General features: G+C 63.3%; 54 protein-coding genes, 1 pseudogene and 1 riboswitch (2 of these 56 running past the window's edge). Of the genes and pseudogenes, 21 read left to right on the plus strand and 34 right to left on the minus strand.

Annotated features, from left to right (window positions below; translation table 11 throughout):
* The 8 genes from RTQ46_RS01965 to RTQ46_RS02000 all read right to left on the minus strand — a co-directional run.
* A protein-coding gene (locus tag RTQ46_RS01965; RefSeq protein WP_312434265.1) for an HD domain-containing phosphohydrolase crosses the window boundary here: on the minus strand, positions 1 to 576 show its start. 738 nt of this gene lie to the left of the window's left edge; the window shows 576 of its 1,314 coding nt (coding positions 1-576); its start codon is at positions 574 to 576; its stop codon lies off the left edge, out of view.
* A 20-nt stretch (positions 577 to 596) separates the two neighbouring features.
* Positions 597 to 2,063: an ATP-binding protein gene (locus RTQ46_RS01970; RefSeq protein ID WP_312434266.1), complete on the minus strand. Its 1,467-nt coding sequence runs from the start codon at positions 2,061 to 2,063 to the stop codon at positions 597 to 599.
* 28 nt (positions 2,064 to 2,091) lie between these two features.
* Positions 2,092 to 2,925 carry an HDOD domain-containing protein gene (locus RTQ46_RS01975; protein ID WP_312434267.1) on the minus strand — a complete coding sequence of 278 codons (834 nt, stop codon included), beginning with the start codon at positions 2,923 to 2,925 and terminating at the stop codon, positions 2,092 to 2,094.
* Positions 2,922 to 3,254: a hypothetical protein gene (locus tag RTQ46_RS01980; RefSeq protein WP_312434268.1), complete on the minus strand. Its 333-nt coding sequence runs from the start codon at positions 3,252 to 3,254 to the stop codon at positions 2,922 to 2,924. Before RTQ46_RS01980 ends, RTQ46_RS01975 begins: the two co-directional genes overlap by 4 nt.
* The gene (locus RTQ46_RS01985; protein ID WP_312434270.1) at positions 3,251 to 4,096 is read right to left on the minus strand and encodes a response regulator; all 846 of its coding nucleotides are present in this window, start codon (positions 4,094 to 4,096) and stop codon (positions 3,251 to 3,253) included. The genes RTQ46_RS01980 and RTQ46_RS01985 overlap by 4 nt, the downstream gene beginning before the upstream one ends.
* A 139-nt stretch (positions 4,097 to 4,235) precedes the next feature.
* Positions 4,236 to 4,703 carry a hypothetical protein gene (locus RTQ46_RS01990; protein ID WP_312434271.1) on the minus strand — a complete coding sequence of 156 codons (468 nt, stop codon included), beginning with the start codon at positions 4,701 to 4,703 and terminating at the stop codon, positions 4,236 to 4,238.
* A gap of 86 nt (positions 4,704 to 4,789) precedes the next feature.
* Positions 4,790 to 6,043, minus strand: coding sequence for a DEAD/DEAH box helicase (locus RTQ46_RS01995; RefSeq protein WP_312434272.1), 1,254 nt, complete (start codon positions 6,041 to 6,043; stop codon positions 4,790 to 4,792).
* Between the two features lie 47 nt (positions 6,044 to 6,090).
* Positions 6,091 to 7,149: a DUF4105 domain-containing protein gene (locus tag RTQ46_RS02000; protein WP_312434273.1), complete on the minus strand. Its 1,059-nt coding sequence runs from the start codon at positions 7,147 to 7,149 to the stop codon at positions 6,091 to 6,093.
* 126 nt (positions 7,150 to 7,275) lie between these two features.
* Between RTQ46_RS02000 and RTQ46_RS02005 the strand changes: the two genes are divergently transcribed.
* Both RTQ46_RS02005 and motA read left to right on the plus strand, forming a co-directional pair.
* A complete protein-coding gene (locus RTQ46_RS02005; protein WP_312434274.1) occupies positions 7,276 to 7,638 on the plus strand; it encodes a glyoxalase superfamily protein in 363 nt (120 codons plus the stop codon).
* A 126-nt stretch (positions 7,639 to 7,764) separates the two neighbouring features.
* Positions 7,765 to 8,628 carry a flagellar motor stator protein MotA gene (gene motA, locus RTQ46_RS02010; protein ID WP_312434275.1) on the plus strand — a complete coding sequence of 288 codons (864 nt, stop codon included), beginning with the start codon at positions 7,765 to 7,767 and terminating at the stop codon, positions 8,626 to 8,628.
* A 10-nt stretch (positions 8,629 to 8,638) separates the two neighbouring features.
* On the opposite strand, the gene RTQ46_RS02015 is transcribed toward motA, so the two are convergent.
* The gene (locus RTQ46_RS02015; RefSeq protein WP_312434276.1) at positions 8,639 to 10,465 is read right to left on the minus strand and encodes a DUF4153 domain-containing protein; all 1,827 of its coding nucleotides are present in this window, start codon (positions 10,463 to 10,465) and stop codon (positions 8,639 to 8,641) included.
* A gap of 51 nt (positions 10,466 to 10,516) precedes the next feature.
* A complete protein-coding gene (locus RTQ46_RS02020) occupies positions 10,517 to 10,927 on the minus strand; it encodes a hypothetical protein (RefSeq protein WP_312434277.1) in 411 nt (136 codons plus the stop codon).
* Between the two features lie 79 nt (positions 10,928 to 11,006).
* Between RTQ46_RS02020 and RTQ46_RS02025 the strand changes: the two genes are divergently transcribed.
* Positions 11,007 to 11,390 (plus strand): MerR family transcriptional regulator, encoded by a 384-nt coding sequence (locus RTQ46_RS02025; protein ID WP_312434278.1) that lies wholly within the window; start codon positions 11,007 to 11,009, stop codon positions 11,388 to 11,390.
* Positions 11,377 to 11,793, plus strand: a complete 417-nt coding sequence (locus RTQ46_RS02030; RefSeq protein WP_312434279.1) for a DUF4952 domain-containing protein — start codon at positions 11,377 to 11,379, stop codon at positions 11,791 to 11,793. Before RTQ46_RS02025 ends, RTQ46_RS02030 begins: the two co-directional genes overlap by 14 nt.
* A 14-nt stretch (positions 11,794 to 11,807) precedes the next feature.
* On the opposite strand, the gene rraA is transcribed toward RTQ46_RS02030, so the two are convergent.
* Together rraA and RTQ46_RS02040 are read right to left on the minus strand one after the other, a co-directional pair.
* Positions 11,808 to 12,302: a ribonuclease E activity regulator RraA gene (rraA, locus tag RTQ46_RS02035; RefSeq protein WP_312434281.1), complete on the minus strand. Its 495-nt coding sequence runs from the start codon at positions 12,300 to 12,302 to the stop codon at positions 11,808 to 11,810.
* 34 nt (positions 12,303 to 12,336) lie between these two features.
* Complete coding sequence (locus RTQ46_RS02040) at positions 12,337 to 13,557, minus strand: MFS transporter (RefSeq protein WP_312434282.1); 1,221 nt, start codon at positions 13,555 to 13,557, stop codon at positions 12,337 to 12,339.
* A 100-nt stretch (positions 13,558 to 13,657) separates the two neighbouring features.
* On the opposite strand from RTQ46_RS02040, the gene RTQ46_RS02045 reads away from it, so the two are divergent.
* On the plus strand, positions 13,658 to 14,458 hold the full coding sequence (locus RTQ46_RS02045; RefSeq protein ID WP_312434283.1) for a helix-turn-helix transcriptional regulator: 801 nt from the start codon (positions 13,658 to 13,660) through the stop codon (positions 14,456 to 14,458).
* Positions 14,459 to 14,538: 80 nt separating this feature from the next.
* On the opposite strand, the gene fliD is transcribed toward RTQ46_RS02045, so the two are convergent.
* From fliD to radA, 3 genes are all read right to left on the minus strand, one after another.
* Positions 14,539 to 15,918: a flagellar filament capping protein FliD gene (gene fliD, locus RTQ46_RS02050; protein ID WP_312434284.1), complete on the minus strand. Its 1,380-nt coding sequence runs from the start codon at positions 15,916 to 15,918 to the stop codon at positions 14,539 to 14,541.
* Between the two features lie 181 nt (positions 15,919 to 16,099).
* Entirely contained in the window at positions 16,100 to 16,420 is a 321-nt protein-coding gene (locus tag RTQ46_RS02055) for a PilZ domain-containing protein (protein WP_312434286.1), read from the minus strand.
* Positions 16,421 to 16,548: 128 nt separating this feature from the next.
* Positions 16,549 to 17,928 carry a DNA repair protein RadA gene (radA, locus tag RTQ46_RS02060; protein WP_312434287.1) on the minus strand — a complete coding sequence of 460 codons (1,380 nt, stop codon included), beginning with the start codon at positions 17,926 to 17,928 and terminating at the stop codon, positions 16,549 to 16,551.
* Between the two features lie 281 nt (positions 17,929 to 18,209).
* On the opposite strand from radA, the gene lplT reads away from it, so the two are divergent.
* On the plus strand, positions 18,210 to 19,472 hold the full coding sequence (gene lplT, locus RTQ46_RS02065; protein WP_312434289.1) for a lysophospholipid transporter LplT: 1,263 nt from the start codon (positions 18,210 to 18,212) through the stop codon (positions 19,470 to 19,472).
* A 76-nt stretch (positions 19,473 to 19,548) separates the two neighbouring features.
* Here lplT and RTQ46_RS02070 read toward each other — a convergent pair whose 3' ends face one another.
* From RTQ46_RS02070 to tsaB, 4 genes are read right to left on the minus strand one after another with little or no spacing between them, the layout of a single operon-like run.
* Positions 19,549 to 20,481 carry a DUF1853 family protein gene (locus RTQ46_RS02070; RefSeq protein WP_312434290.1) on the minus strand — a complete coding sequence of 311 codons (933 nt, stop codon included), beginning with the start codon at positions 20,479 to 20,481 and terminating at the stop codon, positions 19,549 to 19,551.
* Positions 20,465 to 21,337: a uracil-DNA glycosylase gene (locus RTQ46_RS02075; RefSeq protein ID WP_312434291.1), complete on the minus strand. Its 873-nt coding sequence runs from the start codon at positions 21,335 to 21,337 to the stop codon at positions 20,465 to 20,467. The genes RTQ46_RS02070 and RTQ46_RS02075 overlap by 17 nt, the downstream gene beginning before the upstream one ends.
* Positions 21,334 to 21,807 (minus strand): ribosomal protein S18-alanine N-acetyltransferase, encoded by a 474-nt coding sequence (rimI, locus tag RTQ46_RS02080; RefSeq protein ID WP_312434292.1) that lies wholly within the window; start codon positions 21,805 to 21,807, stop codon positions 21,334 to 21,336. Before rimI ends, RTQ46_RS02075 begins: the two co-directional genes overlap by 4 nt.
* Entirely contained in the window at positions 21,804 to 22,517 is a 714-nt protein-coding gene (gene tsaB, locus RTQ46_RS02085) for a tRNA (adenosine(37)-N6)-threonylcarbamoyltransferase complex dimerization subunit type 1 TsaB (protein WP_312434293.1), read from the minus strand. The genes rimI and tsaB overlap by 4 nt, the downstream gene beginning before the upstream one ends.
* A gap of 136 nt (positions 22,518 to 22,653) precedes the next feature.
* Here tsaB and dapC point away from each other — a divergent pair, with 136 nt between their 5' ends.
* From dapC to RTQ46_RS02120, 7 genes are all read left to right on the plus strand, one after another.
* Entirely contained in the window at positions 22,654 to 23,883 is a 1,230-nt protein-coding gene (dapC, locus tag RTQ46_RS02090; RefSeq protein ID WP_312434295.1) for a succinyldiaminopimelate transaminase, read from the plus strand.
* Positions 23,884 to 23,896: 13 nt separating this feature from the next.
* Positions 23,897 to 24,724 (plus strand): 2,3,4,5-tetrahydropyridine-2,6-dicarboxylate N-succinyltransferase, encoded by an 828-nt coding sequence (gene dapD, locus RTQ46_RS02095; RefSeq protein WP_312434296.1) that lies wholly within the window; start codon positions 23,897 to 23,899, stop codon positions 24,722 to 24,724.
* Between the two features lie 112 nt (positions 24,725 to 24,836).
* The gene (locus RTQ46_RS02100) at positions 24,837 to 26,351 is read left to right on the plus strand and encodes an FAD-dependent monooxygenase (protein WP_312434298.1); all 1,515 of its coding nucleotides are present in this window, start codon (positions 24,837 to 24,839) and stop codon (positions 26,349 to 26,351) included.
* Positions 26,352 to 26,608: 257 nt separating this feature from the next.
* The gene (locus tag RTQ46_RS02105) at positions 26,609 to 26,962 is read left to right on the plus strand and encodes an ArsC family reductase (RefSeq protein WP_312434299.1); all 354 of its coding nucleotides are present in this window, start codon (positions 26,609 to 26,611) and stop codon (positions 26,960 to 26,962) included.
* A gap of 3 nt (positions 26,963 to 26,965) precedes the next feature.
* Positions 26,966 to 28,102 carry a succinyl-diaminopimelate desuccinylase gene (gene dapE / locus RTQ46_RS02110; protein ID WP_312434301.1) on the plus strand — a complete coding sequence of 379 codons (1,137 nt, stop codon included), beginning with the start codon at positions 26,966 to 26,968 and terminating at the stop codon, positions 28,100 to 28,102.
* Positions 28,103 to 28,156: 54 nt separating this feature from the next.
* A complete protein-coding gene (prmB, locus tag RTQ46_RS02115) occupies positions 28,157 to 29,047 on the plus strand; it encodes a 50S ribosomal protein L3 N(5)-glutamine methyltransferase (protein ID WP_312434302.1) in 891 nt (296 codons plus the stop codon).
* 92 nt (positions 29,048 to 29,139) lie between these two features.
* Positions 29,140 to 31,128, plus strand: coding sequence for an ATP-binding cassette domain-containing protein (locus RTQ46_RS02120; protein WP_312434304.1), 1,989 nt, complete (start codon positions 29,140 to 29,142; stop codon positions 31,126 to 31,128).
* Between the two features lie 70 nt (positions 31,129 to 31,198).
* Here the strand turns inward: RTQ46_RS02120 and RTQ46_RS02125 are convergent, their stop codons facing one another.
* Complete coding sequence (locus tag RTQ46_RS02125; protein WP_312434305.1) at positions 31,199 to 31,675, minus strand: chemotaxis protein CheW; 477 nt, start codon at positions 31,673 to 31,675, stop codon at positions 31,199 to 31,201.
* Between the two features lie 189 nt (positions 31,676 to 31,864).
* On the opposite strand from RTQ46_RS02125, the gene arfB reads away from it, so the two are divergent.
* Complete coding sequence (gene arfB / locus RTQ46_RS02130) at positions 31,865 to 32,263, plus strand: alternative ribosome rescue aminoacyl-tRNA hydrolase ArfB (protein ID WP_312434307.1); 399 nt, start codon at positions 31,865 to 31,867, stop codon at positions 32,261 to 32,263.
* Here the strand turns inward: arfB and RTQ46_RS02135 are convergent.
* On the minus strand, positions 32,260 to 34,137 hold the full coding sequence (locus RTQ46_RS02135) for a flagellar assembly protein A (protein ID WP_312434308.1): 1,878 nt from the start codon (positions 34,135 to 34,137) through the stop codon (positions 32,260 to 32,262). The genes arfB and RTQ46_RS02135 overlap by 4 nt on opposite strands.
* Before the next feature lie 157 nt (positions 34,138 to 34,294).
* Positions 34,295 to 34,684 carry a hypothetical protein gene (locus RTQ46_RS02140; protein ID WP_312434309.1) on the minus strand — a complete coding sequence of 130 codons (390 nt, stop codon included), beginning with the start codon at positions 34,682 to 34,684 and terminating at the stop codon, positions 34,295 to 34,297.
* Between the two features lie 264 nt (positions 34,685 to 34,948).
* On the opposite strand from RTQ46_RS02140, the gene ompR reads away from it, so the two are divergent.
* On the plus strand, positions 34,949 to 35,650 hold the full coding sequence (gene ompR, locus RTQ46_RS02145; RefSeq protein ID WP_254926594.1) for a two-component system response regulator OmpR: 702 nt from the start codon (positions 34,949 to 34,951) through the stop codon (positions 35,648 to 35,650).
* A gap of 16 nt (positions 35,651 to 35,666) precedes the next feature.
* On the plus strand, positions 35,667 to 37,022 hold the full coding sequence (locus RTQ46_RS02150) for an ATP-binding protein (protein WP_312434311.1): 1,356 nt from the start codon (positions 35,667 to 35,669) through the stop codon (positions 37,020 to 37,022).
* Between the two features lie 164 nt (positions 37,023 to 37,186).
* Here the strand turns inward: RTQ46_RS02150 and RTQ46_RS02155 are convergent, their stop codons facing one another.
* Both RTQ46_RS02155 and RTQ46_RS02160 read right to left on the minus strand, forming a co-directional pair.
* Entirely contained in the window at positions 37,187 to 37,651 is a 465-nt protein-coding gene (locus RTQ46_RS02155; protein WP_312434312.1) for an Imm26 family immunity protein, read from the minus strand.
* A gap of 73 nt (positions 37,652 to 37,724) precedes the next feature.
* On the minus strand, positions 37,725 to 38,030 hold the full coding sequence (locus RTQ46_RS02160) for a hypothetical protein (protein WP_312434313.1): 306 nt from the start codon (positions 38,028 to 38,030) through the stop codon (positions 37,725 to 37,727).
* Positions 38,031 to 38,162: 132 nt separating this feature from the next.
* Here RTQ46_RS02160 and RTQ46_RS02165 point away from each other — a divergent pair, with 132 nt between their 5' ends.
* The gene (locus tag RTQ46_RS02165; protein ID WP_312434315.1) at positions 38,163 to 39,320 is read left to right on the plus strand and encodes an iron-containing alcohol dehydrogenase; all 1,158 of its coding nucleotides are present in this window, start codon (positions 38,163 to 38,165) and stop codon (positions 39,318 to 39,320) included.
* A gap of 56 nt (positions 39,321 to 39,376) precedes the next feature.
* Positions 39,377 to 39,474, plus strand: a riboswitch (TPP riboswitch).
* Positions 39,475 to 39,558: 84 nt separating this feature from the next.
* Entirely contained in the window at positions 39,559 to 41,715 is a 2,157-nt protein-coding gene (locus RTQ46_RS02170; protein WP_312434316.1) for a TonB-dependent siderophore receptor, read from the plus strand.
* On the opposite strand, the gene RTQ46_RS02175 is transcribed toward RTQ46_RS02170, so the two are convergent.
* The 3 genes from RTQ46_RS02175 to RTQ46_RS02185 form a co-directional block, all read right to left on the minus strand.
* Positions 41,712 to 42,245 (minus strand): ATP-binding protein, encoded by a 534-nt coding sequence (locus tag RTQ46_RS02175; RefSeq protein ID WP_312434317.1) that lies wholly within the window; start codon positions 42,243 to 42,245, stop codon positions 41,712 to 41,714. The two genes, RTQ46_RS02170 and RTQ46_RS02175, sit on opposite strands and share 4 nt — an antisense overlap.
* On the minus strand, positions 42,242 to 42,853 hold the full coding sequence (gene pnuC, locus RTQ46_RS02180) for a nicotinamide riboside transporter PnuC (RefSeq protein ID WP_312434318.1): 612 nt from the start codon (positions 42,851 to 42,853) through the stop codon (positions 42,242 to 42,244). Before pnuC ends, RTQ46_RS02175 begins: the two co-directional genes overlap by 4 nt.
* Before the next feature lie 85 nt (positions 42,854 to 42,938).
* Entirely contained in the window at positions 42,939 to 43,472 is a 534-nt protein-coding gene (locus tag RTQ46_RS02185) for a DUF2867 domain-containing protein (RefSeq protein WP_312434320.1), read from the minus strand.
* A 72-nt stretch (positions 43,473 to 43,544) separates the two neighbouring features.
* On the opposite strand from RTQ46_RS02185, the gene RTQ46_RS02190 reads away from it, so the two are divergent.
* From RTQ46_RS02190 to RTQ46_RS02200, 3 genes are all read left to right on the plus strand, one after another.
* Positions 43,545 to 44,171 carry a TetR/AcrR family transcriptional regulator gene (locus RTQ46_RS02190; protein WP_312434322.1) on the plus strand — a complete coding sequence of 209 codons (627 nt, stop codon included), beginning with the start codon at positions 43,545 to 43,547 and terminating at the stop codon, positions 44,169 to 44,171.
* Complete coding sequence (locus RTQ46_RS02195; protein WP_312434323.1) at positions 44,168 to 44,614, plus strand: hypothetical protein; 447 nt, start codon at positions 44,168 to 44,170, stop codon at positions 44,612 to 44,614. Before RTQ46_RS02190 ends, RTQ46_RS02195 begins: the two co-directional genes overlap by 4 nt.
* A 236-nt stretch (positions 44,615 to 44,850) precedes the next feature.
* Complete coding sequence (locus RTQ46_RS02200; RefSeq protein WP_312434325.1) at positions 44,851 to 45,831, plus strand: hypothetical protein; 981 nt, start codon at positions 44,851 to 44,853, stop codon at positions 45,829 to 45,831.
* 136 nt (positions 45,832 to 45,967) lie between these two features.
* Here RTQ46_RS02200 and RTQ46_RS02205 read toward each other — a convergent pair.
* From RTQ46_RS02205 to RTQ46_RS02235, 7 genes and pseudogenes are all read right to left on the minus strand, one after another.
* A pseudogene (locus RTQ46_RS02205) lies at positions 45,968 to 46,507 on the minus strand (hypothetical protein); the annotation flags it as partial.
* Positions 46,508 to 46,576: 69 nt separating this feature from the next.
* Positions 46,577 to 47,341: a tetratricopeptide repeat protein gene (locus RTQ46_RS02210; protein ID WP_312434327.1), complete on the minus strand. Its 765-nt coding sequence runs from the start codon at positions 47,339 to 47,341 to the stop codon at positions 46,577 to 46,579.
* 126 nt (positions 47,342 to 47,467) lie between these two features.
* A complete protein-coding gene (locus tag RTQ46_RS02215; protein ID WP_409518287.1) occupies positions 47,468 to 49,633 on the minus strand; it encodes a S46 family peptidase in 2,166 nt (721 codons plus the stop codon).
* A gap of 99 nt (positions 49,634 to 49,732) precedes the next feature.
* The gene (locus RTQ46_RS02220) at positions 49,733 to 51,850 is read right to left on the minus strand and encodes a PAS domain S-box protein (protein WP_312434328.1); all 2,118 of its coding nucleotides are present in this window, start codon (positions 51,848 to 51,850) and stop codon (positions 49,733 to 49,735) included.
* Positions 51,847 to 54,450, minus strand: a complete 2,604-nt coding sequence (locus tag RTQ46_RS02225) for a chemotaxis protein CheB (RefSeq protein ID WP_312434330.1) — start codon at positions 54,448 to 54,450, stop codon at positions 51,847 to 51,849. Before RTQ46_RS02225 ends, RTQ46_RS02220 begins: the two co-directional genes overlap by 4 nt.
* Before the next feature lie 112 nt (positions 54,451 to 54,562).
* Positions 54,563 to 55,999 carry an efflux transporter outer membrane subunit gene (locus RTQ46_RS02230; protein WP_409518288.1) on the minus strand — a complete coding sequence of 479 codons (1,437 nt, stop codon included), beginning with the start codon at positions 55,997 to 55,999 and terminating at the stop codon, positions 54,563 to 54,565.
* Positions 55,996 to 56,105 carry the final stretch of an efflux RND transporter permease subunit gene (locus tag RTQ46_RS02235; RefSeq protein WP_312434331.1) on the minus strand. Its footprint extends 3,127 nt past the window's final position, so only the last 110 of its 3,237 coding nucleotides appear in the window; its start codon lies beyond the right edge, outside the window; its stop codon occupies positions 55,996 to 55,998. The genes RTQ46_RS02230 and RTQ46_RS02235 overlap by 4 nt, the downstream gene beginning before the upstream one ends.

Genomic DNA, 56,105 nt, shown 5'->3' on the forward strand with positions numbered 1-56,105 from the left:
AAACACCTTGATGGTGGTAACGAAAGTGGCCTTGAGCTTGTCGTTGGCCGCCAGCAGCTCGTCGTGCGACAGCCTGAGCTGCTGCGTACGCACGGCCACTTTCTGCTCCAGGCTGGCGTTGAGCACCGTCAGCTGGGCGTTCTGTTCGGCCGTGAGCGCCTCCAGGCGCAGCTTGTCCTGTTCCAGCGCGCGCCGTTCGAGCGCATGGCGCACCACCAGCACGATGTCGTTCTCGTCCCATGGCTTGGTCACGTAGCGGTAAATCTCGCCCTGGTTGATGGCGTCGAGAATCGACTGGATATCGGCATAGCCGGTCAGCAGCAGGCGCACGGTGCCGGGCCAGCGCTGGCGCACCCGGGCCAGGAACTGCGCGCCGTCCATCTGCGGCATGCGCATGTCGGAAATGACCAGGTCGACCGGCTCGCTTTCCAGCACGGCCAGGCCGGCGGCGCCGCTGTCGGCCGTCAGGATGCGGTAGCCATGCGGGCGGAACAATCGCCGCAGGGCGGACAGGATATTCGGTTCGTCGTCGACGCACAGGATGGTCGGCGGCGCGGCGGCGGCAAGGATAGTCATGGCGGGGTCCCGGTTTGGTATCATGGCGCGGCGGATGGCGCCTGGCGGATCGGCAGCGTGATGCGAAACGTGGTGCCGCTGCCCGGCACGCTGTGCACATCGATGCGCCCATGGTGCTTCTGCACGGTGCTGTAGGCCAGCGACAGGCCCAGGCCCGTGCCCTGGCCGACGGCCTTGGTGGTGAAAAAAGGGTCGAAGATGCGCGACAGGTGTTCGGGTGCGATGCCCTTGCCCGTATCCTCGACCTCGACCCATATGTCGCTGTCGCTGCCGCAACCGGTGCGCAGCGTGATGCGGCCACGCTGTTCGCCCATGGCATGGGCGGCGTTGACGACCAGGTTCATGATCACCTGGTTCAGCTCCGACGGCTGGCATTCGATATCGGGAATCTCGCCGTACTGCCTGACGACATCGGCCTTGTACTTGACTTCGTTGTTGACGATATTGAGCGTGGTGTCGATGCCCTGGCGCAGGTCGGCCCAGACCCATTCCTGCAGCGCATCGGTGCGCGAAAAATCCTTCAGATCCTGCACGATGCGGCGCACGCGCACGATGCCCTCCTTCGATTCGGCCATCAGCTGGCCGATATCGGTGCGCAGGAAGGCCAGGTCGATCTGCTCGCGCAGGCTGCGCAGGCGCTGCGCCACCTCGGGCGCAGCGATGGCAGGTTCGGCCTGCTCGTAGGCGTCGAGCATGGCAAACAGGTCGGCCAGGTAGCCTTCGAGTGCGCCAAAGTTGGAAAACACATAGCCGATCGGGTTGTTGATTTCGTGTGCCACGCCGGCTGCCAGCTGGCCGATCGACGCCAGCTTTTCCGACTGCAGCAGCTTTTGCTGGGCCAGCGACAGCTTGTCATTCAGTTCGCTCAGGGCCAGGTTGCGCTCGCGCAGCGCCATGTCGGCGATCTCGCGCTGGCGGATATCGTCGGCCAGGCGCTCGTTCATCTCCGCCAGCTGGGCCGTGCGCATGGCCACCAGGTTTTCCAGGTTGTCGTGCGCACGCCGCAACGCGCTCTCGGCATTGCGCCGCTCGGTGACATCGCGCAGCGTTTCGATGGCGCCTACCAGCCGACCCTGGCGATCGCGCAGCGGCGCCGCCGTGAAATGCAGCCAATGGCCGCTGGCGCCGATATGGGCAAAGAAATCCTCGGCCTCGTAGGCGCCCGGGATCACGGACGATGGTTTGAGCTTGCCCTGGTACAGTCCCTGTTCGCCCAGCGCGATATCGTCCGCCACCAGCAGGTCGGCCAGGCAGGCGCGCTGCTGCGGATAGAACGCCTGCCAGTGGTCGCGCGTGCCCACCATCTCGGCGGCGGAGTATCCCAGCAACTGCTCGCAGGCGCTGTTCCAGTGCGTTACCACATGCTCGGTATCGATCGCGAACGTGGCCACCGGATGGCCATCGAAGAAGGCCGACAGCGCGATGGTATCGGGCAGCGCGCCGGCTGGCGCACCTGGAAATCCTGTCTCGTCGTCCGCTCGCATCATCTCTCCCGTTCTTGCGCCGATACCGGCTTCACGCCAGCAGAATGCGCGACAATTCGTCAAACGTGCGCTCGGCCTGCCCGAACAGCGCCAGCCAGTGCGTATCGGTGAGCGCCAGCGCGCGCCAGGCGGGCGACAGCGGCGGCACCAGCGCCTCCTCGCGCCCTGCCAGGTCCAGCGCGCAGGCGACGGCATTGGCCACATGCACCAGCAAGGGCAGGCCGATGGCGTCGAGGCGTGCCAGGTGGTGCTGGTCGGCGACGGCCTGCTGTATCGCGGCGGGAAACTTCCAATAGGCGGCCAGCGCGCTGCCGACCTGCGCATGGTCGATTCCCAGCACCGCCTGCTCCGCCTCGACCATCTGGCAGTCATGGCGCTGCCGGTAGCTGCGCGCCAGCGCATGCGCGTCGGGAAAGCGCGTCGCCAGCACCAGCGTACCCAGGTCGTGCAGCAGGCCGGCCGTGAACGCGGTCTCCGGATTGAGGTGCAGATGCGGCGCCAGCAGGCGTGCCACCACCGCCGTGGCCAGCGAGTGGCGCCAGAATGCATGGAAATCGAAGCCGGGCACGGGCGCGAAACTGCCTGTCAGGGCGCAGGCGGTGACGACGCTGCGGATGCTGTGAAAGCCAAGCACGGAGACGGCTTGCGCGATGCTGGTGACCTTCGACTGCATGCCGTAAAACGAGGAATTGGCGATGCGCAAGGTCTTTGCCGCCATGGCCTGGTCCAGCTCGATCTTGTGCGCCAGCCTGTGTATGTCGATATCGCTCTGTTCCATGCTCGACAGCAATTCCAGCAGCACCGCTGGCAGCGACGGCAGCTCCTGGATTTGCCGGATGACATCGTCAAGCATCAAGGGCGTCATGCGTCTTCCCCCTGGCGGTAGCGCTGCAGCAGGGCCAGCAGCCCGGCCCCGGCGGCGCCGGGCGGCGTGCCGCGGAACAGGATCGGCAGGCGTGCCAGCTGTTGCTGGCGCGCGGCATCGGCCTGCGCCCTGGCCATGACGTCGTCCGGGACATCGGCGACGATCCAGCAGTACCCGACCTGTCGCCTGCGCAAGGCGGCCAGGCTGGCGCTGCTCAGCACTGCGCCTTGCGCCAGCAGCACGGCGCCATGCTCGTCCGTCAGCGCGCGCGCCAGCACGGCGCCCTCGCCTGCCTGCTCCAGCCGTACTTCGCGCTCCGGCGCAGTCATGCTGGCGCTCCTGTGTGGCACAGCGTCACCAGGCTGCCGCGCGAGCGCGAATGCGCGCCCATCGCGTGCCGCGCCACTGCATAGGCCTTGCCGCCGATGATGACCTGGCGCTGCGCAGCGGCATGCGGTTCGAACAGCTGTGGCAAGGCCAGCGCCGCGTCGCTGCCCAGCAATGCCGCGCCGCGCTCGAACAGGCCGGCGGCGGCCGCATTGACAAAGGCGATCATGCCGTCCTCGTCCAGGCACAGTACCGGCAGCGGCAGCAATTGCAGCAGCTCGCGGGCGATGTCCAGGCTGACTTCACTACGGCTGATCTGATGCTGTTGCTGGTGCAGCAAGGCCTGCATGGCGGCATTGGCGGCGGCCAGCGCCAGGTTGGCTTCGCGCAACTGCTGGTTCAGGCGCGCGTTGTCGTCGTCGATGCCCTTCAGGCGGAACGCCTCGGCAATATGGTCGCGCAACTGCTGGTCGTCCCACGGCTTGGTCAGGAACTTGAAGATGGCGCCCTCGTTGACGGCATCCGTGACGGCTTGCAGCTCGGTATAGCCCGACAGCATGATGCGCATCGTCTGCGGATACAGGAGTTTGGCCTTGCGCAGGAAATCGGCGCCCAGCATGCCCGGCATGCGCTGGTCCGAGACGATCACGTCGACCGCATGGCTGGCCAGCAGGTCGAGCCCTTCCTGTCCGCTGCCGGCCGTCAGGATATGGTAGGCGTCGCGCCGCAGCAGGCGCCTGAGCGCAGCAAGAATATTTTGCTCGTCATCGACCAGCAGCAAGGTGCGCTGCGGCGCCAGCCGTTCCGGAGCGCCGGCCAGGGCCGACGCATTGTGCACATCCATCGGACCATCCTGTTGTCGCGACAGCGACATCGGAGCTTGCCTGTGAGGGAACCGCTGCGCGGATCATGCCTACGCAACAGTCTGCTTGCCTGAAATTATACGGCTATATTCCTTTTTGGCATGCATTACTTGACGACAATTATTTGGCGGCGGGACAGGGCATATCGCGGTAGAAGACAAAGCCGCCCACGCCGATGGTTTGCGTGTCGGCCCTGACGCTGTACACCAGCGCATTCTTGTCCGCCTCGACACGCAGCAGATTTTTATGCAGCGCTGCGTTGGCATGCGCGCTGGCCAGCTTGGGCCAGGGCTGCAGGTCCAGCCGCAGTTCCGAGCTGGCCGGGTCGTACGACCAGCGGCCCGGATTGAAGAAGGCAAAGCCGCCGTCGAAACGCAGGCGGCCGTCCTTGAACTGGGTCAGGCAAATGCCGGGAAATTCGCTGGGCGGGTTGTACCAGGTGGCGGCCACGTCGCCGCTTTGCGGCGCGGCCTTGCCGGGCATCTGCAGGCCGGCTTTGCCACCGCCCTGTCCCAGCATGCCGGTGCAGCCGGCCAGCAAGGCCAGGGAAGACAGCATCGCTGCCGTGGTGATCGTCTTGATATGCATTGCGGTTCCGTCGTTGAGCTTTCCAGAACAGCAATCTTAGAGCGGCAGCGCCGGCCATTCAAGCGGCCAGCGCACATAAGGACAAATTAGTTGCCGCCGGCCGCCTTGGCCGCCGCTTCGCGCAGCTTGTCCTTCTTGCTCTTGCGCGCACCCTTGACGCCGCCATTGACCGTGTCCGTCACGGCGCTGACAGGCGTGGGCAGCTCGGTCGGCTCGAAGCCGGCCACCACCTCGCGCACGATGCGCAGGTCGTTGCGGTTTTCGATCAGGCGGAAATGCGCTTCCGTGTCGGCCGTGACGAAGCTGACGGCCATGCCGCTTTCGCCGGCGCGTCCCGTGCGGCCGATGCGGTGCGTGTAGTCGACCGCCGAACGGGGCAAGTCGTAATTGACGACCGCCGGCAGGCCGGCGATATCGATGCCGCGCGCGGCCACGTCGGTCGCCACCAGCACTTGCAGGCGGCCCGCCTTGAAGTCGGCCAGCAGCTGGCTGCGCGTGCCCTGGGAAAATTCGCCGTGGAATGCGCCCACGTGCAGCCCCGCGCGCTGCAGCTTGTCGGCCACGTGTTCGGCCGCATACTTGGTGGCGACGAACACCAGCACGCGCTCCCACTGGTGCTGCAAAATCAGGTAGCGCAAGAGCTGCGTGCGGCGCGGCACGTCCACCGTGACCGCGCGCTGCACGATATCGGGCTTGTCCTGCGGCTCGGAGGCCACTTCGATGCGCACCGGGTCGGCCAGCAGGCTGGCGGCCAGCGCCTGCACGCTGTCGGGGAAGGTGGCCGAAAAAAACAGGTTTTGGCGTTTAACGGGCAGCAGCGCCAGGATCGCATTGATCTCGTCACTGAAACCCATGTCGAGCAGCCGGTCCGCTTCGTCCAGCACGAACAGCGACACGCCACCCAGTTTCACCGCATTGTGCTTGACCAGGTCCAGCAGCCGGCCAGGCGTGGCCACCACGATATCGGCGCCACCGCGCAAATCCATCATCTGCGGATTGATCGACACGCCGCCGAACAGCACGGCAATTTTCAGCTTGACGGGCAGCGGCTTGGCCAGTGCATGCACGGTCTGCCCCACCTGCGCGGCCAGCTCGCGCGTGGGCACCAGGATCAGCGCGCGCACCTGGCGCGGGCCGCTGGCGGGTGCCATCAGCGCCTGCAGCAGCGGCAGCGCATAGGCGGCCGTCTTGCCGGAGCCCGTTTGCGCCGCGCCCAGTACATCGCTGCCGCGCAGGATGGCGGGGATGGCTTGCGCCTGGATGGCGGTCGGCGCGGCATAGCCGGCCTTGTCGACGGCGCGGACGAGTGCGGGAATCAGACCCAGTGAGGAAAATGGCATGGCGGGCCTTCTTGTATTCTTGAAAAGGCGCCAGTATAAAGCAATGCCTACTGCCTGGGCATTTGCCGCACAGGGAAACCGGTTTCGTCATAGCCCGGCATGCCGCGCCGGATCGCATGCGAAAAATCCGGATCGCCGTTGGCGGCCCGCGCGCGCGCCGTGATATGGCCGCCGTCGCGCAACTGCTGGAAGGTGAAACCGGGCACCAGGCCGCGCACGTCGAACAGATAGCGGTCGAGGTAACCGGAAGCGAGCAGCCGGTAATCGAACGGCAGGCCCGGCACGATGCGGCGCGCCATCTCGAACACGATGGTGGTGCAGTTGGCCGTCAGGGTATTGTAGAACTGCGGCTTGCGCTTTAGCTCATCGGCTTCGTCCAGATAGGCCAGGAACAGCGAGCGCATGGCGGCGCGCGGCATCATCACGCGGTACAGATGGATGTCTTCGCCGCGCGCATTGGTGCGCACGCGCACGATATCGCGCTCGTCAGCCGCGATCAGGCTGGTCTCGAAATGCTTGAAGAAGCCGCCGATGGCGGAAAAGCTCTCGCCCTTCTCTTTCCTGATCTCGATCGAGAAGGTGAGAAAACGCCCGTCGGCAAAGCCGAACGACACCAGCGTATGCGCGATCAGCGGGCCGGTCCAGTAAGACAGGGCCGTGTCGACCGTGCGCAGCTCGTCGAGATTGTAGCTGCGCTGTTCCCACTTGACCGTGTAATCGTCGTCACTGCGCCAGTCGAAATTGCGCACATTGTCCAGGGTCACCACGCTGCCCTTGACGCTGCCCGTCACATTCCTCGCCACGTCATCGGCCCAGCTGCGGTCCTGCATTGGTGCGATCAGGCTCCACCACAACAGCAGCAACACGAAGCCGCCCGCATATGGCAGCAAGGTGCGCGCGCTGCCGCGCGCCCACCACAGCGCGATGCTGCCGACACCGAGCGCCGCCCACAGCAGCGCGCCGATGGTCTGCGCCGGCATGCCGCCGGCCAACTGGTACCACAGCGCCAGCGCGCCCCACATGGCGGTCAGCAGGATAACAAGGGAAGCGGCCAGTTTGCCGATGGTGGCCAGTACGGAGCGGGCGCGCGGTGATAGGAATGTCATGGCCGAATTATAGGGGCAAGCCAGTTTTCAGGGCCTTTCAACTGTCACGCGATCGATTGCTTGATCGGCCGGTGCAGCAACAGGCATTAGAATGAGCGATCTCTTTCCTTCCAAAAAGACTGACCCATGCATCCAGCCATCCCCATCCTGCGCAGCTTCTGCGAAGCCAAGGCGCGCGAGTTCTATTGCCAGTTCCTCGGTTTTACGGTCGACTGGGAACACCGCTTCGACGCGACGGCACCGCTCTACCTGCAGCTGCGGCGCGGCGAGCTGGTATTGCATTTGTCCGAACATTATGGCGACGCCACGCCGGGCGCTGCGCTGCTGATCCCCGTCGACGATATCGCCGCGCTGCACGCCGAATTGCTGGCGAAGGACTATCCGTATGCGCGTCCCGGCGTGCGTGACGAGGACTGGGGCCGCATCATGGAAATGGCTGACCCGTTCGGCAACAAGCTGCGTTTCTGGCAACGGCTGGGGCAATCATGATGACCGGCAAATACTGTGCACATTGATCAAATTCCTGAGGCGCCAAAGGCAAGCCGATGCATTCTTGGCGGCAGATTCGGGTTACACTACAATATTGCGTTATAGCAATTTATAGGGGAGCACCTGGTGCTGGTCATACTCGGATTTATCGTCGTGCTGTTTTCCGTCTTTGGCGGCTTTGCCCTGCAGGGCGGGCATCTGGCGGCGCTGTTTCAGCCGCTGGAGCTGCTGATGATCGGCGGCGCGGCGCTGGGGACTTTTTTTGTCGGCAATGACGCCAAGGCCATCCGCGCCACGTTTGCCGCCATGCCCACGCTGTTTCACACGGCCCAGTACACCAAGGCGCGCTACCTGGAGCTGATGGGGCTGATGTATGACGTGCTGAGCAAGATCCGCAAGGAAGGGCTGATGTCGATCGAGGACGATGTCGACGACCCGTACCGCAGCCCCGTGTTCACCAAGTATCCGTACACGCTGGGCGACGAGCACCTGCTGGAATTCATCACCGATTATCTGCGACTGATGGTGTCGGGCAATATGGACGCCTACCAGATCGAAAACCTGATGGACAACGAAATGGAAACCCATCACGAAGACGCGGAAATGCCGATCCAGACGATTTCGCAGCTGGCCGACGCCATGCCCGCCTTCGGCATCGTCGCCGCCGTGATGGGCGTGGTGCATACCATGGCCTCGGTCGGCCTGCCGCCAGCCGAGCTGGGCGTGCTGATCGCGCAGGCGCTGGTCGGCACCTTTATCGGCATTTTGCTGGCGTACGGCTTTATCGCGCCGCTGGCCAGCCTGCTGCGCCGCAAGCACCATGAAACCACCAAGATGTACCAGTGCGTGAAAGTGACCTTGCTGGCCAGCCTGAACGGCTATGCGCCGGCGCTGGCGGTCGAGTTCGGCCGCAAGGTGATTTCAGCCACCGAGCGGCCGTCGTTCAGCGAACTGGAAAGCCACGTGCGCCAGGTCAAAACGCGCAACTGAAGCCGCGCGGTCACGGCTCCGGGCAGCTGACCTGCTGCTCGTTATACAGGCTCATCGGCACGCGCTGGCCATCGACCTCCAGCTCCTGCACTTTCGGCGGCACCAGCGCAAACTGGCCCGCCTGCAGCTTGTCACGCAGGGGCCGGCAGCGCAGGATCTCGGTCGGAATCTGTCCCCGCGCATACCAGCCGCCCTCCTCTTTTTCGGCCAGCAGGACCGATGAGGCACGCGGATCGCTGCTAATCAGCAGCACCTCCTGGCGGCCGTCGCCATCGAAATCCATGGCGTACGCATCGCACTGCTGCCCTGCCCGTTTCAAGCAGGCCGGCAGGCGCCAGCCCGGTCCCGCCTGGCTCCAGTCCTGCTGCAAAAAGCTCTGCGGCAGCGTCACGCCGGCCGGACGCACGGTCAGGTTGATCGCCACATCGCTGAGCGCGCCCGTTTCATCGAAACGGTTTTCACGCATCAGCATGGCCGTGGCGCGCGCGCGGATCACGGCCGCGTCAGGACCGGTATTGCGCATCGTCAGCTCCTGCAAGGCAGCCTGACCATAGCGCGCACCCTGAAAGCGCAGGTATTCGAAATCGAACTTGTCGGCGCCCACCTTGCCGCTGTCCAGACGCGCCATCTGGCTGGCCACCGACAGGCGGGCCGGGTCCATCACCGGCGAGAACAAGGCCGCCATCACCAGCAGTGTGATGAAAGCGGTACCGACATTGACATTGGCAATCCAGTTCAGCCAGTCGCCATACCGGCTGGCGGCCCATGCATAGCCGGTCGCGTAGCAGCTGGCGACCAGCAGGCAGGCAGCCGCGATCAGCCGCTCCGCCGTCCAGCCATGCGCCATCACGCGCAGGGTCAAGGCATAGATGGCAATGCCGACCAGCCACGGCAGCAGCAGGCACGACAGGCGCGTGCCGAAGCGGATGCCGCGCGCCACGCCCAGGCCCGCTTCGCCATTCTGGAACGCGGCGTTGATCAGCACCACCAGGAGGCCCGCCATGCCCAGCAGCACGGAGGCCGCATGGCGCGTCGCCCACAGGCGCTCGAAGCCGATAAACGGTAACGTGAGCAGGAAACTGGCCACCAGCACGGCGGCGATCGGCATCAGCCACGACAGCAGCACCAGCAGCAAGGTACGGATGCCGCGCACGATGGACGGGCGCACGTCGGTGATATGGATCGCGAACGAAAACGCAAAGCACAGCACCGGTATCACGAACCAGGGCTGGACCAGCAGCTTTTTCAAAAAGTTCAGTTTGATCAGCAAAAACAGCTGACCGCCCAGCCACAGCACCAGCACCAGCACCGCCACGAACAGCAAGGAAAACAGCAGCTGGATGCCAAGCTTCCAGGCAATTTCAAAATAGGTGGGATAGCTGGCCAGGCGGCGCTGGTCCTGGGCGCTGGCCAGCACCAGCGCATGGGCGATATACAGGCCCGCCACGCAACAGCCGAACAGTTGAATGGAAATGACGCGCAGCGGCGCGCCGGGCTTGTAATTGCCCCATATAAAATGCTCGGCGCCGCGCGCCACGTCGTGCAGCGCCAGCGCCGTCAACACCAGCGCCACGCCCGCCATCCACACACCGATACGGCGCAGCGACAGATGGCCCAGGCTCGATACCAGCAGCACCGGCAGCAGCAAGCCGATCAGCATCAGCGGCGCCAGCAGATAAGGCTGTGTGGCCGGCCAGGCCTTGTCCTGCGCCGCGCTGTACAGCCAGTACAGCAGCAGCCCCTGCAGCAAACCCGCGAGCAGGCGCGTGACGGCAATGCGGGGCGCGACTACCGGATCGAGCAAGACGGTAGGGTTGCCAGTGGGGGCTTGCTGCATGGGAATTCCTTGGTGGTTGATACTGAAACGCTGCCGCATTATTGCATTTCGTTATGCCCGCCTCAAGCCGGACGCACGCAGCGGCAGGCTTTGCGCCACACCCCAGGCCAGTTCCGGCACGATGAACAGCCACAGCACGGGCTCGCCTGTTGCCAGCAACGCCCACCCCATCCACAGTGTAAACAGATAGCGGGCGGCCGCATCGTAGCGCCCGAAGCGCGGCTGGGGGTCGGCAATGCGCAGCGCCGACCAGACCAGCACCACGCTGCCCAGCAGGCAGCCGATCAGCAGGTGAAATGGCGCAAATGGCGGCAACGGTGCGCCGCCAAGCAGTATGTTGACGGCGCTCAACTGGTCGCGCAGCAACGACAAAGTCCACGGCGTGGCGAAGGCGCCCGTCATCAGCACATCGTAAATGGCGCTGGCGCGCACCAGGCGGCGAAAAGCAGCAAAGGAAAACATGCAGACACTCCTGTCAGACAAGAGCCACCATGCTGAGGGCTGGAGTACACTCCATGGTCAAGCAATTTCAAGGATAATCATGCAGATCGGCGCGATGGCGCAGGCCACGGGACTGAGCCGTGACACCCTGCGCTTCTATGAAAAACGCGGCTTGCTGCGCGCGCGGCGCGGCGCCAACGGCTACCGCGACTATCCGCCCGAGGCGGTTGACTGGCTGCGCTATCTGCGCACCGCCCAGGAACTCGGTTTTACGCTGGCGGAAATCGAGGCCGACATGCCGCTGCTGGCCTCGGCCGGCACGCCCGAAACAGCCGGGTTGCTGCGCGCCGCCCTGGCAAAAAAACTGGCCGATATCGATGGGCGCATCGCCGGCCTGGCACAGCTGCGCGCGGAACTGGCGCGGCGGCTGGGAACACCGATGCAGGACTGTCCGCTGCAGGGAGCCGATCATGCGGCTGGCTAGACTGTTGCCCTTGCTGTTGCTGCTGGCGGCAGGCGCGGCCAAGGCGGAACTGGCGTGCGGCGACCTGCTGGCCGGGCTCGGGAAAACACCTGCTTACCTGGTGTTTCAAGGCTGCCAAGCGGAGATGGGACTGCAGGACCAGCCCCTGGTCGCGCGCTACCGGGTCGATGGCCGGCATGCGCTGCAGGCGGAACGCCATCTGCAGCGCCATTATGGTTTGCCTGAACTGAAACGCTATTGCTGTATGTGGGACAGCACGCCGCACTCCTGGCGCGACCGCCGCACAGGGGTCGCTTACATGCTGGTCATGGCCTCTGGCGAAACGCTGGTGCGCACACGGGCCGACTGGCCACAGATCGACTTTTTCGAAGTCAGCGTCAAGGCCTACGCCCACGATCCATAACCGTTCAACAGCGTTCAGTCCAGTTCATGGCTGGCCACCAGCACCCCATCGGCGTCGGCATAGATCCAGTCGCCCGGCGAGACGGCCACGCCGCTGATTTGTATGCGCACGTCGCGCTGGCCGGCGCCCGTCTTGCCGCTCTTGCGCGGATGGGTGGCCAGCGCGCGCACGCCGATCTGGCAGACACTGAGTTCATCGCAGTCGCGGATACAGCCATCGACCACGATGCCGGCCCAACCGTTGTGTTCTGCCAGCACCCCCAATTGGCCACCCACCAGCGCGCGGCGCAGGCTGCCGCCGCCGTCGATCACCAGCACGCGGCCCTGGCCCGGCTGCTCCAGCTCGCTGCGCACCAGGGCGTTATCTTCATGCACCCGCAAGGTGGCGGCCGGGCCGCAGAAGCGCTGCTTCTGGCCAAACGAGCGATACACGGGCGGCAATACCGCCAGCGTACCGTTGTCCAGCATGGCGGCATAATCGTCGCACAGGTCGGTCGTGGCAAAAGTCATGGCGGCTCCAATGTCAGTGCATATGGTCATGATTTTATGCCTTTTGCAGCGCCAACGCGCGCGTTTTTCCACCGACCCCGACCGCCGTGACAATTGCCAGCGCCTGGAACACGCCGATAAAGACGAAAACCCATGCGGGATGGTCGCCATCCATCAGCGCGCCAAACAGCAAGGGGCCCACGGCCAGGCCACTGTCGAGACCCGAATACACCACGCCATACACGCGGCCGGTCGCGTTCGGTGGCGCGGCCGCCCGTATCATCAGGTCGCGCGACGGCCCCGCCACGCCGGAGGTCAAACCAATGGCCCCCATCAGAACCACCGCCCCCCAGGCCGGCACCAGGTTCATGCCCAGCAGCACGGCCAGCAATGCCGCCGCCGAAAACGCGATCGTCACGTTGCGGTCCGGATGGCTGCTGCGCGCGCCGACCACGCCGCCGGCCGCCATGCCGACCGCCGAGGCCAGCATATAGGCTGTGTAGGCACTGGTGGCCAGCGCCAGGCTCATGCCATACAGTTTCACCAGCGCCACGCTGGCAAAGCTCTGGATGCCGCCCAGGGCGATGGCGGTAATAAAGAAAAACGCAAAACACATCCACACCGCGGGCAGGCGCAGGAAGGCCAGCGTGCCTTCGACAGGCGCGCCACCCTTGGCGGGCACGGCGGCCTTCAACGGCTCGGGGCGGATCGCGTGGCGGTTCAGGAACAGCACCAGCAGCACGCCGAACGGCAGCACGGCCGCGCTCATCAAGGCCACGCGCCAGTCGTAATGGGTGGCCACATAGGTCATGAACACGGGCGCCAGCGCCCAGCCGATATTGCCGCTGATGCCATGCATCGAAAAGCCATACGCCACGCGCGCCGGCGAGACGCGCTGGTTCAGGATGGTGTAGTCGGCCGGATGGAACACGCTGTTGCCGGTGCCGGCCAGCATGGCGCCCAGCATCAATTGCGTATAGCTGTGTGCATGGGCCAGCGCCAGCGCCGACAGGCCCAGCAGGAACATGCCGGAAAACAGCACGGCGCGGGCGCCGAAGCGGTCGACCACGAAGCCGGCCAGCGCCTGCCCCACGCCCGAGATAATGAAAAACACCGTCATCAGCAGGCCCAGTTCCGCATACGACAGGTTGAAGGCGGGCTTGAGCCAGACGAACAGCGCCGCCAGGATCAGGTGATAGAAGTGCGAGACGCCGTGTGCCAGCCCGACCAGGCCGATCACGCGCGCGTCGCTGCGCAAGGTGCTTGTTGTTGTCATGTCATCCCCTGATTTATACTTGTCAGCTTGCAGTGTATGCAAATTACTATCGCCTGTTTTCCGATAGAATGACATTTTTTAGTGAATTTACGCCAAGCTGATGGCTGTCCCTATCCTCCACCATACGCGCATGTGTCCGCCGCGCGAAGCGCCGAGCGCCGCCATTCCCGTGACCATGATCGCGCGCGACCTGCAGCCCGATGAATTCCTGCTGCCGCACAGCCATCCGTGGGGCCAGGTGACGCTGGCGCTCGACGGCGTGCTGCGCATTACCGCGCTGGGCAGCAGCTGGATCTTGCCGCCCATGCGCGCCATCTGGATTGCACCGCATGTCGAGCATGAAGTCACGATCCTCGAAAAAACCCGGCTGCGCCCGCTGTGCGTGCTGGCCGAACGCGCGCCGTTCGCGGGCCAGGACTGCAAGGTGCTGGAAGTATCAAGCCTGCTGCGCCAGCTGATCATGGCGCTGGAGCAACTGGACCCGGGCCAGGAACCGGCGCGCGAAGCGCTGCTGGCCGAGCTGATCCTCGATGAACTGAAACGCTCGGGCACGCGTCCGATCCGCGTACCCTTGCCGACAGATAAACGATTGAAGACGCTGTGCGCCAGCCTGATCGACCAGCCAGGCTCGAACCAGACGCTGGAACACTGGGCGCAGCAGGTCGGCGCGTCGGAACGCACGCTGGCGCGGCTGTTTGAACGGGAGCTGGGATTGAGTTTCGGCCAGTGGCGCCAGCAAGTGCGCCTGGCCCACGCGGCGCCGCTGATCGCGCGCGGCGTGCCGCTGTCGCAGGTGGCCGAAGAGCTGGGCTATGCCAGCCAGTCGGCGTTTTCGGCCATGTTCAAGAAAACCTTCGGCAGCACGCCATCGGCATTTTTTGCGCAGCGCGAGCAGCGATAGTATCAATTTATCCCAAGGGCAGAGACTGGGGTCGGACCCTGAGGGTCCGACCCCGGCATTTGCTGCCGGGTTTGATTACTTCACGCCAGAAAATCAAACAGCGAGCTTTTACCGGTATACCCTGGCAACACCGACCCGATGCCCATTTCTTCCTGCGCCGAATACAGCTTCACCAGCGCTTCGGCCTGAGCCGTCAGTGCCTTGGCCAGTTCCGTCTTCTTGGCGTTCAGGGTGGTGATTTCCTTGCCGACTGTTTGCACTTCTTTGGTGATCAGGCTTGAAGTACCGGTCAGTTCGCCGATCTTCGTGCCGAACTGGTCGGCTACGCCCTTGCCGTTATTGGTAAACAGCTTGCTGACGGCGTCCGGGTCGGCGTCGATGGCGGACTTGAGCTTTTTCTCGTCCAGCACCAGTTCGCCGCTCTTGCCCAGCGTGATGCCGGCGCTGGCCAGCACCGACACCGGCACGCCATTGCTGGCCGTGCGCAGCACCTGCGACATTTGCGTGGTGGCTTGCTTGAGGGCCGTGTCGTACTTCAGGTCGCCTTCCTGCAAGCTTTGCAGCTTGGTATTGAGTTCGTTGTAGGCCTTGACGAAACTGGCTACATTGCTGCCGATCTGACTGCTGTCCTTGGCCACCACCAGGCTGGTTTCGCCCTTGGCTTTCAGTTCGACCGTGACGCCGTCGATGGCGCTGGCGAGGGTGTTGCTGGCGCTTTTGACTTCCTTGCCGGCCACGCTGGCCAGCGCATCCTGCGCGGCGCTGGTCTGCTGCATGCCCTTGCTGGCGCTGGGCGAATACGTCAGCAGGTTGCTGATGGCCGCGTCGCCGGTGACGCTGATGCGCATGCTGTTGTCCGCGCCGCTCTTGCCGTTCAGGCTCAGCGTATAGCCGTCGTCACCCTTGATGACGCTGGCGTCGACGCCGGCTTTTTTCAGCGCCGCAGCGATGCCGTCCAGCGTATTGTTGCTGCTGTCGATGGTCAGCGTGATGGCCTTGCCGTCGCCGGCTGAAAACTGCTTGCCGTCAACGCTGCCCAGTTCGATCTTGATCTGTGCGCTGGCGCCGGTGCCGATCGCCGTGTTCGATGCCTTCTGCGCGGCGGTAGCCAGCGTCTGGCCCTGCGCCAGCTGTTTGACATCGATCGCATAGCTGCCGCTGGCGGCCTTGTCGCTGGTGGTGGCGCTGACCACGCCTGCGGTGCTGGAAGTGGCCGAGGTGGCCAGGCCGCTGCCGGCCATGTTCTGCGCCACGCCCTGGAACTTGGCCAATGCCGACTGCAGCTGCCCCAGCGCCGACAGCTTGGTCTGGTCGCGCGTGAGGTTGTTATTGAGTTTGGTGACGCCGGTATTTTGCGACAGCATCTGCTTTTCGACCTTGGCGTACACTTCGGCCGAGGGCGTGGCCTGGGTCGCCGTATTGGTATAGGCTTTGCTGCTGGTAATCGTCGAGTTAAACATGGTGGGCATTCCCGTCCGGTGTAAGTCATAACACACGGTTCAGGTCATGACCGCGCGCCTCGCGAGAGGCAAGGCCAGGCGCATATGGCGCAACGGCATTCCTCTACTGATTGTTCATTATGCAGCATTACTGAAATACCAAAACAGCGAACAGAGCGGCTTTTGCCACACTGCACCTATTTTAGCGCATGAACTTCGAGATCGCGCTGGTGACAGCCATATCGAGACGCATGAAGGTCAAACCGACCTTGAAGCCGGCGCTGCTGAAGATGCAGTGCGATATGGCGCAGCGCGCTTCGATGATATTCGGTTTGCCATCAAAAAACAGCTCGAACAGCACTTTGCCCTGCGCGCCGGCCTGTACCGGCTCGGCCACCACGGCCGACATGCCGCCTGGCCCGACATCGATGGTGCGCGCCGCTACCGGCCCCGCACCGTCCATGATTAACATTGCCTTGGCGCGCAAGATCTTGCGCGCGCTCTGCCTTTGTTCTACTGACACTGTATTCGCTCTTCCAGAAATTCAAACAATGCGCAATGACTGCACATACCCATCGGGCGAATATTATAGTTGTAAACGGAAATTTCGTTTGAGCTGATGCAAACTTGTCAGTTACATCACACCACCCTTTATTCGTGGTCGCGCAGCTTGTTGAACGCTTCGTCGATACGCTCGACAGCAATCACCTTGATCCCCTCGATCGGTTGTTTGGGCAGGTTCGATTTCGGGATCATGGCCAGCGTAAAACCCAGCTTGGCCGCTTCGCGCAGCCGCTCCTGGCCACGCGGCGCCGGACGGATCTCGCCGGCCAGCCCCACTTCGCCAAATACCACCAGGCCACGCGGCAAGGCCTTGTTGCGCATCGATGAATTAATCGCCAGCAACACCGCCAGGTCGGCTGCCGGCTCCGTGATCTTCACGCCGCCAACCGCATTGATGAACACGTCCTGGTCGAAGGCGGCAATGCCGGCATGGCGGTGCGCCACGGCCAGCAGCATGGCCAGGCGGTTCTGCTCCAGGCCGACAGACAGGCGGCGCGCATTCGGCAAGTGGCTGGTGTCGACCAGCGCCTGGATTTCCACCAGCAAGGGACGCGTGCCCTCCTGCGTCACCATCACGCACGAGCCCGGCACCTGGCTGTCGTGCTGCGATAAAAACAGCGCGGAGGGATTCGACACGCCCTTCAGGCCTTTTTCGGTCATGGCGAACACGCCCAGCTCATTGACGGCGCCGAAACGGTTCTTGATGGCGCGCACCAGGCGGAAACTCGAATGGGCGTCTCCCTCGAAGTACAGCACCGTGTCGACGATATGTTCGAGCACGCGCGGGCCGGCCAGCGCGCCCTCTTTCGTCACGTGGCCGACCAGGATGATGGTCACGCCGGTCTGCTTGGCCGCGCGCGTCAGTTGCGCCGCGCATTCACGCACCTGCGCCACCGAACCGGGCGCCGAGCTGAGCGCATCGGAATACACGGTCTGGATCGAATCGATCACCACCACTTCGGGCTTCAGGTCGTTCAGCGTCGCCAGGATTTTTTCGAGCTGGATCTCGGCCTGCAATTTGAGTTCCTTGGCGTCGATCACCAGGCGCTTGGCGCGCAGCGCGATCTGCGCGCCGGACTCCTCGCCGCTGACATACAGCACCCGCTTGTGGTGCGACATATTGGCCAGCGCCTGCAGCAGCAGGGTCGACTTGCCGATGCCGGGGTCGCCGCCGATCAGCACCACGCCGCCGGCCACCATGCCGCCACCGAGCACGCGGTCAAATTCCTCGATGCCGGTGCCGAAACGGGGCACGTCGATGGCGTCGATATCGTCGAGCGACAGCACCGGCGCCGTCTGCGCCAGCGACATGTGCTGCGGATTCGAATAGCGGTTGTTGCCGGGTGCGGCGTCGGCCACCGTTTCCACCATGGTGTTCCACTGGTTGCAGGAGGCGCACTGGCCCATCCATTTATTGCTGATGGCGCCGCAATCGCTGCAGGTGTAATTGGTCTTGGCTTTGGCCATGGTGGGAATGCGCTCCGGTAAGAGATAAAATAACTGGCTATATATACAGTATATTATAAACGCGGCGCCAGCGTCATGGCGCCGCCATCGCGGCAAATATCGCCGCTGCAGGATGCTATTTATAAAATGTTCACAAATATATACATTTTTCTACGGCAAATAAATTAAGCCGGGCTTGGCCGCCTGCCGTCAATTTCCTGCCAGCTCCCCCCGTCCAAACTTGGGGGTAGCCGTTTTTTCGTGGTATAAAGCAAGCCAGATATGATTTCAGGCAATCCAGAATGAATCGTGGTTTTTATACCATCATGGCAGCGCAGTTCTTTTCGTCGCTGGCAGATAACGCCCTCTTTTTTGTCGCCGTCGATTTATTGGTGTCCATGAAATCCCCGGCGTGGATCACGCCGCTACTGAAACTGTCGTTCGTGCTGTTCTACGTGCTGTTGGCGGCATTTGTCGGCGCCTTCGCCGATTCTCTGCCCAAAGGCAAGGTCATGTTCATCGCCAACATGGTCAAGATCTTCGGCTGCGCCCTCGTTTTCTTCCATGTCCATCCGCTGCTGGCCTATGCCGTGGTCGGTTTTGGCGCGGCCGTGTATTCTCCCGCCAAGTACGGCATCCTGACCGAATTGCTGCCACCGGAAAAACTGGTGGCAGCCAATGGCTGGATCGAAGGCCTGACGGTGACCTCCATCATTCTCGGCACCGTGATGGGCGGCGCACTGGTCAGTGGCCATGTGTCCGACATGCTGCTGTCGTTCGACTTCCCGCTGATCGACACCGGCATTTCCAACAAGACCGAGGCGGCGCTGTGCGTGGTGGTCGGCATCTATATCCTGGCGACCCTGGCCAACCTGAAGATTCCCGACACCGGCTGCAAGTACGCCCACCAGGAACGCAATCCTGTCAAACTGATCAGCGATTTTGCCAATTGCTATTCGATCCTGTGGAAAGACAAGCTGGGCCAGATCACCCTGGCGGTCACCACCCTGTTCTGGGGCGCCGGCGCCACCTTGCAGCTGATCGTGCTGGAGTGGGCCAAGCAGTCGCTGAACATGCCATTCGACAAGGCCACCAGCCTGGTCGGCGTGGTCGCCATCGGCGTGGCGCTGGGCGCGGTGCTGTCGGCCCGCTTTATTCCGCTGCGCAAATCGCTGACGGTGATACCGCTCGGCATCGCCATGGGCGTGATCGTGATGATGATGACGCAGGTGCATTCGGTCTGGATCGCCTATCCGCTGCTGGTACTGATCGGCGCGCTGTCGGGCTTTTTCGTGGTGCCGATGAATGCGCTGCTGCAGCACCGCGGCCACGTGCTGATGAGCGCCGGCCACTCGATCGCCGTACAGAACTTCAATGAAAACCTGTCGATTCTCACCATGCTGGCGGTCTACTCCATCATGATCCGCCTGCACCTGCCGCTCAATATCATCATTACCGTGTTCGGCCTGTTCGTCGCTGGCACCATGTACATGATCATGCGCCGGCACAAGCTGAACCAGGCCGAGCATGACAATTTGTCGTTGATTGGAGAGCAGAAGCACTAGCTTGGCTTCGGCGGTGTTGTCGGATTACGCGCGCAGCGCTAATCCGACCTGCCCGGGTGTCGATTTGGGTGTCAGGTCAAGCGGGCAATGCGCCTTCGAGGCGCCGCACGGCAGCCTTTTCTGTCCAGTCCTGCGGCACCACAAAGCCGCGCGATGTTTCCACTTCCCAGCCGTCGCGATGATCGACGGCGGCCACCAGCACCGGCTGCACCAGATCGGCCAGCTTCGCCTGCAGGCCGGCCGCATCGAACACTTCCACCGCATCGCCCTTGAACGGCGCCAGCCATTGCAGCTTGGGCAGGATGGCATAGCGCTGGCCTGGCAATTGCCCTGCAGTGCACCAGAAACCATGGTTATGATCCTGGGAAATGCCATCGATCGCCTGCACCTTGCCCAGCTCGTAAAACAGCCAGCCCTTGACCAGCGCCTGCGCGCGCTGCACGGGACGTGACAGCATGGCCTGCGCGGCGGGGTGCCGGGCCAGCGCCAGCTGCTGGTCGAGGATCTTGCGCATTTTCAGGCCCAGCGTGTCGGCCAGGTTGGGGCCGATCAGGTGGTGGAACACGCCGCCATCGGGCGTGCCTTCGAGCAGGTAGAACTTGGTGGCAAATTCCCAGTGCACCAATTCATCATCGAGATCGAGCAGGAAATCGAATTCGCCCACCGTCTGGTTGCGGTTGACCTGCACCTGCAAGCCATGCGCGTGCAGCAGGCCGTGCTGTTCGAAATAAAAGGCCATCAGCTTTTCGGCGTACAGGCCCAGGCGGGAATGGAATTTGTTACCCAGGGCGGCATCGAGCGGCGCCGGGTCGAGTTGCAGCGCAGCCAGCCAGCCAGCCACCCCGGGCGTCACCGGCCCCAGCGTGGCAATCCGGCCACCCCAGTGCATACTTGCCGGATCGAGCAGGTCGGGCGCATCGAGCAGCCAGGCCAGCGCCCGCACAGGGGGCCGCGTCAGATGGCCCCAGCGGCGCTCGAAGCGGGCCTGGAAATCAGTTGCGTGCGGCATGCGTGCTGGTCGCCAGGCACAGGTCGGCCCAGGCGCGCGCCTTGGCCTGGCCCGTCTCGTCCCGCAGCAGCATGTCCGGGTGGAACGTGGCCAGCACTGCCGCCTCGCCCAGTTGGCGCACCTTGCCGCGCACCGGCTTTTCGCCCGGCAAGATACCGGCGGCCGCCATTTGCCCCAGCGTAACGATGGTGCGCGGTTGCAACAATTCCCGCTCGCGCTCGAAATATGGCCGGCAGGCAGCCGCTTCACTCTCGCTCGGCAGCCGTTCCTGGCCCGCATCGTCGAGCGGACGGCATTTCAGCAGGTGCGTGATATAGACATTTTTTTCCGCATCGAGGTCGATGGCTTTCAGCATATTGTCCAGCAGCCTGCCCTGCTCGCCGCCAAGCGCACGCCCTTCGCGTTCTTCGCCGCGCGACGGACTGCTGGCAACCAGCATCCAGTCGCCCTGGCGGTCGCCGCGTCCCATCACCACGCCCTTGCGCGTCTTGCACAGCGCGCAGCGCGCGCATTTCGAGACGGCCGAGGCCAGCGCCGCCCAGTCCATGGCGGCAATCTCGGCATCGGTGACCTGTTTGACCGGCGGCGGTGGCGGCGCATCGTCGAACCAGGCGTTGGAATCGTCGCCGGCCACCTCGACAGGCTGGACTGGCGCAGCGACAGCGACAGGTTCGGCAGCGAGCTGCACCACGATTTCTTTCACTTCCTCAGCCAGCTCCACCATGGCTACCGGTTCAGCCATGTCAAGCGGTGCCTCTGCCACGGCTGTTTCCGCCACGGCAGGCGCCGCGCCCTGGCGCAAGCGCCAGAGCGGCCCCACACCCATTTCGTCGAGAAAGACGGCGCTGCGGTTCATAAGGTGTAACGCATGACGATGGCGTCCTCGCGCAGGCCGTCGCTGGCCGGGTAATAGCCCTTGCGCCGGCCGATCTGTTCAAAACCATAGCGCTGGTAGATGGCGAGCGCGCGCGTGTTCGACGGGCGCACTTCCAGCAGCATCGACAGCATGCCATGCTGGCGCGCGCAGGAACATGCCTGGTCCAGCAACAAGCGGCCCAGTCCCTGGCCCTGGATCGCGCCGTCGACGGCCACATTGAGCAAGTGCGCCTCATCGACCACCGGCATCAGCAAAAAATAGCCGAGCAGCTTGCCATCGGCATCGCGCAGCAGCCAGGCCGGATAGTCGCTGTGGAGCGAATCGGCAAAATTGCCGTGCGTCCAGGGATGCGGATAGACGCGCTGTTCCAGCGCCACCACCGCAGGCAGGTCCGCTTCCAGCATGGGCCGGTAGTCAAGACGCAGCAAGTCCCAGGCCGGCCCGGTCATTGCGCTGCCTCTGCGGCTGCCTTCTCTTGCTGCAGCACCAATCGCTCGGCGCTGGTATAGGCGATCTTGTTGCGCAGATACAGCGGCTGCGCTTCGGCAGGGGCAACAAACTGGCCGGCAGCAAACGCGGCGCGCGCCAGCTGGCCCACCTGTATCGCATGCGGCATGATGGCCGCATCGGCGTCGGCGGCGCATGGCAACACGGCGAGGGCCTCGGCATAGGCGGCAAAACCATTGCCGCAAGCCGTTACTTCGCCTCGCGGCGCCACCCCGCCCGGCGCGCTCAGGGCGGGCGCCGCTACCGTTTTCAGGCCCCCGGACACATCATATTGCGCCCAGTACACTTCACCCATGCGCGCATCGAGCACAGTGAGTACCTGCTGCGCGCCATGCGCCTGCTGGCAAGCCAGCGCCATGGCGTCCAGCGTGACCACCGGCACGACCGGCAAGCCGGCGCCAAAGGCCAGCCCCTGGGCGATGCCGCACGCCGTGCGCACACCGGTAAACGAGCCGGGACCGGAGCCATACGCGATCGCGTCGCAGTCGCGCAAGGCAATGCCGGCTTCGGCCAGCAATTCCTGCACCATCGGCAGGATGGATTGAGAGTGGGTACGCACACCGGTCGATGAGCGGGACAGGACAACATCGCCGCGCAGCAAGGCGCAGGATGCGAGTTCGGAAGAAGTTTCAATGGCGAGTATGGTAGACATGGCGCGTATTTTACCTTGCCTCGCCAGTGCCGGGCATACTGAACAGTCAGGGCGGCTATAATGGAATGCTTGACCGCTGTCATTTTTGCAGCGAGCAAGCTGCCCATATCACCCTACTCTTGCCTTGGTCCGCTCCGTGAATCCACTTCTTGCCAAACTGCAACCATATCCTTTTGAAAAGCTGCGCCAGCTGTTTGCCGGCGTGGCGGTCCATCCCGATTACGCGCCCATCAGCCTGGGCATGGGCGAACCGAAACATCCGACCCCAAGCTTTATCGAGCAGGCGCTGATCGACAATATCAAGGGCCTGGCCAGCTATCCGACCACCATCGGCTCGGAAGCGCTGCGCGGCGCGATCGCCGGCTGGCTAGAGCGCCGCTACGACATTCCGGCGCTGAACCCGGCCACGCAGATCCTGCCCGTGAATGGCTCGCGCGAAGCGCTGTTTGCACTGGCGCAGACCGTGATCGATCCGACCGCCGGTTCGCTGGTGATCAGTCCGAATCCGTTCTACCAGATCTACGAAGGCGCAGCCTACCTGGCCGGCGCCGAGCCGTACTTCGTCAATTCCGATCCGGCGCGCAACTTCGGCTGCGACTACGACAGCGTGCCGGCATCGGTCTGGGAGAAAGTCAAACTGCTGTTCCTGTGCTCGCCCGGCAACCCGACCGGCGCAGTGCTCACGCTGACCGACTGGGAACATCTGTTCGCCCTGTCCGAGCGCCACGATTTCGTGATCGCCGCCGACGAGTGCTATTCCGAGATCTATCACGGCGACACGCCGCCGCTGGGCGCGCTGCAGGCGGCGCATATGCTGGGCCTGTCCACAGTGGAACGCCCGTATGCGCGCCTGGTGGTGTTCTCCAGCCTGTCCAAGCGCTCCAACGTGCCCGGCATGCGCTCGGGCTTTGTCGCCGGCGACGCCGACGTGCTGAAAAAATTCCTGCTCTACCGAACCTACCACGGCGGCGCCATGAGCCCCGCCGTGCAGGCGGCCTCCATCGCGGCCTGGAACGACGAAACCCATGTCGAGGAAAATCGCGCAAAATACCGCGCCAAGTTCGACGCCATTACCCCGCTGCTGCAAACGGTGATGGACGTGCAGCTGCCCGACGCCGGCTTTTACCTGTGGGCCGACGTCAGCCGTACCGGCCTGTCCGACACCGAGTTCGCGCAGCGCCTGTACGCCGAATATAATGTGACGGTATTGCCTGGCAGTTACCTCGCGCGCGACGCGCACGGCATCAATCCGGGCCGCAACCGCATCCGCATGGCCCTGGTAGCCGAAACGGCCGAAGGGCTGGAGGCAGCGCAGCGCATAGTAAAATTCTGCCAGCAGCTTTCCGCATCCGCAACAACCAACTAGACAAGACATCATCATGAGCCAACAACTGCAAAACATCATCGACCAGGCCTGGGAAAACCGTGCCGAGATCAATCCGCGCAACGGCGCCGCCGAACTGCGCGACGCCGTCGGCCACGTCATCAATGGCCTCGACAACGGCAGCATCCGCGTGGCCGAAAAAACCAGCGGCGACTGGGTCGTCAACCAGTGGGTCAAGAAAGCCGTGCTGCTGTCGTTCCGCCTGGAAGACAACATCGTGCTGCCATCGGACGGCACGATGCAGTTCTACGACAAGGTGCCAACCAAGTTCGCCAACTACACCGCCGAAGACTTCGCCAAAGGCGGCTTCCGCGTGGTGCCGCCGGCCGTTGCGCGCCGCGGCTCGTTCATCGCCAAAAACGTGGTGCTGATGCCGTCCTACGTGAATATCGGCGCCTACGTCGATGAAGGCGCGATGGTCGACACCTGGGCCACCGTCGGCTCGTGCGCGCAGATCGGCAAGAATGTCCACCTGTCCGGCGGCGTCGGCATCGGCGGCGTGCTGGAGCCTATGCAGGCGAACCCGACCATTATCGAAGACAACTGCTTTATCGGCGCCCGTTCGGAAATCGTCGAAGGCGTGATCGTCGAAGAAAACTCGGTCATCTCGATGGGCGTATACATCGGCCAGTCGACCAAGATCTACGACCGCGCCACCGGTGAAGTCACCTACGGCCGCGTGCCTGCCGGTTCCGTCGTGGTATCGGGCAACCTGCCGTCGGAAGACGGCAAGTACTCGCTGTACTGCGCCGTGATCGTCAAGCGCGTCGATGCCAAGACCCGCGCCAAGACCGGCATCAACGAACTTCTTCGTGGCATTTAATACAGTGCCGCAAGGCGCCTGACTTGCCGCCGATGTCCCGCCATGTGCGGGACATTTCATTTGCGGCGCCGTTTTTGCTCTGCCGCGAAAAACCTGTCCTATACTGGACAGCATGAACACTTCCCAGGTCCTGATCGTCGGCGCCGGCCCGACCGGCCTCATGCTTGCCTTGCGGCTGGCACGCCACGGCGTGGCCTTTCGCATTATCGACAGCAACAGCGGTCCGGGCGAAGCGTCGCGGGCGATGGCCGTGCATGCGCGCACGCTGGAGTTCTACCAGCAAATGGGCTTTGCCGACCAGCTGGTGGCGCTGGGCATCCCGATCAAGGCCATGCATGTGCATGAAGCCGGCAGGGAACTGGTCAGCCTGCCGCTGGGCGAGATCGGCGCCGGCCTCAGCCCCTACCCTTTCGTGCTGAGCCTGCCGCAGGACGAGCATGAGCTGTTCCTGGTGGCCAAACTGGCGCTGGCCCATGTCGAGGTCGAGTGGAACACCACGCTGGAGAGCTGGGTGCAGACCGCCAGCGAAGTGCAGGCCACGCTGGTGAAAAACGGCAAGCGCCAGCATGGCGTGTTCGACTATCTGTGCGGCTGCGATGGCGGCCGCAGCACCGTGCGCAACATTGCCGGCATCGAGTTTGCCGGTGGCACCTATGACCACCGTTATTATGTGGCCGATGCCGAGGTAGCGGGCGGCAATACCGACCTGCACGCCCATCTGGGCGCGAACGCGTTTGCGCTGATGCTGCCGGTGCGCACCAGCGGCATGCAGCGCCTGATCGGCATCCTGCCCGACCGTCCGGACGGCGAACCGGCGCCCGTGTTCGACGACGTGCGCGCCGAAGTGGAAGCGCTGCTGGAAATTCAGGTCGGCCAGGTCAACTGGTTTTCCACCTACCGCGTGCATCACCGCGTGGCCGCCCAGTTCCGCCAGCGGCGCTGCTTCCTGCTTGGCGACGCGGCCCATGTGCATAGTCCGGTCGGCGGCCAGGGCATGAACACGGGCATCGGCGACGCCGTCAACCTGGCCTGGAAGCTGGCGAAAAAACTGCACGGCCAGGCCAGCGACGCCCTGCTCGACACCTATGAAGCCGAGCGCATGGTGTTCGCCCGCACGCTGGTTGCCACCACCGATCGCGCCTTCCAGGCGATTGTGTCGCAAGGGGCCGGCGGACGGCTGTTGCGCCGCTGGCTGGTGCCGCGCGCGCTGCCGTTCCTGTCCGGCTTTGAAGGCGCGCGCCGGCTGCTGTTCAGGACCGTCTCGCAGATCCAGATCCGCTACCAAGACAGTGCACTGTCCGGCGGCCAAGCCGAAGCCCTGCGCGGCGGCGACCGCCTGCCGTGGTTCTTCGATGGCACGCACGACAATTACACCGCCCTGCGCAGCATGGACTGGCAGCTGCATATCTACGGCGAGCCCGCCCCCGCGCTGCTCGCCGAAGCACGCGCGCTGCAGCTGCCCGTACATTGCTATCCGTTTAATGTTGCCGCCAGGCTGGCCGGGCTGGGCCGCGACTGCGCCTATCTGGTGCGGCCCGATGGGCATATTGCGCTGGCGATGCAGATGCAGGCGGCAGGCGCGCTGCGTGCGCTGGCGCTGCGGCTGGGCCTGGATTTTGGACAGTAGCAATCGGGCAAAGCTAGCGGGCCGCCAAGGTGTATAAGCACGTCATCCCATCCTTTGATACAGCAGACGTCAACAATGTTGTCGGCTTACGGCCTGTGGCGTGATCCGGCCTGCGAAAGGCCGGCGTCAAAACGCTCGTGCTGCACCGCCGCATCGCCGCGCAACGACTGTATAATGGCGGCCAACCCCGCGAGTCTTGCATTTGCGCAAGCGCCGCGATCAAGCAATCCGCAGTCCTTCCCCTGGCCCGACCCACTATGACCATCACACTCTACGGTATCCCCAACTGCGATACCGTCAAAAAAGCCCGCACCTGGCTCGATACCCATCAGCACGCGTTTGCCTTTCACGACTTCAAGAAGCAGGGCCTGCAGCGCGCCACCGTTGAGCAGTGGCTGGCGCAATTGCCATGGGATGTACTGGTCAACAAGAAGGGCACGACCTGGCGCGCGCTGTCGGACGAGCGCAAGGCGGGCATCGTCGACGCCGCCAGCGCGCTCGAACTGATGCTGGAAAATCCGTCCATCATCAAGCGGCCCGTACTGGACCGCGACGGCCAGTTCAGCGTGGCATTTTCCGATGCCCAGTACACCACTCTTTTTGCTGCCTGAATCATGACCGCCTCCAAGACCCTGGCCCTGACCGAAAAACTGATCGCGCTGTCATCGGTGACGCCGGACGACAAGGGCTGCCAGCAGCACCTGATCGACCTGCTCACGCCGCTCGGTTTTGTGTGCGAAACCATCCAATCGAACGACGTGACCAACCTGTGGGCGCGCCGCGGCACGGCTTCGCCCGTGTTCGTGTTTGCCGGCCATACCGACGTGGTGCCGACCGGCCCGGCCGAACAATGGACATCTGCGCCGTTCATTCCGACCCGGCGCGACGGCAAGCTGTATGGCCGTGGCGCGGCCGACATGAAGACCTCGATCGCGGCGATGGTCGTCGCCTGCGAGGAATTCATTGCCTCCACGCCAGACCATACCGGTTCGATCGCGTTTCTGATCACCAGCGACGAAGAAGGCCCGGCCACCGACGGCACCGTCATCGTCTGCGAACAGCTCAAAGCGCGCGGCGAAATGATCGACTACTGCCTGGTGGGCGAGCCGACCTCGAGCGGCGAGCTGGGCGACATGATCAAGAACGGCCGCCGCGGTTCGCTGTCGGGCCGCCTGACGGTCAAGGGGGTGCAGGGCCATATCGCCTATCCGCACCTGGCAAAAAACCCGATCCATGTGGCATCGCAGGCGATTGCCGACCTGGTGGCGGAGGAATGGGATGCGGGCAACGAATACTACCTGCCGACCTCCTGGCAGATGTCCAATATCAATGCGGGCACGGGCGCCAACAATGTGATTCCGGGCGCGATGGTGATCGACTTTAATTTCCGCTTCTCCACCGCCAGCACGGCGGAAAGCCTGCAGCAGCGCGTGCACGCCATCCTCGACAGGCACGACTTCCAATACCAGCTCGACTGGACGCTGAGCGGCCAGCCGTTCCTGACGCCGCGCGGCACCCTGAGCGACGCGCTGTCCGGCGCGATCTTCGAGGAAACGGGCGTGACCACCGAACTGTCGACCACCGGCGGCACCTCGGATGGCCGGTTTATCGCGCAGATCTGCCCTCAAGTGATAGAATTCGGGCCGCCCAATGCAAGTATCCACAAGATCGACGAGCACATCGAAGTGCGCCATATCGATCCGCTGAAAAATATTTACCGGCGCACGCTGGAGCATTTGCTGCCCGCCTGAATCACTACCGAGGCCCGTCAAGGCGGGCCAGAACACCGTCTTTTCGAGAATGCCATGACCCCGAATCCGTTTACCACGCCACGCGACCTGCTGCGCTACGCCACCACCCGTTTCAATACCGCCAAGCTGTTTTTCGGACATGGCAGCGCCGAGGCGTTCGATGAAGCGGCCTATCTGATTTTGCACACGCTCAAGCTGCCGCTCGACAAGCTCGAACCATTCCTCGACGCCAAGCTGCTGCAATCGGAAGTGGCCGCCGTCATGGCCGTGATCGACCGCCGCAGCATCGACCGCGTGCCGGCCGCCTATATCACGCACGAAGCGTGGCTGGGCACCTACAATTTCTACGTCGACGAGCGCGTGATCGTGCCGCGCTCGTTCATCGCCGAGCTGATCCCGGAATACTTTTCGCCATGGGTGCCGGAGCCGGAATCGGTGGAAAACATCCTCGAACTGTGCACCGGTTCGGGCTGCCTGTCGATCATGATGGCCGACGCGTTCCCGAACGCCACCGTGGACGCGGTCGATATTTCCGCCGATGCGCTGGCGGTGGCCAAGCGCAACGTCGACACGTACAAGCTGGCTGACCGCATCAACCTGATCGAGTCCGACCTGTACGCCAATGTGCCGGCCAGGAAATACAATCTGATCGTCACGAATCCACCGTACGTCAATTCGCAGTCGATGCGCGCGCTGCCACAGGAATACCTGGCCGAGCCGCAGATCGCCCTGGATGGCGGCAGCGATGGCATGGACCTGGTGCGCAAGATCATCGCCGGCGCCGCCGAACGCCTGACCGACGACGGCATTTTGATGGTCGAGATCGGCAACGAACGCGCCTACGCGGAAGCGGCATTCGGCCAGCTGGGCCTGACCTGGCTGACCACCAGCGCCGGCGACGACATGGTGTTTTTGCTGACGGCCGAGCAACTGAAACTGGTTTGATCAAATTGGCACGTCGGATTAGGCCCTTCGGGCTGATCCGACCTGCATGATATTTACGGCGAGGGTCAAGCCCAGCCTTTACGAAGAAAAAAATGATACGTTTCCTACAAGTAAGCCTGATGCGCGGCATCAAACCGTTGCTCGAACAAGTCGACGTCACCCTCAACCCGGGCGACAAGATCGGCCTGATCGGCGCCAATGGCGCGGGCAAATCGAGCCTGTTCGCGATGATGCGCGGCGAGCTGCACCCTGACCAGGGCGAAATCGATTTCCCGGCCAAATGGCGCGTGGCTTACGTGGCGCAGGAAACCCCGCCGCTGGACCGCGCCGCGCTCGACTATGCGATCGACGGCGACGTCACCTTGCGCAAGCTGGAAGCGGAACTGGCGCGCCTGGAATCGGAACCGGCCACCTCGGAAAACGGCATCGCCATCGGCGAGTTGTACAGCGCGCTGGCCGACGCCGACGCCTACACGGTGCAGTCGCGCGGCGAGCAGTTGCTGCTGGGCCTGGGCTTTACGCTGGACCAGATGCAGCAGCCGGTGGCCAGTTTTTCCGGCGGCTGGCGCATGCGCCTGAACCTGGCGCAAGCGCTGATGTGCCCGTCCGACCTGCTGCTGCTCGATGAACCGACCAATCACCTGGATCTGGACGCCATCATCTGGCTGGAAGACTGGCTCAAACGCTACGCCGGCACGCTGCTGATCATTTCCCACGATCGCGACTTCCTCGATGAAGTGGTCAACGTGGTGGTGCATATCGACGAGCGCAAACTGAAACGCTATTCGGGCAACTATTCGAGCTTCGAGCGCCAGCGCGCGGCGCAGATGATCCTGGCCGCCGGCGCGCTGGAAAAGCAGCAGCGCAAGCGTGCCCATCTGGAATCGTTCGTGAACCGCTTCAAGGCGCAGGCCTCGAAAGCCCGCCAGGCGCAGAGCCGCATGAAGGCGCTGGCCAAGATGGAAGAGCTGGCGCCGTTGCGCGCCGCCGCCGAATTCTCGTTCGAATTCCGCGAGCCGCTGTCGGCACCGAATCCGCTGCTGGTGATGGAAGACGTCGACGCGGGCTACAAGATCGAAAACGAAGCGACCGGCGAAATCACGCACAAGACCATCGTCAACGGCATCAAGTTTTCGCTGCAGATCGGCCAGCGCATCGGCCTGCTGGGCCAGAACGGCGCCGGCAAATCGACGCTGATCAAGACCATCGCCGGCGAACTGATGCCGCTGACGGGCGACGCCACCATGGGCAAGGGCCTGAATATCGGCTATTTCGCGCAGCACCAGGTGGAAATGCTGCGCCATGACGAGTCGCCGCTGTGGCACCTGTCGAAGATCGCGCCGACCACGCGCGAACAGGAACTGCGCAACTTCCTCGGTGGCTTCAATTTCCCCGGCAATATGGTGACTGCCTCGATCGCCCCGTTCTCGGGCGGCGAAAAGGCCCGCCTGGCGCTGGCGCTGATCGTCTGGCAACGGCCAAATTTGCTGCTGCTCGATGAACCGACCAATCACCTGGACCTGGAAACGCGCGAAGCGCTGACCGAAGCGCTGGCGCAGTTCGAAGGCACGCTGGTAGTGGTATCGCACGATCGCCACCTGCTGCGCGCCACCACCGACGAATTCATCATCGTCGCCGACGGCAAGCTGCAACCGTTCGACGGCGACCTGGACGACTACAAGGACTGGCTGTTCAAGACCAAGCTGGGCAAGGGCACCGACGTGCTGCCGGCCGCCGGCAAGGCCAACAAGACCGATTTCCCGGTCGTGTCGCCAGTGGTTGCCGCCGCGCTTGCCGCACCGGTGCGCGACAAGCGCAAGGAAGCGGAAGAGCGCCAGAAGACAGCCGCTCTGCGCAAGCCGATCGAAAACAAGATCAAGCGCCAGGAAGAGCAGATCGCCAAGCGCAACGCGCAAAAGGCGGAAACCGACGCCAAGCTGGCCGAACCGACCATCTATGACGCGGCCAACAAGGCCAAGCTCAAGCAGTTGCTGGCCGACCAGACCTTCTTTACCAAGGACCTGGCGCAGCTGGAAGCGGAATGGCTGGACCTGCAGGATCAGCTGGAAAAGCTGGGCTGAGTGTCAATCGAGCAAGGCAGGCCGGGCAGGTCGGATTAGCGCACAGCGCGCAATCCGACAACCGCCTGGCTTACGCCGCCTCCACCGGCTGGCCGCCCCGTATCGCCATCAGCCGGTCGATATCGACCAGGATCAGGCGCCGCCCCGCCGCCAGTCCCAGGCCGATCAGGTAGTCCGCTTCCACCTTGCCCAAACCGGGTACCGGGCGGATATCGGCCGGCGCCAGGCGGACGATATCGCCCACTTCATCGACCACCATGCCCATCACGCAGCTGCTCAGCTGCAGGATGATCACGTCCGGCGCCGTACCGCAGGCCTGCGGCGGCGCCGTGCCGAAGGCGGCGCGCATGTCGACGAGGGGAATGATCATGCCGCGCGAGACAGCCACGCCATGCAACAGCGCACCTTCCGACGAGAACCTGTCGAGCTCGCGGAACGGACGCAGTTCGCGCACGCGGCTGTAAGGCAGGCCGTAATCGAGTCCGCCAAGCCGGAAACTCAGGTAGTCCGCCGCTGGCAAGGCGCAGGGCGTGGTGGTGGGCTGCATCGGCTTCCTTTCAACGTTCGGCGCGCTGGCACGCAGGAAGCCTCATGCTAGCCAGATCGCCAGTGCCAGCGTTGCGGAATCTCAAATGGTCCGTACACCGATGCCAGCCGGCCCGGCAGGCTTTGCGCCACCACATGGATCAACCCGTCGTCGCTTACAATAAGCGCATTATTGCTCTGCAGGCCAGCCATGCAACACCTTGTCAATCCCGCCGAAGTCGAATTTTCCGCCATCCGCGCCCAGGGCCCGGGCGGGCAGAACGTCAACAAGGTGTCCAGCGCCATCCACCTGCGCTTTCCGATCGCCGCTTCGTCGCTGCCGGAACAATACAAGGAGCGCCTGCTGGCGCTGCGCGACAGCCGCATCAGCAAGGACGGGGTGCTGGTGCTGAAGGCGCAGCAGTCGCGCAGCCAGGAACAGAACAAGGAAGCAGCCTTGCGGCGGCTGCAGGAAATCATCGACAGCGTGACCTTCCTGCCGGCCGTGCGGCGCGCCACCAAGCCCACCCGCAGCTCGCAGCGGCGCCGGCTCGACAGCAAGAGCACGCACAGCGTGCTCAAACAGTCGCGCGGCAAAATCATGGACTAGGAAATCATGGAATCGAGCGGGCCCGGGCTATAGGTCCAGTCCAGGCTGCCGCTGGTATCGGCAAACACCATTTGCGTGACGGGAATCGCGCTGTGCAATAGTGCCTTGATTTCCTTCGGTCCCAGGTCGTAGACCCTGCCCTGTCCCGGTGGGGCCACCATCGAGCGCACGATGGTGTCGCCGTCCACCATGCCCAGCACGCAGCGCGACTGGCCCGCCGTGGCCGCACGCTGCGTCCTGCCCTCCTCGGCCAGCGCCAGCATCTGCGCCTGCAGGATTTCCGACTGTTTGACCTCCACCCGCAGCCGCGCCACTTCCTTGAGCACGGGCGCGATGCGCGCCGCCAGCTTGTCGTACGGCGCCTGCTGGGCTGGCTGCAGCACCAGTTCGCCGCGCCGCAGCTGGCCAGCCAGCGTCAGGTAGCTGCGCACTTCGGGCAGTTGCGCGATGGTGTCGATCTCCTGTTGGCGTTTGTTGCGCATCTGGCCATACTGCGCGGCGCGCGCCAGGCTGTCGCTGATCTTCTGTTCCAGCAGCGACAGATCGGGCACCAGCGGAAAGGCGCGCATTTCCACCTGCTTGCGCGGCCCGGCGCTGCCGATGCGGATGGTGCGCGCCGCCACCGCGCAGCCAAGCGCCATCTCGATGACGACTTCATCGGCGATGATGTCGCAGTTGCTGGCGTGCTCGATCACCACGCGCGTGCCGGAAATGACGCAGCTTTCGGCGCGCTGCAGCCGCACTTCGCCGTCGCGCGTCTGGATCACGGCGCCCGACGCCACGCCGTCGACGCGGACATCGCCCTGCTCGCTCACGGCCGTGCCACCGACCAGGTTGCTGTGCAGGATGATGGTGCCGCCCTGCGAATGCAGGCGTCCATACACATGGCCGTGGATGGTGATGTCGCTGCCGTCGAGCTGGCGCTGTTCCTGTACTTCGCCATACTCTTCATAGGCGGCGCGCAGCTTCAGGTTGCCGGTGGTACGGCTGCTGACCCCTTCCCTGCTGACGATCTTGTTGTCGATGGAAATCTTGCCCTGCTCATCGATGTTCAGATAGCCGTCCATCGCCGAGACCAGGAAATCGCCGTCGCTGAAGCGCTCGACCGTCGTGTTGTCGCCGGCCACCGTGGCCAGCTCGACTTCCAGCGGCGCCGGCGGCGGCAGCACGGCGCCATCGAGCGCGTAGCCGGGCAAGCCGGGCACGGACGGCAGCTTGCGCAGCAGCCGCGTGTGTTTTTTGACTTGTGGAAAGCGGTTCTTGAAGCTGAGCAGGTCGAGCCGGCCGTTCGAGCGTTCGCGCGGCGCATCGTCGCGGTGGATGCCCTGCGACACTTCCACCAGCATCGCGTCGCGCCCGGGCTGGGGCGGCAGCGCGCGCGCCACCGTGATGCGCTCGGCCTTGCCCGAAGCGATCATGGCGCGCACCACGCCGCTGTCGACGCCGTAGTGCACGCCCTTGCTCCATAGCACCGCCACCATTTCGTCGAAATCGCGCGCGACGGGCACGCGGCTGTCGTCGCCCGAAGGCACGGCTTCGAAATAGAAATCGGCCACTTCGCTGCCGATCTTGAGGTGTTCGTAGAGACTGCGCCGCATCGGCATGAACGGCGCTGCGCGCGCGGCGATGCGTACCACGGCCTCGCCCTTGGGAGAGGTGCGCGGCGCCGGCGCATGGAACAGCGTCATCAGGAACAGGGGGTAGTCGATGCCGGACAGCAGCATGCCGGACTGGAACAACTGATCGACGGCCGCGCGCAGCTGCTCCGGCGCCAGCGACAGGTCAAAAAACAGTCCTTCCTTGCGCTGCACCAGTCCGGGCGGCAAGGCATCGGCCCGGCTGGCGCCAGGCACCGGCATATCGTCGTTGCTCACTGCTTCTCCCCAAAACCGAACTGATCCTATTGCGTTGGAACAATATCACGGAGAAGTGCCCGCATGCACGGCGCGCGGGCCAGGAAACGCAAATAAACTTCAGAAAAGGAAGGTGATGGCGCGCGGCAGGACGGCAGCAGCGCGCCGCCTGGCGCGCTCAGCGGCGTGGCGGGTTGGAGTAGATATCCTGGCCGACTTCGTTGATCTGGCGGCGCAGGTCGCGCCGTTCGTCAGGCGTCATGCGGCCCGTGCGGCGCGAGGAATCGGCGCCTTCGCTGGCGCGGCGCTGCTCTTCGACACGGGTGTCGAAACTGCGTGCGTCACGTTGTTCACGGATGCGGGTATCATTGGTGCGCTGTGGCTGTTCGTAGCGCTGCGCTTGAAACTGCTGCTGGTCGTCGCGGCGCGGCGGCTGCTGTGCCTGCGCCTGGGCCAGACCCGTCAGGAATACACAGCACAGGACGAGCGAAGACAGCAGCGCAGGCACGGCACGTGCGGTGATTGTTGCGCTGGGAGCGGCGTGAATTTTTTGACTGATGATATTCATTGAGTTCCTCTTCCGCGATGCCGTATAAACATAAAGCTGAATTCCACTGTGGCCCCAGTGTATGATGCTTTACACAGTGCAGTAAGAGTAATTGGGTAAAGTTTGTAACAGTATGTAATGGGTCGCAACAGCCACTTGCCGACACCGCGCCAGGCGTTACTATGGCAACCAATATAAGATAACACGACATTCCAAATGACCACAACCTCCACTTCCGGCAGCAATACTACAACGCAATCGATCCATGGCCATCAAGCCAAAATCATGGTAGTCGATGACGATGTGCGTCTGCGCGACCTGCTGCGCCGCTACCTGACCGAGCAGGGCTTCAATGTCTTCACGGCCGAGAGCGCCACGGCGATGAACAAGCTGTGGCTGCGCGAGCGCTATGACCTGCTGGTGCTCGACCTGATGCTGCCCGGCGAAGACGGCCTGTCGATCTGCCGCCGCCTGCGCGGCGCGGGCGACCAGACGCCGATCATCATGCTGACCGCCAAGGGCGAGGACGTGGACCGCATCGTCGGCCTGGAAATGGGCGCCGACGATTACCTGCCGAAACCGTTCAACCCGCGCGAGCTGGTGGCCCGCATCGGCGCCGTGCTGCGCCGCAAGGGTCCGGACGAAATCCCGGGCGCGCCATCGGAAACGCCGCAGACCTTCGAATTCGGCGACTTCGTGCTGGACCTGGGCACGCGGACGCTGAAGAAAAAAGGCGAAACCGTGCCGCTGACCACCGGCGAATTCTCGGTGCTGAAAGTGTTTGCCCGCCATGCACGCCAGCCGCTGTCGCGCGAAAAGCTGATGGAACTGGCGCGTGGCCGCGAATACGAAGTGTTCGACCGCAGCCTGGACGTGCAGATCTCGCGCCTGCGCAAGCTGATCGAACCCGATCCGTCGAGCCCGCTGTTCATCCAGACCGTGTGGGGCCTGGGCTACGTTTTCATACCGGACGGACAGCCGCGCTGATCGCTGGCGAGGCTCGATGAAACTTGTTCCCGATATCAGCCTGGCACGGCTGAAAAGCGGCCTGTTCTGGCGCACGTTTTTGCTGCTGGGTACCTTGACCACCGTCAGCATGATTGCCTGGATCGGCATGATTTCCGTGATCCAGCGCGAACCGCAGGCGCAGCAGATTTCCGCCCAGGTCATTTCCGTGGTCACCATCACGCATGCGGCGCTGACGCACTCGGCGCCCGAGCTGCGCCGCGAACTGCTGTTCGAGCTGGTCAGCAACGAGGGCATCCGCATCTTTCCGCTGGAGGATGACGACCGCATCGATCCGCCGCCCGACAATTACCTGATGCCCGATATCGAAGCGCTGGTGAAAGCCAAGCTGGGCAGCGACACGCGCTTTTCGGCGCGCGTCAACGGCGTGGCCGGCTTCTGGGTCAGCTTCAAGATCGACGATGACGAATACTGGCTGATGCTGGACCGCGAACGCCTGCGCGGCCTGACCGGCTTCCAGTGGCTGGGCTGGGCCAGCCTGGTCTCCCTGCTGTCACTGCTCGGCGCGGCCATTATTTCCAGCCTGATCAACCTGCCGCTGGCGCGCCTGACGGTGGCCGCGCGCGCCATCGCCCAGGGCAAGCAGCCGGCGCCGCTGCCGGAAAAGGGCCCGATCGAAATCATCGAGGCGAACCGCAGCTTCAACCAGATGGTCGACGACCTGCAGCAGGTGGAATCGGATCGCGCGGTGATTTTGGCCGGCATCTCGCACGACCTGCGCACGCCGCTGGCGCGCATGCAGCTGGAAGTGGAAATGGCCAACCTGTCGGACGAAGCGCGTGAAGGCATCCAGTCCGATATCGGCCAGATGGACGACATCATCGGCCAGTTCCTCGACTACGCCAAGCCGACCGAAGCGTCGAGCTTCACGGACGTCGACCTGAGCGGCCTGTTGACCGACCTGGCGCGCGAAGCGATGCGCCTGCCCGACGTGAAGCTCACCACCGCGATCGCCGAGGGCGCGCACGTAATGGGCAATCCGACCGACCTGCGCCGCGTGCTGAACAACCTGATCGAGAATGCGCGCCGCTACGGCAAGACGCAGGGCAGCGAGTTTACCGAGATCGACATCGCCTGCCAGCTCAAGGGCAGCAATACGGCGCGGCGCGTGATCATCGATGTGCAGGACCACGGTCCCGGCGTGCCGGCGGAGAAGATCGAACAGATGCTCAAACCGTTTACACGGCTCGACACGGCGCGTGGCCAGGCCAATGGCGCAGGGCTGGGCCTGGCCATCGTCGAACGCGTGCTGCTGCGTCACGGCGCCGAACTGCAGGTGCGCAACCGCACCGGCGGCGGGCTGGCGTTCCAGATCAGCATACCGGCGGCGTAACTGCTGGTGGTGGTGTCGGATTACGCGCTGCGCGCCAATCCGACCTACGCGGCGACCGCAGCGAAGGCAGGTCGGATTAGCGGCGAAGCCGCGTAATCGGACAACATTGTTGACGCCAGCGGTGGCGTCGGGTTACGGCCTGTGCAATCTGCCCGGTCTGCATGTCACTGCACCAGCAACTTACTCATCAACAACTCCGTCGCCCCATACCCGTACAGCGAATCGCTTTCCAGCCCCGGCGTGTCGAACGGCACGGATTCTTCGCGGTCCAGCTTGGCCGGGTCGGCGTCGGCGTAGGTGGCGCGCCAGGCGCGCTGCAGGGATTCATTGCGGCGGATAAAGGATGGCATCGACCAGAGATTGCGGTCCCAGTGCGCGCTGTCGCCCAGCATCGGCCAGCGTTCGTTCAGCAGCGCCATGTCGCCCGTGCGCAGGCGGCGTACGGCCTGTTCCGGCCGCAGTGTTTCCAGCTCGTCCAGTGACGGCAGCACGTCGCGCCTGGGGCCGAACATATAGGCCAGCATGATGCGCCCGGCCGGCGCGGTGCGCGCCACCACGCCGACGGCATGGCCGCCGCCTGGCAAGGGTACGGCAAACCAGCTGCCCTCGCGGTATGGCAATGACTTCATTGTGTTTACTCCCAAAATCGTATTCGCGCCACAGTCTACGCGAGAGCTCACCAGCACGGCGCATGGTACGGCATTACTCTATCTTCTCGTCATAGTGAAATTGCGCCACGATCGGCCCGGCCTTGAACAGTGCTTCCTTCATTTCCTTGTCCAGCCGCACGTCGCGCCGGCGCATCCATTCGAACAGCATGGCCGCTTCGCGGCGGCTGGTGTCGCCCGCATGTGCCAGCACGCGGCGCAGCTCGGGGTCGGTGCAGGCTTCAAAACGCTGCGTATTGGCGTCCAGCGCCTGCAGCGCGGCCACCAGCGTGGCAATCGCGCGGTGCATGTCCAGCGCGGTGGCCGGCAGGCCGGATTCTTCGAGGGGCAGATGGGACATGCTTTTTCCTTTGTATGCGTCGGTGTGCGCTGCATTTTCCACCGCGCGCCTGAAAATCTCAAGCGGCAAAACACGCCGTGCGCGATGTTCGTCCATAATCAGGTTCAGATACACACCAGCAACGGGAGAGACATGCACAATTTCGACTTCTACAATCCGACCCAGATCCTGTTCGGCCAGGGCCAGATCGCCGCCATCACCAGGCTGATTCCGCCCGGCGCGCGCGTCCTGATGACCTATGGCGGCGGCAGCATCAAGCAGAACGGCGTCTACGACGAAGTGCGCGCGGCGCTGGTCGGCCATACGGTGATCGAGTTCGCCGGCATCGAACCGAATCCCAGCTATGAAACGCTGATGCAGGCCGTCGCGCTGGTGAAAAGCGAAGGCATCGATTTCCTGCTCGGCGTGGGCGGCGGTTCGGTGGTCGACGGCACCAAGTTCATCGCGGCGGCGGCCCTGCGCGATGGCGAGGCGTGGGATATCCTGGAAAAAGGCGGCAAGATCATCGATGCCGCCCTGCCCTTCGGCACCGTGCTGACCCTGCCTGCCACCGGCTCCGAAATGAACGGCTCGGCCGTCATCACGCGCAAGGCCACGCAGGAAAAGCGCTCGTTCATGAGCCGCAAGGTGTACCCGAAATTTTCCGTGCTCGACCCATCGAAAACCTTTACCCTGCCGCTGCGCCAGGTGGGCAACGGCGTGGTCGATGCGTTCGCGCACGTGATGGAGCAGTACCTGACGGCGCCCGTCAACGCCTCGGTGCAGGACCGCTTTGCCGAAGGCATTTTGCTGACGCTGATCGAGGACGGCCCGAAGGCCTTGTCGCACCCGGACGACTACGACGTGCGCGCCAACGTGATGTGGTGCGCCACCCTGGCCCTGAACGGCCTGATCGGCGTGGGCGTGCCGCAGGACTGGTCCACGCACGCGATCGGCCATGAACTGACGGCCCTGTATGAACTCGACCATGCGCAGACGCTGGCGGTGATCCTGCCCAGCATGCTGCGTGTGCGCAAGCAGGCCAAGCGCGCCAAGCTGCTGCAGTATGCGGCGCGCGTGTGGGGCCTTGATGGCGGCGACGAAGACGGCCGCATCGAAACGGCGATCGCGCGCACCGAATATTTCTTCCGCCATATGGGCGTCAAGACGCGCCTGGCCGACTACGGCCTGAACCACGCCAGCGTCGACGCGGTGATCGCCGCGCTGGAAGCGCACGGCATGACGGCGCTCGGCGAACAGGGCGAAGTCACACTGGCGGTCAGCCGCAAGGTGCTGGAACTGAGTCTGTAGACTGTTGTAAAGCCGCCCGGCGTTGCAGACAGCGGGCGGCGGTTCATGTTAAGCTATCAATTCGCTAGGGGTCCTGGAGCTGTTGTCCGGGTGAGATATACCCTTCGTACCTGATCTGGATAATGCCAGCGAAGGAAAGCGCAAAGTACCTCCCTCCTTTGATAGCTCCTGCGCTGGCGCCAGCCGAACAAGCAGCCTGCCGTTCTCTCTGATGTAACGGCTTGAACCACGAGCAATCATGTCCACACCGAATCTGTCTGTCTCCATCCTGACCCTGGCCATCGCACAGGCGTTTGCCACGCCGGCCTTTGCCGCCAACAATGCCGTTGACGCCGTTGATACCGCTCCAGCCAGCATGGCCGAAGTGATCGTTACCGCCAGCAAGGCCCCGGCCGCCCAGCGCGCCTCGGTCGGCGGTTTTTCCGACGCGCCGCTGCTGCAAACGCCAGCCGCCGTCACCGTCATTTCGCAGCAGACCATGCAGGACCTGCAGATCCGCAATACCAGCGACGCCGTTCGCCTCGACGCCAGCATCAACGACGCCTACAACGCCGTCGGTTACGCCGAGCAGTTCTCGATCCGCGGCTTCAAGCTCGACAACAATTCCAGCTACCGCAAGGACGGCATCGCGATTCCCGGCGACACCCAGATCCCGCTGGAAAACAAGGAGCGCATCGAAGTATTGAAAGGCCTGGCGGGACTGCAGGCGGGCATGGCGGCGCCGGGCGGCGTGATCGACTTTGTCGTCAAGCGGCCCACCGCCACCCCGCTGCGCACGGTTACCGTCGAAGCGCGCGAGCGCGGCACGCTGTATGGCGCGCTGGACCTGGGCGGCCGCCTCGAGGACACGCGCTTCGGCTACCGCGTCAACGTGGCAACCGAACGCCTGCGCTCGCAGATCAAGGGCGCCGACGGCAACCGCAAATTCATTTCGGGCGCGTTCGACTGGCAGATTTCGCCCCAAGCCTTGCTGCAACTGGACGCCGACTACCAGGACAAGTCGCAGGTCACCGCGCCAGGTTTTCAACTGCTGAACAACACCACGCTGCCGACCCATGTCAGCGCCGACACCCTGCTCAACCTGCAGCCATGGACGCGGCCGGTCGACACCATCACCAGCAACATCGGCCTGCGCTTCCAGTACGCGTTCAACGACAACTGGCACGCCACCCTCGGCGCCAACCAGCACTCGTTCAAGCGCGACGACTACACGGCGTTTCCGTATGGCTGCAGCGCGCAGGATCTGTACCCGGGCTTCTGCGGCAATGGCGACTACGACGTGTACGACTACCGCAGCCTGGGCGAAACCAAGAAGCCTTTGAGCGCGCAAGCCATGATCCAGGGCAAATTTGCCACCGGCAGCGTGCGCCATGACCTGACGGCCGGTGTCGCCACCTTCCGCCGCAAGGACCGCGCTGGCCGCTATGTCTACGATTACGCCGGCACCAGCAACATCTACAACCCGGTCATCGTCGATATCTCGAACGGCGTGCAAGGCCCCGTGCGCCAGACGCGCAACGACAAGGAAAACTCGGTCTTCGTGCAGGATATCGTCAGCTTGTCCAACAACTGGAAACTGCATGCGGGCCTGCGCCATATCGATGTCGACGGTTTTCAATATGTGCTGAAGGCCGACCCGAGCGTGGCCGAAGTGCGCGCCAAACACGCATTCCTGCTGCCGAACGTGGCGCTGGTCTACAACCCGCTCGACAACGTGGCCGTGTACGGCGCCTATTCGCAGGGCATGGAACACGGCGGCACGGCCGACCGCAAGGCGGCCAATGCGAATGAAGAACTGTCGCCGAGCCGCTCGAAACAGATCGAGTTCGGCGTCAAGGCCGACATCACGCCGGACCTGATGCTGGCGGCCAGCCTGTTCCAGATCCGCAAGGGCCTGGAATTCCAGAACGCCGGCAATTATTTCGTGCGCGCCGGGCAGGCCCAGCATCGCGGGCTGGAACTGTCGGCGCAAGGCAAGGCCAGCAGCGATTTGAGCGTGGGCGTATCGGTCACGGCCCTGCACAGCCAGCAGTCAAACACGGGCGAGGCCTCGCTGGACGGCAAGCGCGTGCCGAACGTGCCGTCCCTGAAAAGCGCGGTACACCTCGATTACCGCGTGCCGCAGGTGGCGGGCCTGTCCGTCAACGGCAGCTGGGAATATGCGGGCAAAAAGGCGTTCGAATTCAGCAACAACACCTTCGTGCCGGCGTATCACGTGGCCAGCGTGGGCGCCGCTTACGTCATGCGTATCGCCGGCAAGCAGGCCGTGCTGCGCGCCACCGTCAACAATGTGTTCGACAAGTTCTACTGGCGCGACGTGACGCCGGAGTCCGACGGCTACCTGTTCCCGGGCGCCAGCCGCACGGTCAAGGTGTCGGCGCAGTTCGACTTTTAAGCGTCTGACAGCAGTTGATCGAGCAGCGGCATGGCTTGCTCCATGCGCTGCTCCAGCTGCCCGTGCAGGATATGGTGGGGGATGCGGCGCGCCGCCAGTTCATCGAGCAACTGCCGGTAGATCAGCTGGCGCACGGCCTCCGACTCGCGTTGCAGGCCGTCCGCCACCCATGGCACATCGGGCGCCGTCACCAGCGTCAGGTCGTAGTGCGTGCCGGCAGCCAGCGCGGCCAGCTGCGCGTCTTCGCCGCCGAAGTAATGGCGGCTGTACAGCACCGTCATCAGCGGCGTGGTATCGCAGATCAGCACGCCGCGCGCCAAAGCGCTTGCTTCGCGTTCGCGCGCGACCTGGGTGCTGGCGATAAAAAACTGATCCTCGGATACCGGCACCCTGCCCCGCGTCTCGACAAATTCACGCAGATATTCGGGCACCCACACGGTGCCATGGCGCTCGGCCAGCGCAGCGGCCAGCGTGGATTTTCCCGACGACTCGGCCCCCAGGATGGCGACCCGCAACAGCGCACGCGTCATTTGAGAACCATCGCGCCGGGCGCAGCCGGCGCCGCCTTTTTCCAGGCCAGCAGGCCGATTGTCGCCATCACCACGAACACGGCATACAGGATGGCGGTCAGGGACAGGTCCTTGTAAACATACAGGCCCACGTACAGGATATCGACCACGATCCAGACGACCCAGTTTTCGATCTTCTTGCGCGACAGCAGCAGCTGGCCCAGCAGGCTGCCGGCCGTCAGGAAGCCGTCCGCATGCGGCACGTCGGTATCGGTGGACGTCAGCAGCCACGAGATCAGCAGGAAGCCCGCCAGCCAGGCAGCGGCGCTGCCCAGCCAGCCGCGCGGCGTGAGCCAGGTCACGGGCAAGGCCGGCGCGCCGCTGGTCGGATGCAGCCATTGATACCAGCCCCAGGCGGAGATGGCGATAAACAGCAGCTGCAGGCCCATGTCGCCATACAGGCGCGACTCGAAAAACACGAAACCATAGGCGGCCGACGAGATGATCGCAAACAGCCAGGCCCAGGGATTCTGGCGGATATTGAGCGCCACGTTGATCAGTGCGAGCACAAAGGAAATCAGTTCGAGCGGCGTGGTGGCAAAACCCAGCAGGAGAAGCGTATCGTTCATGAGCTTGGAAAGTGTGGCGGCTGAGTCTGGTGGCGCAGTATGCAATACCAGGCTTGAATAAGCAAGAATCGCCGCCCCGAGTCCCCTATTCCAGGCGCACTTGGTTGAAACCGCTGCGCGCCGCCCGGCTCAACGTGTACCGCACGATCAGCTTGTGAAACGGCCGTATCAAGAAGATGTAGGCGCGCCCCAGCCAGTTGTGGCAATGCACGGCGCTGGCCAGCGTCACGCTGCCGTGCGGACCGCCAGCCGTGCTGCGCAGCATCGACAGGCGAAAGTCCAGGTGGCTGTCATCCTCGCCGACGACGATCTCATTGGCGGTCACGGCATAGATGCGAAAAATGCCGACCCGCCCGCCTTCGCCATTGCGCAGCTGCTGCGCCGTCTTGATGCCGAAGCGCGCCACGATGGCGTCGCGCAGCACCATCAGCTTTTGCGCCCAGCCCGGCTGGTTGCCAAACAGCGTGTGCGCCAGGCTTTCCATGTCCATGCCGGCCGCGTGCGCGTTGGGCAAGGCGACGACATAGGCATCGGCCAGGTCGCTACCCGGATACAGTGGCGCGATGGACGCGTGCGGCGGCAAGCCTGCCTTGCGCGCCCTGAGTGTGATTGCTTGCATGGCGATCTCATGTGTGCAGTGATAACATGGCTATCATACTCATAAATCAGACAATGTAAACAGCGATAACTTATGACCACAGCCAGCAACAGCTACCATCACGGCAACCTGCGCGAGACCCTGATCGCCGCCACCATCGCCCGGCTGGCGCGGCAGAACGATGCCACTATCTCGCTGCGTGAACTGGCGCGCAGCGTGGGCGTCTCGATCGCTGCCGTGTACCGCCATTTTCCCAGCAAGGAAGCGCTGCTGGCCGAGGTGGCCGCCGCCGGCTTTGCCGCCATGCGCCGGAAATGGGATGCGGAACTGCCGCCGGAGGGCAGCCTGCCGGCGGCCGAGCGCTTTCAGCTGCTGGGCCAGCAATACATCGAATTTGCCTTGAGTGCACCGGCCCACTACCGGCTGATGTTCGAGCACCAGGATGTGCGCCAGTTCCCGGTGCTGCTCGACGCCGCGCACGCCTGCTTCGCCTACGTGCTGCAAACGGCAGGCGCGGCCGTGCGCGAGGCCGGCGTCGACATGCGCTGGGAACGCGCCGCCGCCAGCGCCGGCTGGTCGCTGGGACACGGCTACGTGATGCTGCTGCTCAGCGGCCGGCTGGAGATGATCGATGGCGGCAAGGAGCTGTCGCCGGCACTGGTGCCGCGCTTTTTCCAGCTGCCGGTGGAAGCGTTGCTGGAGCAGGAGCGCCAGCCATGATCGACAGGCTGGAAGATATCAACTGGTTCAGCGCGCTCGGCACCTTTCAAGCCCGGCCAGGCCAGATTGCCCTGCCCAACCTGGATGCCTGGGACAGTGCCCGCATGGCGTGGCTGCCCACCTCGCGCGACCAGCCCGATCCGGTCCATGGCGACGCGCTGACGGCTCTGCTGAAACAGGCCGGCATCGCTTACCTGCCGGAAGTGATGGCAAACTACAAGCTGGCGCTGCATTCCTTGCGTTCAGTTCCGGACCGGCTGATCAGCGTGGCAGCGCACGACTACACGCCAGCGGCCATCGGCGCGGCGCTGTACTGCGTGCGCATGGCCAGCCTTGAAATGCTGGCGCAGCGGCAAGGATTCTGGTGCGATGCCCTGGCGCTGTACCGCGACGGGCACTGGCCGTGCGGGCGGTTGGCAGACAGTACGCTGATCGTGTATTAGCACCCGGTATATGGATGGCCGGTTGCGCCGTTAAATAAATAATTCTCCTGAGCGAAATAAAACCAAATTTCCTTTTAAATAATGTTGCCAAATTTATTCCCTCATGGCAAAATCAAAATAGCGAATTTTCACTTTCAATGCATGGCCATTTGAATGATCGGGATGCCGATCGGCAACCATGCATAGGACAGCAATATTGAAAGTGCATCTCGTTTTTTATTTTTCCGGGAGATTGAATGCGTCAATTAGTATTTGTAGCTGCCTTGCTGGCCGCCGGTACCGCTCATGCGGATTGGAAACCACGCATCACTTCGCAAACCCTGACCACCACAATTCATTATGGCGGAGGCGCACTTTCTTATTCCGTGCCAGGGGATCAGTTCAATCCGGTCACCAATTTGCGCGGAAAAATGAATGATATTCCGCGCACCTTGCGCGGAGCGCTGGACCAATTTATCAGCAGTAACGTGCAACAGTTTGGCGCCACATTCAGCTCCAGCTCGCTAGAAGGTGATCTCGACATTCTGATCGCGCCACAGGAGTCCGGTACCACGCTGACGACATTCAGTGGCCTCAGTTACAGGGTTACCACGCGCTTTACTGGCAGGAAATTCGGTATTTTGAGTTACGACTGCTACAACACGACAGAACTGAAAGACATCTCCATCACCGCGCAATTGGGCGGCCCCGGTCGCTCCGACAGTGTCAAAATGACGGCATCGCCGACTTCGTCGACCAACTGCGATGCGAATATCGGCATCGTTCCGCTATTCGGCGATTTTGTAATTAACAAGGTTGAGGGTATTGTCGATGGCGCCGTGCTCAGTAAAGTCGCCAGCGCCATCAGCGAGTCGCACCAGTATCTGTACTTATTACCTGAAACAAACTGGCTGAATGTGCTGGTACGGCCCGAGCACCAGATCCAACTGCCAAATGGGAATTATTTCAAGATCGGCGAGAAAGTTCATGAATATGTTCCCGCCATGATCAGCAATAGCACGCTGCGTGTCAAATTCGGCAAGGGCGCCAATGTAGCGGGTCTGTACGATGCCGTAAATCCGGGTGCGCCAATCATGATGGGCGATGTCCTGACAATCGCCGTGGCGTCCCCGGTCCTGCCGTTTTCGATCGTGCTCAGCGAACAGGCCGAGGTCGACTGGAGCTGGGTCTGCCAGCTCGACCGCCCTCCTTCCGACTTCGACTGCTATCCTCAATAAGCATTCTGCAATCAATGCCGGTTCGATCCGGACATGAAAAACCGCGGTAGCCGAACAGGGATACTGCGGTTTTTTTATCAGCACGTCTTCCATATTGATTACAGCGCATTGCGCTCTCCATCGCCGCCGCGTTGCCTTACCCAATATCGGTGATGGCTGCCTCCAGGAAGTGCCATGTCACGTCTTCGTCCGGCAAATCCAGCATGACCGGGCAGGCCTGGCCGCAAGCGCAACTCGGCAACGGTTCGGGCCGCGCCACCTCGCTCAGCAAGCCGCGCGCCGCGCGCGGCTCCACGGCGCCGTGGTTATGCCGTATCGTCAGGCAATGCTCCCAAGTCACGCCGCCATAACGACTCTTGCCATCGGCATCGAGTACGTTGAAATGGCGGAACTCTTCGCCGTTGCGCAGCAGCTGGGCCGCCTGCGTCAAACCCTGTCCTGGGGCAGGTCGCCAGTACGCGGAAAATGGCGCAAACGCTGCATCGCTGTGCAAACCGGTGGGCTGCAGCGCATAGTCGGCGGCCAGGAAATATGGCTCTTTTGAAAGCGACGCGGTGCTTGGCTTTGGGATGGCGGGTGGCGGGCTGACGCCCATGGCGGCGTCGAGCAGGCTCTTTCTTTGACCATCCCAGGGCGGCAAATCGGCCGGCGGCAGTGGCAAGATTTTATCGAGGTTCGGAAAGCGTCGATTGGGTTGAAGCCGAGGGCACGATTAAGTACGGCATAACGTTCACCGCGGGCCTTGTCAATGAACGGCACCAACATATCGGACATTAAAAGGATGGCTGAATTCTATCGAAAGGTCGCGTGCGCACTGTGCGCAACCCAAGCGGACACCTTCATGTAAAACTTTTAGTGCACGGTCTTTTGTTTCTGGCGTCGGATGATCGCCAATTATTGTGCCATCTGCAGCTCTTGGCGCAGCATATAAATAATATAAATCATATGCCGCTGGCCCATAACCTTGGGCAACCGCACATTCCAGCATTTTGGTCGCTATAAGAATGTTGCCCCACATATCAATACCAGGAAGATCCTCTCCAGCCGTCAATTTTTCGCCGAGAACCCCCATCGCCTGTGGATTTCCCATCTGCGCCGCCTTCTGCCAGAAGGCATAAGCCCGGGTGATATCGCCGTTGACTCCGGTGCTGTTAGCATAATACGTTCCCATCCGGTCATAGGCCGCCGGCATGCCCAGCAGCATCGCCTTTTCCACCAGTTGAACCGCCACTTCATTGCCGTTTAAAGGATCGCGCCCTTCCACATACAGGCTGGCCAGATTGAGCATCGCCTTCCAGTGCAATCGCTCCGCCGCTCGACGCGTCAGATCGACGATTTTTTTGCAGTCGCGGTCTTCCACGAAAGTTTCAGGATCTTCCAACGCACGTGCTGCGAGAAACCAATCCTCGGCTTGGGCATCAATGGGCGGTACCTTGCTTGCCTCGATTTCACAGATAAAATCCGCGACATGGGGATTAAAAAGTGGCAGGCTTTGGTTACGTGGCAACACTTTGTCCCCAGGTCATGCTAACCATGGTGAACGCCGGCACATTGACGGAACTCAAACTAGTTTCCCATACGCAAAAAAGCCGCACCGGCCAGACGGCGGATGCGGCTTGCAATTCAGCTGGAAGAATTACTTCTTCGCGGCCTTGTTGGACTGCGCTGGCTTCGGATACTTGATCGTCATTTCCGCCAGCAGGTTGTCGGCATGGTCGACTTCTTTCATGACCCACAGCATGTAGCGGATATCGAGGTGGATCGCGCGCGTGATGGCCGTGTCGAAGTACCAGTCCTTGGTGATCGATTCATAGGTCGAATCGAAGTTCAGGCCAATCAGCTCGCCACGCTTGTTCATCACGGCCGAGCCGGAATTGCCGCCCGTGGTGTCGGCGCTGGTCAGGAAGTTGACCGGCACGGTGCCCAGCACCGGATCGCGGAACTGGCCGTAGCGTTGTTCCTTGACGGCGTCGAGCAGGCCTTGCGGTGCCTCGAACGGGGCCTTGCCGGTGACTTTTTCGACGATGCCTTCGACGGTGGTGAACGGTCCCTTGGACAGGCCATCGCGCGGCGAGTACGGCGAGACGGTGCCATAGGTGACGCGCAGGGTCGAGTTGGCGTCCGGGTAAACCGGCTTGCCTTGCGACTGTTTCCACGCAATCACGGCCTGCATGTATTGCGGAATCACGCGTTCCAGGTTGCCGTCGATTTCCTTGCGGCGATCTTCCAGCGACGCGGCCACCGGCTGCAGCCTGATGGCCAGTTGCACGAAGGCATCGTCGGACTGCTCGAAGGCCGCCTGGTCTTTTTCCAGCCAGGCCAAACGCCTGGCGGTGTCGGCCAGCTGCGTCTTGGTGTACAGCGCGGCCACGGCGTTCGGCGCCGGCAGCAATGCGTCCAGGCCTTGCGGATGGCTCTTCGCGGCCAGCGCGGCATAGCGCTTCAGGCCCGCTTCAAAACGCGCCTGGTCGACCTTGTTGACGTACGACTGCTCCAGGCGCGCCAGGCGGGCCTTGATGAACGCCAGGTCGCGCTGCTGGTAGCCCGATTCGCGCTCGGCGTCCGGCTTCTTGCTTTCCTGCGCGTAGCGGTACAGCGAACGCGCGCTTTTCAGCAGGTCGCTGTTGGTGGCCACCGACCAGGCAAACTCTTCGTCGCTGAGTGCCATGTCGCTGGCGATCGCCGCGTCCAGTTCGGCCAGCAAGGTCGGCGACACGTTCGGCTGTTTCGCGTACCAGGCGCGGAACTCGGCGTCCTGCACGTCCTTGATGGCGGCGATATCCTTGCGCGCAAAGCCGTCGAGCAGGCCCTGGGTTTTCTTCAGCACGTTGTTGATGCTTTTCACCACGCTGGCGTAACGCACGGCGGCAGCGGCGTCGCCGGCGGTGGCGTCAGCCATCACGGCCAGGTCCGCCTGCAGTTCGCTGACCTTCAGCGGGAAGGCCGAATCGCGCGCGTAGCGGATTTCCGATGGCAGCTTGTAGCGGCTGGTGCGTCCGGGGTAGCCGGCCAGCAGGATGCCGTCGCCATTCTTGATGCCTTCGGCCGACACCACCAGGAAGTCCTTCGACTGGTAGGGCACGTTGTCGGGCGACGGATCGGCCGGGCGGCCATCCTTGCCGACGTAGGCGCGCAGGAACGAGTAGTCGCCCGTGTGGCGCGGCCATTCGTAGTTGTCGATATCGCCGCCGAAGTTGCCGATCTTGTCCGACGGCGCGTACACCAGGCGCACGTCGCGTATCATCATCTGGCGGATGCGGTAGTACTCGAGGCCGCGGTGGAAGGCTGGCACCGAGCAGCGGTACATCTTGTCCGTCTCGCATTCGGCGATCAGGTCCTTGATGCGTTTTTCCACCGCTTCATGGCGTTCGCGGCCGCTCATTTGCGCCGTCAGGCCCTTGAGCACGCGGTCGCTGACATTTTCCACCTTGTCGGTGACATACACCAGGCTGTTCGGGCCGCCCGGCAGCTCGGCTGCGCGGGTCTTGGCCAGGAAGCCGTCGGTGATGTAATTGTGTTCGGGAGTCGAATTGCGCTGTACCGCGCCGTACGCGCAATGGTGATTCGTCACCACCAGGCCGGCGTTCGAGACGAACGCGGCGGAACAACCGCCCAGCGAGACGATGGCGCTCATCGGATGCTTGCTCAAATCGGCCAGCTTTTCAGCGGGGATCTCGATGCCGACACGCTTGAGTTCGGCTTTCAGCTGTGGCAGCTGGTGTGGTTGCCACTGCCCTTCGTCAGCGTGTACGCCGGCGAACGCGCCCATCAGGGCGACTGGTAACACGATAGTCTTGAACAAGGTATGCCCTCCATAAAAAGCAGGCGAAAGTATAGCCTGTCCGGAGGGCATGAGTCGTCAAAAATTGTTTTGCTGCATTTTTTGTATCAACCACGCGTCTCAGGGCGGCGCCTGCAGCGGCACGCGCAGCCATAGCCGGCAACCGGTTCCAGCCGGGGGCGCGCCGATCTCGACCTGGCCGTCGAGCGCGCGCACCCGTTCGCGGATGCCGATCAGGCCGAAGCACTGCTTCTTGCGCTGCTGCTGCGCCGTGATGCCGACGCCATTGTCGCTGATGCTGACATACACGGCGCCGGCGTCCGCGCTGAATTCAATCGCCACATTGCTGGCCCGTGCATGGCGCATCACGTTGCTGAGCGCTTCCTGCACGATGCGAAACAGCGCAATCTCGGCCTGGCCGCCGATGGCGGCGAACACCGCCTCGTCGCGGATGTGCAGCTGGCAGGCGATGCCGCTGCGCTTGCGAAAATCCCCCACTTGCCACTCGATCGCCGCCTGCAGGCCCAGGTCCAGTGCCATCGGCCGCAATTCGTTCATGATGCCGCGCACGCTCCTGATGGTGGTGTCGATATTGCCCAGCACCGTGGAGACCTTGCCGTGCAGCAGCGGATGCGAACCTTGGGTACGCGCGCTGAGCATGGAGATATCGATGCGCAGCGCCAGCAGGTTCTGGCCCAGTTCATCGTGGATATCGCGCGAAATGCGCTTGCGCTCGTCTTCCTTGACCGTTTCCAGGTGCAGCGCCAGCTGGCGCAGCTGCGCGTGCGACTGGCGCAATGCGCCGTCCATCAGCTTGCGCTCGGTGATATCGGTATGCGACACCACCACGCGCAGCGGACCGTCGCCAAGGAAACGGCTGACCTTGGCCAGCCACCAGTGCGGTCCGGCAGCGGTGGCAAATTCATATTCGAGCGCAAAGGCATCGGCCAGGCCGTCGATCACCGTGCGGATGCCGTCCGCCAGCTCCAGCCCGGCGCCGCCATGCCAGCGCGGATCCGTCTCGCAAAACCGCAGATACTGCACATGGCCGGGCGCATGGCCGGCAAAATTGAGGCAGGCCTGGTTGGCGTGCACCAGGCCGCCATCCTGGTCCAGCACCAGCACGCGGTCGGACAGCGAATCGATGGTGGCGTGAAAGAAGCGCTCGGCGTCACGCAAGGCTTGCTGTGCGCTTTCGCGCTGGCGCACTTCCTGCTGCAGATGCAGGTTGGCGCGCAGCAGCTCGCTGGTGCGGTCGACCACGCGCTGGTCCAGCTCGCGGTGCAGTTCGCGCAGCGACGCTTCGGCCAGCTTGCGCTCGGTAATGTCGGAAAACACGCCCACAAAATGGCTGGTGGCGCCATCGTCGGCGCGCATCGGCGTGATCGACAGCGATTCGACAAACCGCTCGCCATTCTTGCGGCGGTTTACCAGCTCGCCATACCAGCTGCCGTCGCGGTTCAGGCTGTCCCACATGGCCGCATAAAACTGCGGCGGATGGGTGCCGGCGCCCAGGAAGGCGGGATCGCGCCCGATGGCTTCCTCGGCCGGGTAGCCGGTAATGGCGGTAAAGGCGGGATTGACGGAAATGATGCGGTTGCTGCTGTCGGTCACCATCACGCCTTCGCGGATGGTATCGAGGATCACGAAAGCGCGCCGCAGGGCCGACTCGCGCGCCAGCTCGTCGCCCAGGTCGTTGACCAGCATGCGCACGCTGGCGCTGTCGGCGTCAAGGTTGGCCTCGATGCGCACCATGCCGTTACTGCCGCGCCCCTGCCGGTTGAACAGCGGCACTTCGAGCACCTGGCGCGCGCCGCTATCGAAGACAGTATCGAGAAAGCGGCGAAAAGCGCCCTGCGCCTGGGGCGCGATGAATTGCTCGAAGAGCAGGCCCAGCAACTGCTGTCTGTCCCGCTGCAGCAAGGCGCCGGCAGCCATGTTGACACGCGTAATCACCGCGTGGCGGTTCAATGAAAAGTAGCTGACCGGCGCCTGCTCGTACAGCCGTTCATAGTGTTCCAGGCTGCTTTCGTATTCGTTCTTGAGCTGCTGCAGTTCGGCGATGGCGACGCTTTGCATCTCCAGCTCGATCTGGCTGACCTGCAGTTCGTGCAGCTGGCGCAGCATGTCGTCGTCCGACAGCGATGCCGGCAGCACCAGGCCTTGCTCCAGCGCCAGTTGCTCCGCCTGCTGGCGCAGTTGCAGATTGGCCGCATCGCTATCGAACGGCCTGCTCAAGACAGGCCCCCGTCGGACTCCTTGCTGATCTTGACGCCGGATTGTATCTGGCGCAGCTGGGCTTCCAGCAGCTTCGATTCGGTAATGTTAATGAAGGTGACTACCACGCCATCGATCACGTTTTCCACCGTGCGATACGGCATGATGCGCACGTTGTACCAGCGCCCCGTCTTGGTCGGCACCTGGCGTTCGGAAAACACCAGGCTGCGGATGACTTCCTGCGCATCCGCTTCCAGGCCGGGATAGTCGAGATCGTTGACGATGTCGCTGAGCGGGCGGCGCAGGTCGGTCTGGATCAGCTTGTAGATCTGCGTGGCCGGCGCCGTGAAGCGGCGGATACGCAAGGCGCTGTCGAGGAAGATGGTGGCGATATCGGTACTGTTGAGCAGGTTCTTCATGTCGCTGTTGACCAGCGACAGATCGTCGACCTTCGACTGCAGCTCGGCGTTGACCGTATACAGTTCTTCGTTCAGCGACTGCATTTCTTCTTTTGACGTCGTCAGTTCCTCGTTGGTCGATTGCAGCTCTTCGTTGGTCGACTGCAGTTCTTCATTGGCCGATTTCAGCTCCTCGCGCGAGGTCTGCATTTCATCGCGCACCGCCTGGATTTCATTGCGCGCCTGCGCCAGCTGCTGCTCCAGTTCCAGCACCTTGGGGTTGGGCGAACGGCCGCGGCGTGATTCGGGTACCAGCGGCACGCTGGAAAAGGTGATGAAGACCATGCCGCGCAGCGACTCGGGCTGGCTCAGCGCTTCTGCCGTCATGTCCACCCCCAGCGACTGGCCCGCATGGTCTTTCACCACCAGCCCCCTCATGCGCACCATCTCTTCGCTTTGCAGCGCCTGCTTGATCAGCCCCGGCAATTCGTAGCGCAAGCCGTCGCGCGCCATCGCATGGATATTCCAGTTGGCCTTGCCGGCCGCCGGCTCCAGGAACGCGCCCGTGCGGCCGTTGATGTACAGGATGTCGCCATCCTGGTTCAGCAGCGCGGCAGCCGGCGAATATTTCTGAAGCAGCAGCTGCTCCACATGGGACTGAATCTTTCCTGTCATGCTGACTTCTCTCGTGTCGCTGGGGATGGGGGGATGGGTGGCGGAAACCTTGGTCGGAAAATACGTCGGCAGGCGCTGGCGCGCCAAATTGTCGAGCCGGCGGTACAGCCGCGTCGAGGTGGTCAGGGGCACGAACAGGTCGGAAAAATGACCGGGCGTATCGGCGCTGCCCAACAGCAGCACGCCGTCACGGTTCAGGGCATAGTGGAACAGCGGGATCAGGCGCTGCTGCAGCTTGGCGTTCAGGTAGATCAGCAGGTTGCGGCAGCACAGGATGTCGAGCTTGGTAAACGGCGGATCCGAGATGATGTTTTGCTGGGCAAAGATGATCATGTTGCGGATCTCTTTCTTGATCAGAAATTCATTCTTGTCCGCAAAGAAGAACCGTTCCATGCGTTCGGCCGACACATCGCTGACGATACTTTTTGAAAACCGCCCCTGGCGCGCGCGGTCGATCGCGTCGCCCGACAGGTCGGTCGCAAAAATCTGCAAGCTGTACTTCGACGGCGGATTGACATTCGCCACTACTTCATGGAACACCATCGCCAGCGAATACGCTTCCTCGCCGGTGGAACAAGCCGGTATCCAGGCCTTGAACGTGCGCCCTTCCGGATTGGCTGCCAACAGCTGCGGCAAGGCCACCATCTTCAGGTACTCCCACACTTTCTGGTCGCGGAAAAAGCTGGTCACGCCGATCAGCAGTTCCTTGAATAATAAATCGATTTCAGCCGGATTGTCGCGCAAATACGGCACGTACTCGTCCATCGTCGCCATCTGGAACAGGCTCATGCGCCGTTCGATACGCCGCAGCACGGTATTGATCTTGTAGTCGGAAAAGCTGTTGCCCGTATGGTCGGACAACAGGGTGACGATTTCCTGCAGGCTGTTGCGCGACTCCGGCTCCGCGCCGGGCAGATTCAGGAAATTGCTGCGGAACAGATAATGAATGATCTTGGCCGGCATTTTTTCCGGATAATCGATCAGGTCCACCACGTCGGAGGAAATCGCGCTTTGCGGCATCATGTCGAACTTGGCCGTATCGGGATACTGCGCCAGGGTCAGGCCGCCTGCCTGCTTGATCGCCTGCATGCCCCGCGTGCCGTCGCTGCCCATGCCGGAAAAGATCACGCCGACGGCCTGTTCGCCTACCTGCGTCGCCAGCACGTCAAAAAACGTGTCGATCGGCAGGCGGTGGCCGCGCGCCTGCTGCGGCGCGCTCAGCTGGAAGCGGCCCTTGGCCAGACCCAGGTCGGCATTGGGCGGTATCACATAGATCTGGCCGGGACGCACCGGCATATGGTGCGCGATCTCGGAGACGGGAATGCTGGTGGTGCGCTGCAACAACTCGGGCAGCATGGCCTTGTGCGTGGGATCGAGATGCTGGATCACCACATAGGCGATGCCGCTATCCGGCGGCACTTGGGTGAGGAAGGCAACGATGGGATCGAGTCCGCCTGCGGAAGCGCCGATCGCCACCACGGGAAAGTCGATGGCGGGTGTCTCGGGCGTATTGCTGCGGCCGGCTTTGCTGCGATTATTGATTATCATCTTCTGCAAGACACCGGCCCGCGCAAAGTTTCCGCAGGCAGGTAATTGGTAATCTTGCATTTTAGCACCCGACAAAGTCCGGCCCAACTGTTGGCAGCCCGCCTGCCCCGTTTCACTGCAATTGCGTTGCCTGCCAGCCACCACCGAGCGCCTGGATCAGCGCCACGGCCGTGGTCTGCCGGTCAGCCTGCGCCTGGACCAGCTGGCGCCGCGCCGACAAGGCGGTGACCTGGGCCGTCACCACCTCGGTATAGCCGACCTGGCCGGCGTTGTAGCGGTTCAGCATCTGCTGCTCGACTTCATCGGCGGCGCCCGACGCCTGGCGGCGCAGGTCGATCTGTTCGGCCAGCGCGCGCGTGGCCGACAACTGGTCTTCCACCGAACCGAACGCCGTCAGCACCGTCTGGCGGTAGCGCGCCACGGCCGCTTCGTGGCCGGCCCTGGCCGCGTCCACGCTGGCCGTGGTGGCGCCCGCATTGAACAAGGTCTGCGCGGCCGACAGGCCGAACGACCACAGGCTGGACGACGCATTGAACAGGTCGCCGACCTTGCTGGCGCCGGAACCGTAGGAGCCGGTCAGGCTCAGGCTCGGATAATAGGCGGAACGGGCGATGCCGATCTGCTCGTTGGCCAGCGCCACGCGGCGCTCGGCGGCGGCAATATCGGGACGGCGCTGCAGCAGGGTCGATGGCACGCCCACAGGGACGTCGGGCACGGTGACGGTCCAGGGCGCCACGGCCAGCGTGAAGTCCGACGGCGCGCGGCCCAGCAAAATGGCGATCGCATGTTCGAGCTGGGCGCGCGCGCGCACCTGGCTGGACAAATCGATCTGCGCATTGGCCAGCTGCGTCTGCGCCTGCAGCAGATCGGACTTGGCCGCGATGCCGGAGCTGAAGCGGTTGCGCGTGATATCGAGCACGCGCTGGTAGCCTTCGATGGTCGACGTCAGCAGCGCGATCTGCGCGTCGCTCTGGCGCAGCGAAAAATAATTGGTGGCCAGTTCGCCCTGCGCCGACAGGCGCGCGGCGGCCAGGTCGGCGGCACTGGCGGAAGCACTGGCGTCGGCGCCCGTCACGCCGGCGCGCAGGCGGCCCCAGATATCGGGTTCCCACGAGGCGCCCAGCGCGGCGCGGTAGTTGTTGGCGGTCTGCTGCTCGCCGCCACCGGCGCGCGTGCCGCTGCCCGACAGGCTGACGGTCGGGAACAGCGAGGCACGCTGTTCGCGCACCAGCGCGCGCGCCTGCTCGTACGAGGCGATGGCGGCGGCCACGTTCTGGTTCGATATGTCGATGCCCTCCGCCAGCTGGTTCAGCTGCGCGTCGCCGAACAGCGTCCACCACGCTCCGCGTTCGAGCATGTCCGCCGGCGCGGCCGGCTGCCAGCCGGCCGCCTCCTTGAACGCCACCGGCGCGGCAGCAGACGGCACTTCATACACGGGGCTGACGGCGCAGCCGGCCAGCAGCGCCAGGGCGGCCAGCGCCAGCACATGGCGCTGCAGGGTAGAACGGCGTGCAGGAACGGGGGACATACGGTGTTTTACTTGACTCATGATTGTGTGCTCGGGTTATCTGGCCCAGGAATGCGGCTCAATTGCTGCTCGTCGGCGCTGCGCGTGCGCAGTTTGTCGAGCAGGATGTAGACCACCGGGGTGGTCA

This window comes from Janthinobacterium sp. (assembly GCF_031995485.1).
Taxonomy (GTDB): domain Bacteria; phylum Pseudomonadota; class Gammaproteobacteria; order Burkholderiales; family Burkholderiaceae_D; genus Janthinobacterium.

Excerpts from the sequence above, each read along its gene's own strand:
- RTQ46_RS02075 (WP_312434291.1), bottom strand. The coding sequence starts at position 21,337 with ATGAACCGCAGCGCCGTCTTTCTCGACGAAATGGGTGTGGGGCCGCTC.
- RTQ46_RS02120 (WP_312434304.1), top strand. The coding sequence starts at position 29,140 with ATGATACGTTTCCTACAAGTAAGCCTGATGCGCGGCATCAAACCGTTG.
- RTQ46_RS02020 (WP_312434277.1), bottom strand. The coding sequence starts at position 10,927 with ATGTTTTCCTTTGCTGCTTTTCGCCGCCTGGTGCGCGCCAGCGCCATT.
- RTQ46_RS02190 (WP_312434322.1), top strand. The coding sequence starts at position 43,545 with ATGACCACAGCCAGCAACAGCTACCATCACGGCAACCTGCGCGAGACC.
- RTQ46_RS02040 (WP_312434282.1), bottom strand. The coding sequence starts at position 13,557 with ATGACAACAACAAGCACCTTGCGCAGCGACGCGCGCGTGATCGGCCTG.
- RTQ46_RS02125 (WP_312434305.1), bottom strand. The coding sequence starts at position 31,675 with ATGCAGCCCACCACCACGCCCTGCGCCTTGCCAGCGGCGGACTACCTG.
- RTQ46_RS02030 (WP_312434279.1), top strand. The coding sequence starts at position 11,377 with ATGCGGCTGGCTAGACTGTTGCCCTTGCTGTTGCTGCTGGCGGCAGGC.
- RTQ46_RS02105 (WP_312434299.1), top strand. The coding sequence starts at position 26,609 with ATGACCATCACACTCTACGGTATCCCCAACTGCGATACCGTCAAAAAA.
- RTQ46_RS02195 (WP_312434323.1), top strand. The coding sequence starts at position 44,168 with ATGATCGACAGGCTGGAAGATATCAACTGGTTCAGCGCGCTCGGCACC.
- arfB (WP_312434307.1), top strand. The coding sequence starts at position 31,865 with ATGCAACACCTTGTCAATCCCGCCGAAGTCGAATTTTCCGCCATCCGC.
- RTQ46_RS02100 (WP_312434298.1), top strand. The coding sequence starts at position 24,837 with ATGAACACTTCCCAGGTCCTGATCGTCGGCGCCGGCCCGACCGGCCTC.
- RTQ46_RS02225 (WP_312434330.1), bottom strand. The coding sequence starts at position 54,450 with ATGATAATCAATAATCGCAGCAAAGCCGGCCGCAGCAATACGCCCGAG.
- RTQ46_RS01970 (WP_312434266.1), bottom strand. The coding sequence starts at position 2,063 with ATGATGCGAGCGGACGACGAGACAGGATTTCCAGGTGCGCCAGCCGGC.
- RTQ46_RS02015 (WP_312434276.1), bottom strand. The coding sequence starts at position 10,465 with ATGCAGCAAGCCCCCACTGGCAACCCTACCGTCTTGCTCGATCCGGTA.
- RTQ46_RS01995 (WP_312434272.1), bottom strand. The coding sequence starts at position 6,043 with ATGCCATTTTCCTCACTGGGTCTGATTCCCGCACTCGTCCGCGCCGTC.
- RTQ46_RS02070 (WP_312434290.1), bottom strand. The coding sequence starts at position 20,481 with ATGCCGCACGCAACTGATTTCCAGGCCCGCTTCGAGCGCCGCTGGGGC.
- RTQ46_RS01985 (WP_312434270.1), bottom strand. The coding sequence starts at position 4,096 with ATGGATGTGCACAATGCGTCGGCCCTGGCCGGCGCTCCGGAACGGCTG.
- RTQ46_RS02025 (WP_312434278.1), top strand. The coding sequence starts at position 11,007 with ATGCAGATCGGCGCGATGGCGCAGGCCACGGGACTGAGCCGTGACACC.
- rimI (WP_312434292.1), bottom strand. The coding sequence starts at position 21,807 with ATGACCGGGCCGGCCTGGGACTTGCTGCGTCTTGACTACCGGCCCATG.
- lplT (WP_312434289.1), top strand. The coding sequence starts at position 18,210 with ATGAATCGTGGTTTTTATACCATCATGGCAGCGCAGTTCTTTTCGTCG.
- RTQ46_RS02005 (WP_312434274.1), top strand. The coding sequence starts at position 7,276 with ATGCATCCAGCCATCCCCATCCTGCGCAGCTTCTGCGAAGCCAAGGCG.
- RTQ46_RS02150 (WP_312434311.1), top strand. The coding sequence starts at position 35,667 with ATGAAACTTGTTCCCGATATCAGCCTGGCACGGCTGAAAAGCGGCCTG.
- RTQ46_RS02000 (WP_312434273.1), bottom strand. The coding sequence starts at position 7,149 with ATGACATTCCTATCACCGCGCGCCCGCTCCGTACTGGCCACCATCGGC.
- RTQ46_RS02045 (WP_312434283.1), top strand. The coding sequence starts at position 13,658 with ATGGCTGTCCCTATCCTCCACCATACGCGCATGTGTCCGCCGCGCGAA.
- RTQ46_RS02155 (WP_312434312.1), bottom strand. The coding sequence starts at position 37,651 with ATGAAGTCATTGCCATACCGCGAGGGCAGCTGGTTTGCCGTACCCTTG.
- RTQ46_RS02165 (WP_312434315.1), top strand. The coding sequence starts at position 38,163 with ATGCACAATTTCGACTTCTACAATCCGACCCAGATCCTGTTCGGCCAG.
- prmB (WP_312434302.1), top strand. The coding sequence starts at position 28,157 with ATGACCCCGAATCCGTTTACCACGCCACGCGACCTGCTGCGCTACGCC.
- RTQ46_RS01990 (WP_312434271.1), bottom strand. The coding sequence starts at position 4,703 with ATGCATATCAAGACGATCACCACGGCAGCGATGCTGTCTTCCCTGGCC.
- ompR (WP_254926594.1), top strand. The coding sequence starts at position 34,949 with ATGGTAGTCGATGACGATGTGCGTCTGCGCGACCTGCTGCGCCGCTAC.
- fliD (WP_312434284.1), bottom strand. The coding sequence starts at position 15,918 with ATGTTTAACTCGACGATTACCAGCAGCAAAGCCTATACCAATACGGCG.
- RTQ46_RS02140 (WP_312434309.1), bottom strand. The coding sequence starts at position 34,684 with ATGAATATCATCAGTCAAAAAATTCACGCCGCTCCCAGCGCAACAATC.
- RTQ46_RS01975 (WP_312434267.1), bottom strand. The coding sequence starts at position 2,925 with ATGACGCCCTTGATGCTTGACGATGTCATCCGGCAAATCCAGGAGCTG.
- rraA (WP_312434281.1), bottom strand. The coding sequence starts at position 12,302 with ATGACTTTTGCCACGACCGACCTGTGCGACGATTATGCCGCCATGCTG.
- tsaB (WP_312434293.1), bottom strand. The coding sequence starts at position 22,517 with ATGTCTACCATACTCGCCATTGAAACTTCTTCCGAACTCGCATCCTGC.
- RTQ46_RS01980 (WP_312434268.1), bottom strand. The coding sequence starts at position 3,254 with ATGACTGCGCCGGAGCGCGAAGTACGGCTGGAGCAGGCAGGCGAGGGC.
- RTQ46_RS02175 (WP_312434317.1), bottom strand. The coding sequence starts at position 42,245 with ATGACGCGTGCGCTGTTGCGGGTCGCCATCCTGGGGGCCGAGTCGTCG.
- RTQ46_RS02170 (WP_312434316.1), top strand. The coding sequence starts at position 39,559 with ATGTCCACACCGAATCTGTCTGTCTCCATCCTGACCCTGGCCATCGCA.
- RTQ46_RS02200 (WP_312434325.1), top strand. The coding sequence starts at position 44,851 with ATGCGTCAATTAGTATTTGTAGCTGCCTTGCTGGCCGCCGGTACCGCT.
- RTQ46_RS02160 (WP_312434313.1), bottom strand. The coding sequence starts at position 38,030 with ATGTCCCATCTGCCCCTCGAAGAATCCGGCCTGCCGGCCACCGCGCTG.
- RTQ46_RS02185 (WP_312434320.1), bottom strand. The coding sequence starts at position 43,472 with ATGCAAGCAATCACACTCAGGGCGCGCAAGGCAGGCTTGCCGCCGCAC.
- dapD (WP_312434296.1), top strand. The coding sequence starts at position 23,897 with ATGAGCCAACAACTGCAAAACATCATCGACCAGGCCTGGGAAAACCGT.
- pnuC (WP_312434318.1), bottom strand. The coding sequence starts at position 42,853 with ATGAACGATACGCTTCTCCTGCTGGGTTTTGCCACCACGCCGCTCGAA.
- dapE (WP_312434301.1), top strand. The coding sequence starts at position 26,966 with ATGACCGCCTCCAAGACCCTGGCCCTGACCGAAAAACTGATCGCGCTG.
- radA (WP_312434287.1), bottom strand. The coding sequence starts at position 17,928 with ATGGCCAAAGCCAAGACCAATTACACCTGCAGCGATTGCGGCGCCATC.
- RTQ46_RS02230 (WP_409518288.1), bottom strand. The coding sequence starts at position 55,999 with ATGAGTCAAGTAAAACACCGTATGTCCCCCGTTCCTGCACGCCGTTCT.